The organism is Bartonella queenslandensis, from assembly GCF_018155095.1.
Taxonomy (GTDB): domain Bacteria; phylum Pseudomonadota; class Alphaproteobacteria; order Rhizobiales; family Rhizobiaceae; genus Bartonella; species Bartonella queenslandensis_B.
Map to the genome: position 1 here is coordinate 115,344 of NZ_NAAI01000004.1, position 57,671 is coordinate 173,014.

Here is a 57,671-nt window from a genome sequence, read left to right on the forward strand (position 1 = left end):
TCAATTTTGGGCTCCGCTGTTATTTCCAACACTTGTGTTTCTGGAAGCCGTAAAAAACGACGAATACGCTCAACAAATTCATTAACATCTGCAGCACTAAACGCATTATCAAGAGAAAGCATTGGTTGTGCATGAACAGATTTTTCAAATTTTTCGGAAATTGGTGCCCCAATTTTATGTGAAGGAGAATCGACACGAATAAGCTCTGGAAAAAGAGCTTCAATGTCTGCATTACGTTGGCGCAAAGCATCATATTCTGCATCAGAAATTTCAGGCTGATCGTCACGATTATAAAGCACATCATGACGTGCAATCTCTTTTGCCAACCATTCTAATTCACGCTCTGCTTCAACAGCAGTGAGGTTTTTAATTCCGTCCTTGTTCATAAAATCTATTCCAAATGATGGGTTACTGCCATAAAAATCCCCAAGCTTTCTCATAAAGTGAATTGCAATAAATACAAGCTTTCCAGTATTTTTATCGCTTAATGACTTAATCTTCATGCCAAAAGCTTTTGAGCCGCTGCACGCGCTTCTTCAGTAATTTGTTCTCCTGCCAACATACGGGCAATTTCTTCTGCACGCTCCTGCTCTTCCATTTTATGGATAGCCGTAACAAAGCATCCTTTATCATGACTCTCAATTTTTGAAATAAGAAAATGGCTATGCGCTTTTGACGCAACTTGTGGTGCATGTGTAATAGCAAAAACCTGAATCTTTTCCGACAAACGTTGCAATCGTTGCCCAATAGCCGCGGCAACAGCGCCTCCAGCTCCTGTATCAATTTCATCAAAAATCAGTGTGGGAGCAGATCCACGATCAGATAACACAACTTTTAATGCCAACAAAAAACGAGACAATTCACCGCCAGAAGCCACACTTAACATTGGTCCAGCACGTGTTCCAGGATTTGTTCGAACCCAATATTCAATACGATCACATCCCTCTGCACTTCGCCTTTCAACATCAGTCTGCATTTCAACAATAAATTCTGCTTTTTCTAACTTCAATGCCGGCAACTCAGCCATAACATTTTCAGACAAATGCTTTGCTGTTTCACGACGCTTTATTGTTAGGTTTTGTGCCAATGCATCATAATTTTTCTTTGCCTGCTCTGCCTCATCTTCAAAACGCGTTAACGTGTTCTGCGCCTCTTCAAAATCAGTAAGTTCAGCATCCATTTTATCGCGTAACTGAACCAATTCATCGGCAGAAACCTGATATTTACGAGCAAAACCGCGAAGAGCAAAAAGACGTTCTTCTATCCGTTCCAATTCATCAGGTTCAAAATCCAATACCCGCATTGCAGCCTCAATGCCTTCTTGTGCTGTTGCAAGTGCACACAATGCCTCATCAATAGATTTCACCACTGGTTCAATAAGCTCTTGCGCCTCAGGAATTTTCCGCTCCAAACGCCTTACCAAATTAGAAAGAACCGGAATTGGCGATTTTTGACCATTTAAAAGGTCATCCGCTTCTTTAATATCCATCGCTATTTTTTCTAATTTAAGCATATCAGCTCGGCGCAGAGAAAGAGCATCCTCTTCACCAACTTGAACATCAAGCTTTTCAAGTTCTTGCACACACGCCCGAAGATAATCCATCTCACGCGTTGCATTTTCCACTTTAAGACGCTGTTGTTGCAAACGCTCTTCACATTCACGCCATACCTGATAACACTGGCGCAAATTTTCGACTTCATCTTCAAGTCCGCCAAAAGCATCTAATAATTGGCGATGTGCAGCAACATCCACAAGCGCACGATCATCATGCTGTCCATGAATTTCAACCAGAAGACGGCCAACACTCCGCATTAAGGAAACACTAGCCACCTGATCATTGATAAAGACACGACTGCGCCCATCACTTGATTGCACACGCCGTAAAATGATATCGCCTTCCTCATCAAGACCATTCTCACGAATAAGCTGACGCGCAGGATGTGAAATAGGAACATCAAAAACAGCCGTCACCTGCCCGCGGTCAGCACCATGACGCACAAGGGAAGCATCCCCTCGTCCTCCAAGGGCAAGCGACAAAGCATCCAGGAGAATAGATTTGCCTGCCCCTGTTTCTCCAGTTAAAACCGTCAATCCCGCCGTAAAATGAATATCGAGCGTTTCGATCAAAACAATATTATGAATCGAAAGCTGTATCAGCATAGAGAATCAACGTGCCCTCTTCTTATCACCACCTAAAGCATTTGAGATCCAAGAAGATTTATGCTCATGTGGCGATATTTTATTCTTCTGCAAGAGATTATAAGAAAATTTATACCACTCACTTTTGGGATAATTACGTCCTAAAATAGCTGCTGCCGTCTGTGCTTCCGCCGTTAAACCAAGAGCAAGATTAACTTCTGTTAAACGGAAAAGTGCTTCTTCAATTTGATTTGTATCGGAATACTCTTCAACGACGGTACGAAACCGTCTACTTGCAGCAAGATAGCGCCGCCCCTCTTCATAATAACGGCCAATCTGCATTTCTTTACCAGCCAGTTGTTCGCGCCCGAAACGTATTTTATCCTTAGCATCCTTGACATATTCAGAATTCGGATAACGCTCTATAAGGAGCTGCATCGCAGCAATAGCCCGTTTTGTATCACGTTGATCACGCGTAACATCAGGAATCCGACGGAAAGAAGAAAGACCGATAATATAGTACGCATAAGCCGAGTCAGTAGACCCTGGATAAAGAGTAATATAGCGTTGAGCCATGCTAATTGAATCATCATACTTTCCAAGCCGATAATTTGTAAAAGCGCCCATGACTAAAGATTTACGACCCCAGTCTGTATAAGGATACTGTTTCTCAATCTTCAAAAACTTTTTCGCTGCATCCCCAAGCCGCCCACTCTCAAGGCTAGCAAGCCCCTGGTTATATAAAACATCTGGTGGATCTATTTTCAAAACATAAGCAGATGGATCAAGGGTATTTTTCTCTTTAAAGAGACATCCCGCTAACATACAGGTGCTTCCTAAAAGTACCACCCCCAATATCTTGCGTACAATGTTCGATTTTCTATATGTTATATTTCCAATGCACACATAAGATTTTTTCATAGTTTTCCCAGCCTCCAGAGAGTATCACCTTGTAGAAAAAACAATTCATCAAAGTTTTTATATCATATCACTTTAAAATCCACATAACCAATTTAGCAGTTTAGGTCAATCATCCCCTTAAAAATCAAATAAACGATAAAAAAGCCTTGTCAATTTTATTTTATTCCTTCTCTAAAAAGCTTTTTTCATAATATGATTCGTTTGCCAAAACAGCTCTCACCAATTGTGCATTAATTCTATGTCCACCACAATAAGAACGAAATAATCCAATAAAAGGACCCCCGAGCAAAGCCGTATCACCAATCGCATCAAGCATTTTATGCCGAACGCACTCATTTTCCCAATAAGGACCATCGGGATTTAAAACTTTGTCATTAAGACCGATAACAAGAGAATTTTCCAAAGAAGCACCTCTCGCCTTTCCAGAAAGTCGTAATTTTTCCACGTCCGCTATAAAACCAAAAGTGCGCGCACGTGACAAATCATCTCGAAATCCTCGTGTGGTAAGATCAAAATTGAAATGTTGCTTACCAATAGCAGAAGAAGGAAAAGAGATCGTTATATCAAAACGACGCCCATCAAATGGCAAAAGTTCTGCAAAACCATGAGCCCCTTCAACCCGCAACGGCTTTTTTATAATGAAATAGGAACGCAATGCACTCTGCTGGACAATGCCAGCATCTTCAAAAGCTTGGCAATATTGCCATGAAGAACCATCCAAAATAGGAATCTCATTATGCGATACTTCAATAATAAGATTGTCCAAATTATAAGCAGCAATAGCTGCCATCAAATGTTCAATTGTTTCAACCCTTAGCTCTCCATCTCCAAGCACCGTTGATAATTCAGTTTCTCCGGTTTGCGATGCATGGGCTTGAAATATTTTTTCTGTTCCATCTAATCCACAACGCTTAAAAAGAATACCACACCCAACATCAGCTGGATAAACCTTTATCACTGACAAACAACCACTGTGAACGCCAATCCCCTTAAATATTACTGCTTTTTTAAGAGTAGACTGATATTTTGGTAGCAAGTTCATCATATTATTTTATTACATTTCTTTTAGCTCTTTTGATAAATTTTATAAAACTATTAAAAAAATATTCATAGTAAATAATAAATAACCCGCTTATAATTAAGCGGGTTAAAAAAAGTAAAGTATTTTATCCAAAAAAACAGTATATTTTACTGTATAATTTCTAATTCATCATCAAAGATCATCATAATATTTCTTAGTGCCTCATTTTTTATCAATTAATTTACCTGACGACGTAAAAATGCTGGTATTTCTAACTGATCTTCTTCACTGATAAAAGTACGCTGATCTTGTGGCACCTGAGGATGTAACTCACCAGAACGGCGTGGAACATAAACAGAAGCATCTTGAGAAAGTGCCTGAGAATTTTTATTGTAAACGTGAGACTCTTGCTGCTGTGACGATCTCACAGCAGGTTCCAACCTTGCTTCTGGCTCTACTTCCTCACGATGTGTCAAACTCTGTTTTAAACGCTGCCAAAGATTACGAGGACTTTGATCAGTCACAGATGTTCTTTGACTTTGTCTATGAGCAACAGGAGGAAAATCCTTTAACTCAGGCATACGCATTGGAGCGCGCGCTTGCATCTGTTGCATTTGTTTTGGTTGCATTGGCTTTTCTTTTTGCTTCACAACCCCTGTCATGTCATCAAGAACATGCGCTGTTGCCTCCATACTCACGGGAGCCGTCATAGCTTGTTGAGAGCCTCGGCTTACTTGCATACGCGGTGCATTTGATACCTGATCCTGCACAGCATTTGAAGCATAAGCAACAGTTTTTGTCGCAGCAACAGTTTTTGTCGCACTTCGTGTCATCATTGCTTCTGCAGGCTGTGCAAAAATTTGACTTTTGGGACGAAACTGTTCTCCTGTTGGCTTCTCCTTTTCTATTTCAAGAGATTCGATAACTTCTACCATTGATTCAGAACGCAAGGGCGATGATTGAACATGAAAAGAACTGTGTGGCGTTCCAGGATCGTTCTTGCGTATTGAAGAGGTTGGCCTTTGAAACTGAGGCTGAGAGGACTGAACCACATCACTAACCTCACGATCAATACCGGTAGCAACCACGGATACACGAATAACACCTTCCAATGACTCATCATCAATGGCTCCAAAGATCACATTCGCATCAGCATCCACTTCTTCACGAATACGATTAGCAGCTTCATCCACCTCAAAGAGAGTCATATCACGCCCCCCCGTAATAGAAATCAATAAACCACGTGCTCCACGCATAGATGTATCATCCAACAATGGATTTGCAATAGCAGCTTCAGCCGCTGCCAAAGCACGCCCCTCACCAGATGCTTCACCCGTTCCCATCATGGCTCGACCCATTTCGTGCATAACAGAACGAACATCAGCAAAATCAAGGTTAATCAAGCCCTCTTTAATCATTAAGTCTGTAATGGAAGCAACACCAGAATAAAGCACTTGATCAGCCATAGCAAAAGCATCAGCAAATGTTGTTTTATCATTTGCAATACGGAAAAGATTTTGATTGGGAATAACAATCAATGTATCGACAGACTTTTGTAATTCTTCAATACCAGCCTCTGCCGTTTTCATACGACGAGCCCCTTCAAACTGAAATGGCTTTGTCACAACACCAACGGTCAAAATACCTTTTTCACGCGCTGCACGAGCAACAACGGGAGCAGCACCTGTTCCAGTTCCTCCCCCCATACCAGCAGTAATAAAAACCATATGAGAGTCTGCAAGATGATCGATAATTTCATCAATACATTCCTCTGCCGCTGCTTGTCCAACTTCTGGTAAAGCCCCAGCACCCAAACCTTCTGTCACAGCTGCACCAAGCTGGATAACACGTTCAGCCTTTGACATCGCCAAAGCCTGTGCATCCGTATTAGCAACAACAAAGTCAACTCCCTGAAGACCAGCATTAATCATGTTATTCACGGCATTCCCGCCACCACCTCCAACACCAAAAACGGTAATGCGTGGCTTCAATTCCGCGATATCTGGCCGATGCAGATTAATCGTCATTTTCTTTTCCTTCTCATAAGACACCGCAAGCCAAAGCGATGAAATTTATCCAACTAGACTTAACTAAAAACTCTCACGCAACCACTGACCAACACGCTGCAAATACCCACGCGTGCCCATCGATAAATGATTTCCTGCCATCTGCATTGTTTTTTCTCCAAACCCCACCAATTGCGGATAAATTAACAATCCAACAGCAGATGTAAATGCCGCCCCTTTTGCAAGAGAAGGAAGCCTTGAAATACCTAAAGGCCGCCCGATACGAACATTTCTTCCTAATATAGTACGTGCCATTTCTGGCAATCCTGTTAACTGGCTTGCTCCCCCAGTCAAAATAACACGCTTACCAATGATGTGACCAAAACCAGACCGATTTAGACAATCACGGACCATTTCTAAAATTTCTTCAATACGTGCACGAATGATGCGCCCAAGAACCGCGCGAGGATATTGCGTTGCACGACGTTCACTCCCAATCTCCGTCACATTAATCATATGCCGTTCATCAGAACTCGTCAGAAGCGCTGAACCATATAAAACTTTTAAACGTTCTGCCTCTGTAAGTGACATAGAGAATCCACGCGCGACATCAAGCGTCACATGATGCCCACCAACAGCAAGGGCATCCGCATGGACAAATTTTCCCTCAAAAAACACTGAACATGTTGTTGTTCCACCACCAAAATCAATACATGCTGCTCCCAAATGTGCCTCATCATTCATCAAAACAGCAAGACCACTTGCAAAGGGAGTTGCAACCATCGCTTCGACACTCAAATGCGCACGATTAATGCAAGTTTCTAAATTACGTAAAGCCGCAGTTTCTGCTGTTACCACATGCACATCCACACCAAACAATTCTCCAGCCATTCCAATTGGATCAGAAATTCCTTTATCCCCATCCAAGACATAAGAGACTGGAACTGAATGCATGACATGACGTTCAGCATCAAAAGCTTTGCGCGAAATATCTGAAAATGCCACACGCACATCACGCTTAGTCACTTCACGCCCGCCCAAACGTACCATGCCATTAATAAGAGCACTTTGTAATCGGCTTGAAGAAAAGTTGACAATCACTGAATCCACCACCAAACCAGCCATTTTTTCTGCCGCATCAACAGCCAAACGTATTGATTGTTCTGCTGCAAACATATCCACAACCACCCCAGATTTAATACCGCGTGAACGCTGTACTCCAAAGCCTAGAATTTCCATAGAATGTGTACGTCCATGTAAATAGTGCGCATGCTTTAAAGGACGCAAACAAGCAATAAGACAAACAATCTTACTTGAGCCAACATCAAGCACCGTTAAAAAACGTGTCTTACGTCCCCCCCCATGATGTGATCTGAGCAACATTATAGGTTTCCTGCCTTTCGCGCCTCTAAAATACGTTCTTCTTCTGCAACACCAGCATCATAACGCTCTAACGTTTCATCGGATAAAGAAACAGTAATTCGATCAGCAAGACGTAAATCAACACTAAAGATATCGCGCGATAAAAGATCTTGCATTGTACCGGACGAAACAAGAGATGAAAGCCTTTCAAGGGCACCATTTTCAGGCAACATAATGCGCATTCCATTCTCCAAAACCAGATCCCAACGCCGATCACCCACCCGCACAAAAGCACGAACACGATCATACACTGGCCGATAGGTTGACAGCGCTTGAATAAATCCTTTAGCTGTATTTTGCGCACCCTGCCCAACCACAAGAGGTAAATCCCAAACATTTTTTCCTTTAAAGGGCACAATGATACGCCCCGTATTATCAACAATATCCATTACGCTATCATGTTGCCAAATAGCATAAGGTTCACGTTCCACGATGGAAATGCGCATTCTATTGGGATAAATCTTCTGAACATTTGCCGATTGAACCCAAGCCTGTTCTTCTAAAAGAGAACGTGCTCTCTCAACATCAAAAGTGAATATAGAGGGGGCAACATCAAGTCCTAAAATTTTTAAAATATCTTGTTTTCTCAAGCGTTTATTACCACTTATATCGACATCAACGACCACAAAACCACTATCCGATATAATCGTGTTTACGATCACAGCCATCTGACCGCTTGATAAAAGTCCATAAAAAGCCGTAACAAAGAAAAACCATACAACAGCAAAAGAGCCAAAATGGCGTGGAATATGAATATTGACAAAGACAAATTCAAACATAAACCGAAGAAAACGACGATAAAGACGTGGTAAAGCCGGCACTGAAAGCACCTCCATCGGAACATTTGTTTTATTAACATTCAACGCATACATGATGCGTCCTCCACCATCCATTGAACAATATCGCCGTAAGCACGGCCACTCGCTTTTGCAATATCAGGAAGAAGAGACGTCGGTGTCATACCGGGTTGCGTATTAATTTCAAGCCAAACCAATTCTCCTGTTTTCTCATCAAAACGAAAATCAGAACGACTAACACCTCGACACCCTATCGCCTGATGGGCTGCTAAAGACATTCTTTGCACACTTTGGTAAATATTTAGTGAAAGTTTTGCAGGACAAATGTGAAGAGAGCCACCTGTTTTATATTTTGAGTCATAATCGTAAAATGGAAAGTGTTGATCGGGAAGAATTTCGCACACGTCCAACACTTCATTCCCTAAAACTGCACAAGTTAATTCACGACCAGGAATATACTTTTCAACCATCACCTCATCTGCATATCCCCACTCATCTCCCCCAATATTACGCGGTGGTGCAGCTTCATTTTCCTGGACAATAACAACACCAAAACTTGATCCTTCACACACAGGTTTAATGACATAAGGAGGTTCCATGGGATGCGTTTTCCCAACAGCAAAGCGGCTCATAATACGAGAAGGAGCAACGCAAACCCCAACACTTGCAACAATAATTTTCGCACGTCCCTTATCCATGGCCAAAGCAGACGCCATCACACCAGAATGGGTATAAGGAATTTTTAAATATTCAAGAATCCCCTGAATCCGACCATCTTCACCAAATGAACCATGCAATGCATTAAAGGCAATATCGGGCTGCAACCGTTCGAGAACAGAAGCAATATGAGCATCAACGTCCACGCGACTCACACGATACCCCTGCGCCTCAAGAACATCAGCACAAGCTGCTCCTGAAGATAAACTTACAGACCGTTCAGAAGAAAAACCTCCCATTAACACAGCTATATGTTTATCTTTCATAATAAATCACCCTCTTTTGCATACTATATCTAGTCTATATAGAAGACATCAGCACCACATACACGAGAAAAGCAAAGTTTATTCTTGCGAATCAATAATCTAGCATTTTGCATAATGAATCAGACTCAAAAGCTTGATGCAAGAGATTCTTTGTTAATTTATTGATTCTTAATAGAATTTTTTTATTATCTCTTTGAAATGACTCAATTTTTTATTTACACTTTTTTAGTGAACAATAAATCAATGAAATGGGTCAAAAAAAGCGACACTTCGACCTTGCTCAAATTGACCGATACGCTCTATTTCCCATTGTAAAAGGTGAGCTGAATGTGCAAAAACACGCGCACGCACTGTTTCTCCCAATGCTTCAAGATCATATCCTGTGGCTTGCCCTGTATTAATCATAAAATTACAGTGCATTTCACTCATTTGAGCGCCACCAATCTGTAAACCACGGCATCCTGCTTCATCAATCACGCGCCACGCGGATGTATTCTCAGGATTTTTGAAAGTTGATCCCCCTGTTTTTTCGCGAATAGGTTGCACTGTTTCTCTGTGAAGGGCAACTTCATCCATAGCCGCACGAATAGCATCTTTATTACCGGGTTTTCCCTCCAATAAAGCAGCGGTAAAAATAAAATCTTTAGGAATATCACAATGGCGATAGGAATAATGCATATCTTTCAAACTTAAGATATGACGTTGTCCTTTACGATCCAACGCATAAACCTCAACAACACGTGCTGCGGTTTCAACACCATTGGCACCCGCATTCATTTTGAGAGCGCCGCCAAGACCACCAGGAATACCATGATAAAAATGAAACCCTGCAATTTCTGCCTTTAACGCAGCAGCAGCTAAATGTTTATCCGCCGTACCAGCGCCAACTAAAAAGCCTTTTGGAGAAACTTGCTGTACTTGCCCAAAATTTTTGGGCGAAAGACGAATCACAACTCCAGGAACGCCCCCATCGCGCACCAGAAGATTAGAACCGATACCTACAATTGTGACAGGAACACATTCAGGCAAATTTTGAAGGAAAAGAGCCAAATCTTCTTCATCAACAGGCTGATAAAAAAGCTCTGCCAATCCGCCAGTGCGAAACCACGTCACCTTACGCATCTCAACATTAGGAGTAAGTTTTCCTCTTACGCCCCCCAACAGCGGTTGCAATTGCGCCAATAGCGCCTCACCATCAATGTGCTGAAAATTTATCATGACCTTCAAGTTCCGATAACTGATGAGGCAACGCACAAGCCCATTGTGTGATATTGCCAGCACCAAGAAAAACAACATAATCCTCTGCCTGGGCAAATTTTGAGACAAGAGAAACAATATCTTCCAGACCGTCTATCAAGCGCACATCACGATGACCAGCCATTTTAATATGCTCTACCAATTCTTGCGAACCAAACCCTACAATAGGCTCTTCACCAGCAGCATAAACGGGGGTAATCAACACTGTATCTGCATCATTAAAACAACCAGCAAAATCATCAAATAAATGATACAAACGCGAATAACGATGAGGTTGTGCAATGGCAATAACACGCCCTTTTGCACTCTCACGTGCCGCACGCAAAACAGCCTTTATTTCAACAGGGTGATGTCCATAATCATCAAATATTTCAACGCCACGCCAACTTCCTGTTCGCGTAAAACGCCGTTTTACGCCACCAAATTCCGCCAATCCCTTCTTTATCAATTCATTTGAAATGCCAAGTTCATGTGCAATAGCTATCGCTGCTGTTGCATTGGCAACATTATGCTGTCCTGCCATGGGCAAAAGCAAATTTTTCAACTCAATTTTTCTTCCTGTCTTGCGTGAACGAACAAGAACATCAAAATACGTTTTTTGACCATCCCTCGAAAGATTAAGAAAACGAACGTCCGCTTGTGGATTTGCACCATAAGTAATCACCCAACGATCATCAATACGGCTCGCCAATGACTGAACCTCTGGATGATCAACGCACAAAACAGCAAAACCATAAAAAGGAACATTTTCCACGAATTGCCGAAAAGCCGCGCGGACAGCATCAAAACTCCCATAATGATCCAAATGCTCAGCATCAATATTGGTAACAACAGCAATATCAGCAGGAAGCTTTAAAAACGTACCATCACTTTCATCAGCTTCAACAATCATCCAATCGCCTTCTCCTGTACGAGAATTCGTACCATAAGCATTAATAATACCACCATTAATCACCACTGGATCAAAACGACCAGCATCAAGAAGCGCTGCAACCATTGATGTAGTCGTTGTTTTACCATGTGTACCACCCACCGCAATTGCACGCCGAAATCGCATTAGCTCTGCCAACATTTCTGCACGTCTGACAAGCGGCAAATGCCTTTCTTTTGCAGCAATATACTCAGGATTTGTTTTTTTAACGGCAGTAGAAAAAACAACAACCTCTGCATTTCCTAAATTTTCAGCACAATGACCGATATGAACATTAATTCCTTTTCTCCGCAAACGTTCAACATTTGCACTCTCAACTTGATCGGACCCTTGAACTTTATAGCCGAGATTATAAAAAACCTCCGCAATTCCACTCATGCCAATCCCTCCAATGCCAATAAAATGGATAACGCCTATATCAAGTGGCATTTTCATCAAAAAGCTCCTCTTTTATATCTGACAGCAATCGTCCTGCAATCAAGGCTTCAGCCATATCAGCAAGGCAACGGGTTGCATGAGGTTGCCCAACTTTTTTTGCAGCAAGCGCTTGTTTTTCCAATAAATGGGGTGCACAACAAGCTCGCGTTAGAAGAGAAGAAAGCCTTTGTGCATTTAAATCTTTTTCTAAGACAATCTGCGCACCACCCACACGCGCAAGAAGAGCAGCATTGGCTGCCTGATCATGATCCAAAGCATACGGATAAGGAATAAGCAAAGCAGGTCTACCAATCACCGCTATTTCACAAACCGATGAAGCCCCAGCACGCGACAAAATAAAATGAGCATGTGCCATCCGTTCAGCCATATCATCAAAGAAAGGAGCAACTTCAGCTTGTACCCCCCTATCACGATAGATTTTGATCAATTCTGCAGCATCACCACGAACTTGCTGTACAATTCGTAAGCGCTTACGGTTTTGATCATCGAGCAAAGCAACCGCTTCTGGAACAATATGTGAAAAAAAGGAAGCCCCTTGACTACCCCCAAAAATCAAAAAATTAAATGGCTTTTCTCCCACTGAAGAATGATAAGGAATTTTAGCCGCCTTCAACACAGCCTCACGTACAGGATTTCCCGTTAAAAGTGTTTTATGAGCATAAGCACCATGGGGCGACAACAAACCACCAGCGATTGCACGCACAAAAATTGCCAATACCCGATTGGCACGCCCCATAACAGCATTTTGCTCATGAATAAATGTTACACGCCGCATTAAGGCCGCCATAAAAAGAGGAGGGAAACTCGGATATCCCCCAAAACCACCAACAAGAACAGGACGTAATTTATAAAATAACCTCAACGATTGCCCCATACCTCTGAGCAAAGACCAAATTGTTTTTATCAAAGCAAAAGGATGACGTCGTGTGAATGTTGCCGATGAAACGATATGTGTATGCTCTTCATCAAAGCTCCGTACAAAAGATCGTGCTCTCTCATCGGTTATCAAATGAACATCATATCCACGCTGCCTTAATTCAACAGCAAGTGCTTCAGCAGGAAAAAGATGTCCACCTGTACCACCCGCCGCCAAAACAATAACTTTTTTATCATTCATAAGGTGTATCCAAGACAGAGGAAGAAAAAGCTGAAAGACGCGCTTCTGGCCAACGACGTGTTAAACTGAGTAAAATTCCCATTGAAACTGCAATTGCCACCATCGATGAGCCGCCATAAGAGATAAACGGTAATGTCATGCCTTTAGGAGGGATTAAATGAAGATTAACGGCCATATTAATCGCTGATTGAAAGCCTATCATCATGGCTATGCCTGTGATACCAAGACGTATAAAAGAATCACGTGTATTCATGGCTATATACAATGAACGCATAACGATAAAGGCAAAAAGCATCATAATGAACAAACAAAGAATAATACCATATTCTTCAGCAGCCACAGAAAATACAAAGTCTGTATGGCTATCAGGAATGATACGTTTTACTGTTCCCTCTCCGGGGCCTTGCCCAAACCAACCACCATTCAAAATAGCCTCACGCCCTACATCCACTTGAAAGGTATCTCCTTCCCCTGTCAAAAAACCATTGATACGATCACGCACATGAGGCAGAAAAAGATAAGCGAAAACAATTCCTACAGCACCTAAAATGAGAAAGAAAAAAATAACCGTAAGAGGCACACCAGCAATAAAAAACAGCCCCCCCCATGTTGCACTTATTAAAATTGTTTGTCCAATATCAGGCTGTAAAACCAGAAGAACACAACAAATAGCATAAAGGAGAGTTGCTAATATGTAACCCAGAAATCCCTTTCTGCGTATCTGTTCTGAAAAAAGCCAAGCAGACATCACCACAAAAGCTGGTTTCATAAACTCTGATGCTTGTACAGAAAAACCAAAGAGCAAAATCCACCGCCGTGCTCCCTTTAATTCAGGACCCCAAAATAAGGTTGCAACCATAAGAGCAAGCGTTACAATGAGTAAAAGAGCACATAAACGACGAATATTAGCAAGCGAAAAAAAAGAAATGGTAACCATCGTAAAAAATGCTGCAATGCTAAAAATGATATGCCACCGAACAAAATAAAAACTATCAGCAATTCCGATTTTTTTTGCAATAGTGGGGCTAGCAGCAAAAGACAGCATAATGCCAATCCCCATTAAAATTAAACAAGCTGCAAAAATAGAGCGATCAATCGTCCACCACCAATTGGCAATTGGGTCTCTATCTGCACGCGTAATCATTTATATCCACCTTATCTGTTTATAAATTTTCTCAAAGTGATAAGGTTCCCCAACCTGTTTAACAAACACTTTAAAAACGAAATTACACAAAAAAAGATTCTGGAGTCTTAACGCAAAAATATTTTTTATCATTGATGCTTTTTTTATTGTAACTGCATCACCAAAGAGACAAATGCTTCGCCTCGCACTTCATAATTTTTAAATTGGTCATAACTTGCACAAGCAGGAGACAAAAGAACGACCCCCTCCTTTGCCTTGCAATGCATTGCGTCAATGGTCGCTTCACGCACCGCATTTTCTAAAGTTAAGCTCATAGAAAAAGGAAAAGCAGAACCAATAATGCGAGCAAATTCTTCTGCCGCACTTCCAATTAAATAGGCTTTACGGATTTTAGGAAAAAATTCTCTAAGAGACTCAATTCCTCCCTTTTTTGCCTGTCCCCCAACAATCCAAAAAATATCATTAAAGGCGCCAAGTGCAGGTGCTGCTGCATCGGCATTCGTTGCCTTACTATCATTGATAAACAAAACCGTCCCCATTTTACGGACCTGCTGCATACGGTGGGGCAATCCTTTATAGCTTGCTAAATACTTGTTCATAGAGGAATCCGTTATTTTTAAAGCCTGCAAAGCGGCCAATGCCATAAGAGCATTTTGCGCATTATGACCTCCGCGCAAAGCAGCCATAGAAGCAAGGTCTGCAAGCATATGTTGCTCTCCTTGATGAACAGAAAAGAGCTTGGTTCCCTCTGCATAAAAACCATTTTCAACAAAATGATCCTTGGAAATTGCCTCGATTTGATGCCCCTCGTGAAGCAACTGTTGATACAAAATCTCACAAGCAGCATCATCAACTGAAATAAAAGCCTGTGAAGCCTGAGCAATCAGACGCCTTTTTGTTTTCACATAACAAGCAAAACTCCCATGACGATCAATATGATCAGGTGTTAAATTCAATAAAAGTCCAATGGTTGGCTGAAGAGAGGGAGTAAGATCAATTTGAAACGATGAACATTCAATCACATAGATACGTTTTTTAACAAAGGGCTTAAGCGTCAATATTGCCTTTCCGATATTTCCCCCCATCTGCACATCATAACCCATTTTTTCCAACAAATGGGCAAGCAAAGCTGTCGTTGTTGACTTTCCATTCGTCCCCGTAATCGCAATAAAAGGAACATCTTGATCACAAAAACCATAACGCTGTAAAAAATGATGGCGCGCACGAACAAATAATTCAATATCACCGATAATTTCTATATTTTCTTTTCGTGCTTTTTCAACAACCCAATGGGGCTTTGGATACATTAAAGGGACACCAGGAGCTAAAATCAATGCAACGAATTTTGACCAGTCCTCATCGTGAAGATTTTTTGTCGGAATATTTTGTCGAAAAGCTGCTTGCACGCTCGCAGGATTATCATCCCACGCCACCACTTGCGCACCGCCACTCATCAATGCTTGTGCCGTTGCTAATCCAGACGCCCCTAACCCAAACAGAGCAACTTTTTGTCCTTTATAACACGCAACAGAAATCAAAATTTCACCGCAATTTAAGTGTTGAAAGACCAATGAGAGCAAGAACGATTGAAATAATCCAGAAACGTATCACCACTTGGCTTTCAGTCCAGCCTTTTTTCTCAAAATGATGATGGATCGGTGCCATAAGAAACACGCGTTTTCTTGTCAATTTGAAATAACCAACCTGAATAACGACTGAAAAAGCTTCCACAACAAAAAGCCCACCAATAAGAACCAAAACGATTTCGTGCTTCGTAGCAACCGCAACAGTCCCCAATAATCCTCCCAGAGCCAACGAGCCAGTATCCCCCATAAAAATAGCAGCCGGTGGTGCATTAAACCACAAAAAGCCAAGCCCTGCCCCTACAACAGCCCCCAATAAAACAGCCAATTCACCTGTTCCCGATACATAGTGTATTTGGAGATAATCAGCAAAATTCATATTACCACAAAGATAAGCAATCAGAGCAAAAGATAAGGCTGCAACCATCACAGGGACAATAGCAAGCCCATCAAGTCCATCCGTCAAATTAACCGCATTCCCCGTCGCAACAATAACAAAAGCAGAAAAAGGAATGAAAAACCAACCCAAGTTGATAAGGTAATCTTTCAAAAAAGGCAAAGCGAATCCAGATGAGCCAATTTTCAGAATGACAAAAGCAGCAATCGCTGCAACAAAAAACTCCAAGCTTAACCGTGCTTTCCCAGAAAATCCTTTGTCTGTTTGTTTTGTGACCTTAAGATAATCATCATAAAATCCAATAGCCCCAAAAGAAAGCATAACCAAGAGCGAAACCCAAAAATAAATATTCGATAAATTACACCATAAAAATGCCGATACGACAATGCCGGTTAAAATCATCAATCCACCCATTGTAGGTGTTCCAGCCTTTTTAAAATGTGTTTGAGGACCATCGGCACGAATCGGTTGCCCTTTGCCCTGACGCAATTTAAGAGAAGAAATGATGCTAGGTCCAAACAAAAAAACAATGAGCCCTGACGTCAGCATCGCTGCTATCGTGCGAAAAGTAATATAACGAAAAACATTCACACCTGGAAGCCAATCACTAAACGAAGTAAAAAACAGCATCATGGGATAAAAAACCTTTTAAAACTATGAAGAAACCGCCTTATAGCGATCCAGCAATGCACTCACAATATTTGATGAACAAAGGCTATTGGATGATTTAATCATAAGCAGATCGCCAGAAGAAATTTCTGTCAAAAGAAGCGGTAAAATTTTCTCAATATTTTCAGCATAATAAACCTTAGCATAAGCAGACAAATCATCGACTAAAGACTTCATCGCCTCACCAAATAAAAAAACGGGATTAGCACCAGAAAGATGGATTGGCTTTATTAAATCACGATGAAGCTTTTCACTATACTCCCCTAACTCTAACATATCCCCTAAAACAGCAATTCGCCGCCCCTCCTCTCCTACTGGTCCTGTAGCAAGAAGTTCAAGAGCAGCACGCATAGAAGCAGGATTAGCATTATAACTTTCATCAATGAGATAAAATTCACCTCCATTTGATAAAGATAATCGATAACGGACACCCCGCCCCTTTTGAGGAGAAAAATGGTTAAAAGAAAGCAAAACAGGCTCTAGCTCAACACCCATAGCATCACAAGCAGCAATAACCCCTAAACTATTCTGCACGATATGGCGCCCCGGAGCGCCAATTTCAACCTTTCTATCCCGCCCCTTAATACGCACAATCATAGAAGAATTATCGGTTAGAAGACGTATATCCCGCGCCTGATAATCAGCATTTTTGGTCTCACCAAAGCTTAAGATCTTTTTCACACCGCATCGCTTTGCTTTTTGAACGAGATAAGAAAAAAAAGCACTATCTGCATTTAAAATAGCAATGCCTTCCTCATCCAATCCTTCAAAAATTTCAGCTTTTGCCTCTGCAATTTCTTCAAGATCTTTGAAAAACCCCATATGTCCCGCACAAATACGCGTAATGAGAGCAACATGCGGACAAACGAGTTTAACAAGAGGGCGAATTTCATCTTTATGATTCATGCCAATTTCAAAGACACCATAATCACTCTCTACAGGCATCCGTGCTAAAGTAAGCGGCACTCCCCAGCAATTATTTAAAGAAGCGAGATTTGCATGAACGTTCCCAGACGTTGCAAGGACTTGTTTCAAAGCTTCTTTTGTCGTTGTTTTTCCCACCGATCCTGTTATCGCGATAATTTTAGCTTTTGAACGTTTACGTGCGGCTTTCCCAAGTTTTTCTAAAGCTTGCAAAACATCAGAAACAACAATGAGTGGAGCCGATATCTTTTCCATATCTCTCAAACGATGTTCTGCCACAATAAGAACGCCTGCACCTCGTGCATAAGCTTGCAGAGCAAAATCATGACCATCAAGATGATGCCCCTTAATACAGAAAAAAATATCGCCTTTTGCAAGAGTACGGCTATCAATAGAAACCCCAGGAAAAGTTTCTGGCAAGCTTCCTATTACAATACCATCAATGGCAGCAATAAGTTCTTGTTTTTCCCACAAAGCTGTCATCTCTTTCGGTCCTCTAGAGCTTCTGTTACTTTCAGACGATCTGAAAAAGGATAGGTTGTTTGTCCTATAATTTGGCCATCTTCATGACCTTTTCCAGCAATGATGAGTGTATCACCAGTTTTCAAAAGCCCCACTGAATAAGAAATAGCTTCACCGCGATCTGCTATCTCTATTGCTGTTGGTACCGCCTGTAAAATATCCTTACGTATTTTTTCTGGCTTTTCTGTGCGCGGATTATCATCCGTTACAATCACAATATCCGCTTTATCCGCTGCAATTTTTCCCATCAAAGCTCTTTTTCCTTGATCTCGATCCCCTCCACAACCAAAAACAACAATCAAACGCCCTTGCGTAAAGGGACGAACCGACATCAAAACTTGCTCCAAAGCTTCTGGTTTATGCGCATAATCAATATAAACAGGCGCATTATTTTCTGTCTTTCCAACAAACTCTAAACGACCAGGCGCTCCCTGCAAAATTTCAAGCGCGGGAAAAACCTTATCAGGAGAAATACCTGTTGCAATGGCTAATCCTGCCGCCACAAGCGCATTGGCCACCTGAAAGTCTCCAGCTAAAGGCAAATCAAATGTATAAATCTTGTTTTCCACACGACACTCAATACACTGTTTTGAACGTTGGTGTTCAACACGATTAATTGTGATAAAGTGCCCTTTACGTCCAATTGTCAAGACGCGACGGCGTGCTTGTGTAACAGCATCAATAACCTTTTTTGAATAGACATCATCAGCAAAAATCAGAGCAGGAGCAGATACAGGCAAAAGTGTATCAAACAACCGCATTTTAGTCCGCAAATAATCCTCTACGCACCTGTGATAATCCATGTGATCTCGCCCTAAATTGGTAAAGGCCCCTGCCGTTAAACGGACTCCATCAAGTCTTCCTTGATCAAGCCCATGTGAAGAAGCTTCAAGAGCTGTATGGGTCACACCTTCATGAGAAATTTCACAAAGAAGACGGTGCAAGACGACTGGATCAGGTGTTGTGAGAGAACCATAATCATTCCGCTTAGGAGAAACAACACCAACCGTTCCTATACTCGCAGCACATAATCCAACATGTGTCCAAATTTGCCGAATAAAAGAAACAACAGATGTTTTACCACTTGTACCCGTCACAGCAACGACCGTTTCAGGCTGAGAACCGTAAAAACGTGCTGCTGCTAACGCAAGACTATGACGAACATTCGAAACACGTAAAATTGGAACAGATACATCCTCAACAACAGCCTGACAATCCGTAACAATTGCACGCGCTCCACGCTTTATCGCATCATTGATATAGTGTCTTCCATCTCCTGTTTTTCCTTGAACAGCAACAAAAACATAACCCGGCAAGACTTGTCGAGAATCTGCACTGATTCCTGTTATTTCCATTGAACAAAGTTTCTGATCTTCAAAACATTCTGTAAAAACTGTTCCAAACAACATAACGACGCACCTTTATATTCATTTTACCGTTTTTTAACAAAACTTGAATGGCTCTTTTTGCCTAAAAGAGACTCATATTCTTTTTTTAAATCGGGCTTTACACCAAGAAAACTCGCTGAGCGACGAACAATATTAGCAAGCATTGGTCCAGCATTCATCCCCGCTGTTGCGGAATTTTTTCCCTCTTCTGGCTTAGGTTCATCAATAATTGTTAAAACAACATAAGCAGGCTCATCAATCGGAAAAGCAGCTAGAAAACTATTGAAATTTTTTGTTTTAGAATATTTTCCATTTTCAACTTTCTCAGCTGTTCCTGTCTTTCCACCCACCCGATAGCCTTGTACTCTTGCATTACGTCCAGAACCAATATCACTATTTAATTGATAAAGGTAACGCATATTTTGACTTGTTTTGGCCTGCAAAACCTGTTTTGCATGGCGCAAAGTTTGTTCTTTTGTCCGTTTTAAAAATGTTGGCTCAATCAACCAACCGCCATTCATTAAAGCAGCAGCCCCAACGGCTGTTTGCAAGGGTGTTGTTGCCATACCATGCCCAAAAGAAATTGTCATAGAATGGATATCCTTCCAATGATGTGGCACAATAGGATGCGCAACTTCAGGCAACTCTGTTGTGAGACGATCCAAAAGTCCTAATTTTTGCAAAAAATCACGATGTTTATCAATCCCTATCGCTAACGCCTCTTTAGCAGAACCAATATTGGAAGAATAAATAAAAACCTCCCATAACGTTAAGGGACGATTTTTTCCGTGAAAATCATGAATCGTATAGCCACTACTTGCTTTTATGGGCTTTGAAGCATCAATAATACTGTTTAAATGAAAAATATCGGAATCAAGGGCCATGGCAGTCGTAAAACTTTTAATGATCGATCCCATTTCAAAAGTTCCAGCCGTCATCCGATTAAGACGATCACTTTTTAAAGCTTCAATAGGATTTCCAGGATCAAAATCTGGTAGTGATGCCAAAGCCAAAACTTCCCCCGTATGGATATTTAAAATAACAGCGCCTGCTGCAATTGCTTTATAACGCTTCATAGCCTGAATAAGTTCATCATGAACAATTGCCTGAACACGCAGATCAATCGAAAGTTGAACGTTTTTTAATGATTCTTCTATAGCAAGACCAGCAGCACGCAGAGCACTCAGCCCCGTATCATCGATATATTTTTCCATACCCGCAATGCCCTGATTATCTACATTAACCATGCCGAGAATATGGGAAGTTATAGGCCCATTGGGGTAAAAACGACGAATTTCAGTCCGAAAACCAATTCCAGGAATACCAAGAGCCATAATTTGCGTCTTCTGCATGGGTGTTAACCCACGCTGTATCCAAGAAAAACCAGTTTTTCTTTTTAAACGTTTATAGGTTTCCTGCCAATTCAGATCAGGTAAAACTGTTGAGAGCAATTCAATTGTTTCATCCACATCAATAATACGTCGTGGTTCAGCAAAAAGTGAATAGGTTTTAATATCTGTTGCTAATAAACGACCATTACGATCAACAATATCAGGTCGTGCCATCAATTGAAGAGCGTCTGGTCCCTTAGCTTCTTCAATTTGTCCACCTTCCAACCCATAAGAAATAAGGCAAGCCCCTATAATGCCATATAAAATTAAAAAGCAAAACAACGAAAAAAGCAAACGTAGACGACTAGAATAGGAACGATGAACAGAAACATTATGATCATTCAATGAATTCTTTAAGCGCTTTTTTTTCTGTGAAAATAAAAAGGGCAACTTCATCGCTGTACGCCTTTTTGAACAACAGCATTGACTTGAGAAGCTTGATTATTTGCCCAAGTATCTTGATTATCTTCCAAGATATTTTGTTTAATTATTTCTTCAATTGGATCATGTTTTCGTAGCGGAATGTCTTTAAACTCCACGATTTGACGTGGCTGTATAACCTCTAACCCAAGTTCTTTTTGATAACGTTTTGCAAGTTTTTGCATACGTGAAGGCTTTATCATGACAGCCCACTCAGCATGAAGCAAACTCACCGTATTTTTTGCTGCAGCAATTTCATGCTCAAGATGACGAACCTCACTCATTCGTTTTTGAACATCATATTTTACCTTATAAGTAAGCCCTGCCATACAAATCATAATCATCACTAAAATCATATCAAATGTACGGAAAACTGTCATTTCTTGCCACCTTCAAAACTGGCAATTTCTGCTAAACCAAATAATTTCATATCTTCTGCAAGAGCCTCTGCGTCAGTTCTCACCCCCATACGTAATCTTGCAGAACGTGAACGAGGATTTTTCTGTAACTCCTCTTTATTGGCCGTTATTCCTCCTTTAAACAAAGGGAAAAATGTTGCTGGCGAATGCTTTATTTCAGGCAAATAACGTGATCTTATACATGCTCCAGAACGAGCCGAAAAAAATCTTTTGACCATACGATCTTCAAGAGAATGAAAACTGACAACCCCCAAACGGCCTCCAGCTTTTAAAACGCGTTCAGCAGCAAATAAACCACGTGCTAATTCGCCCATTTCATCATTAACATAGATACGAAGAGCCTGAAATACATGTGTTGCAGGATGAATGCGATCTCCTGGCTTACGCCCTACCAACGCTTCAATAGCATAGGCCAAATCACCTGTACGCAAAAAAGGCTGAACAACACGACGCTTTTCAATCATTCGTGCAATTCGCCCTGCATAACGCTCTTCTCCTAATACCTTAAAAATACGCGCTAACTCCTTTGCTTTTAAATGATTAACAACATCGCTAGCTGTAAAACCCGTCTGAGCCATTCGCATATCTAAGGGACCATCTTTTTGAAAAGAAAATCCTCTTTCTGCTTCGTCAAGCTGCATTGAAGAGACACCGATATCCAAAATAACCGCATCCACCTTCTCTTTAATGACACGATCGAGCTTTGAAAATTCCGTATGGATCAAACGAAGCCGTGGAAAAAATTCATCAACTAGAGATTGTCCCGCATCAATGGCATGAGGATCACGATCAAGAGCAATCACTTCCGCCCCTGCCTTTAACAAAGCGCGCGTATAACCACCAGCACCAAAGGTGCCATCAATCACTTTTGCTCCAACCAATGGCATAAGCCCAGCCAAAACTGGCTGCAACAACACTGGAATATGGCGTTCAGCTCTTTGATCCTGTTTTGTCAAAATAATCCGTCTTGAAGTTATGCTGTTTCAAATCAACAGCGCTCTCATGGCAACCGCTACCAGAATAACCTAACCCTCAACTTTCATATTAATCACCATGAAAGAAAAAAATTAAAGATATTCCAAGACACATCCTAACGTATTATACTTAAAGAAATGTTATAATTTTTCAAAACACTCTTTAATTCAAGTGTTCATTTAAAACGCAGACTCCACTCCATATAAAGACCACATGTCATTGATCATAAAAAAATATTGCGTATCATCCATGAAATATCAGTCGGCCTATAAGCCGGGTTCTGTAGTAAAGCTTGTGCTTTACATGGCAACCATTCATCTGGGACGGATGTTACCACCCGCCTCGTGCAACCTACCCGAATGACTCGCCCGGAAATCGGCTGCAAATTAAATCTTGCACGTCATTTCTATTTGGTCTTGCTCCCGGTGGGGTTTACCTTGCCACATTCATTACTGAATGTGCGGTGGGCTCTTACTCCACCCTTTCACCCTTACCTATAAAAATAGGCGGTTTACTTTCTGTGGCACTTTCCCTAGGGTCACCCCCGCCGGGTGTTACCCGGCACCGTTTTTCCATGGAGCCCGGACTTTCCTCACCTGCCGCTTTTCAGCATTGGACAAGCGCGGCTGCCCAGCCGACTGACGCATTAATTTATAAAACATTTTCTGCTCCGTGAAAATAGCATCTTAAAATATTTTATAGTCAACTTCTTTCATAAAGACGTCCTTATTTAAGACGTCCTTATTTTAATGAAGCCAAATATATTTTCACTTTTTCGCAATATTTTGCTGAAATGGAATTCATTTTTTTTGCCCCATGACCCGCGTTATACTTAAGGATTGTACCACACGTACTTCCACCGCTGAGTTTATAGGCCCGCGCCAAATAACGCATACCATATTCAAGATTGGTCGCAGGATCGTACAAATCTTTTACAGAACCACTAAAGCCCAACCCACGCGCCGTAGAGGGTTTTATTTGCATCAAACCTATTTCGCCCGCAGCCCCTTTTATGCTCGCCTTATAATTACTTTCAACTTTTACAACAGCATGTGCTAAATTAACGGGAACATTATGCTTAGTTGCAAGTTTCTGAATAAGGAACTCATAAGGACGAGCAGGTGTTTTAGAGGCAACAATCTCTGAGCCTTCTTTTGATTCTGCAACATTTAAGGCACTATGAGTCCAGCTTATATCAAATATAAAAAATACAGCACACGCTGTATTTAACAAGATTTTCAAAAATTGCATTTTCTTTCTCTTTACAACATTCTCAAATTCTATCCGCAAATAATTTGCAAGCGTATTGTACAAAAAAAGAAAGCAAAAGAACGGCTTGAAAAAGGAAATACTAAGACAATTTCAAGATAAAATCCTGTAGCAAAAGAAAATCTCTTTATGCACAAATTATAAATCTCTCTATATCATAAAATAAAAAAAATAAAGAGAATATATTTGATCTTATAGTATATTCAATAAAATGATATACTCTATATATCTCTATTATTTCTGCTGTATCACTCAATTTCTATAGTACAAAATAGCAATAAAGATACATAATATTTTTTACAAATGATGATTAAATTCTTTATTAAGATCAATTCTACAAAGTAATGCAGAGACAAGACAATCTTTACCAAAGATCCCCGATATTGAAAAAAATTTTACAAAAAATAAAAACCATTATTAATGCTTCCCACTCGCCAATAAATGCCCACAATACTTTTTATACCCTATAAACCATCAACCAAAGACAATCAAAAAACCTATCATTGTGCATAAAAAGCTCATAGATATATAAAATATTCACACTCTTTACGCATTCAAAATATTACAATAGCCTTTGATATTTGAGATGACTCAAAAAAGCTTTTTACTCCTTTCTAAAAAGAGCTTTTATCCACAAAAGCTCGTCGCTTTGTGTTGTGCAAAAACTGCTTTTGATTGCTTTAACAGATTGAAAAAAAGAGAATTTCGCAATATGCGAGATCCTTACTTCACATGTAAAATGATAAATGAACGTTATAAAATAATATCTTTTTTATTCCTACAACAAAGCTTAACGATTATTTTTGTCTGTTTTTTAATTCTCGAAAATGCAATCCCCTCAAAGCCTTTTGAAGGAAAATGGATCTCTCATCCTCATCCAAATATTTTTTGCCTGATCCTAGATTAACATCTTACCAGCCTTACGCCTCATCTCCAGAAACTATACAAGTAAATCAACACCTAAAATCTGCAAGAAAAAGGTAACTCAAGCCTTTTGAGAATTTTCGATCTTCCTATCAAACAAGAAATAACGGGCATATAAAATTGTGCTTAACGTGTTTTGTTACAGCAATTCATGCCTTTTCTTTTCTACAAATGAACGCTCTCAGATTATTCTCACCCTTTATGAAAATACTGCCTTGATTTGAGCTGTTTTTATTCCTTTTGTTATTTTAGCCATCGATAATGGGAATTCATCTGAAGCGTCACCGACAAACTTGCGACCACTCTTATAATGATCGCAACCCTATTTTTATTTTGATTGATTACCTTCCAAATAAGATAATTTTTCTAATTATTTTACAAATTAATTATTTCTCTCGCGCCTTGCAAAACTTTACAAAAAGCTCTGCCCCTTAAAATAAAATCCAAAAGCGCGACTTTAAAAATAAGCATTCGCAATGGCTGGACGAGACATTGCTTTTGAGAGAGCCATAGCAACAGTTTCACCAAACTTATGCGCCTTCTCACGACTCTGACCATTTCCAGCAGCAAATGAAATCGCATCGCGACGCACTTGCTCAATAAACTGTTCTTGCTGTTGAGGACTCATCTTAGAAAGATGCACAATAATATCTGGGAAAGCCATCGACCATCTCTCTAGCAACCACTCCTCTGTTACCTCAACCTGTTGAGAAGAAGAGGTGTAACTGGAAAAAAACTTTTGAACAACAACACTGCGAGATGCAAAAACGCTAATGCCCAAAATAAGAAACATAAATAAAATTAAAGCAATACGACTGGAGAAAAATCCCATTATCTCTTACCTAAAGATTACAGAATCAAACACAGATTCCCTTTATAACATTCAACGATTTTTCAATAAAGAAAAACTCTCATCATTGAAAATGAATTCGATAACACTAACCACTCAATAAACTCTTATCCCCCTAGTACGACAAACTACACAACAGTAAATGCCACGCCTTTTAAGGCTCTTGAGAACACCTTACAAAACCCTAAAAATAATTTACAAAAAAACCTGACTGAGGAAATCCTCAGTCAGGCCAGACAATCTAGGGGATCCACGCGGGGGGGGGGGGAGGAGGTTCCCCGATCGTCTTCTCGCATCAACCACTAAGATAGCCGATGCAATATCCTTGCTATGGAATAAAATGCTTTAAACAACAAGAAATTCTTATCATCTTCTACGTAAAAAAACACAAAAGGATTATAAATTGTTTAAAAATGGTAAAATTTAGGCAAAAAAAATTCAAAATGACCCAATTTGAAGCAATTTTATTCCAAGAAACATCAATCAGAATCGACAACCATTATAATTTTTTATTATAACCTCTTTCACAACTCTGGTGATCATAGTTAAAAAACAAGCAATCTATATATTTATCTTATAAAAATAAAACATAGAATCAGCAGAATCACTTGCCAACAGCGATCGCTACAAAAAAATAGTTTTTAAATATTATAGGACAAAAGTAGAAACATCTGTTCAAAAGAATAGATGAATTATTTTAATAAAAACAATAACTTAAATAGAAAAAAATCCTTATCTATCTTCATGAAAATTTCTGAAAATAACCCTTTAAAAGTATTGTCAAATCTCTTACGCAATAACATCACAATAACGTCAATGAAGAATTTTAAAAGCTTACGAAAAAACGAGAACTCTAAAGCTATTATTTCAAATCATACCCTATGATCATTCTTACGATAAACTATCTCACAATAGCCAACACATCCCTCTATGTTATTTAGAAACATCAGAGACTAAAGCACGTTAACGAATGCAACTTATGCAAAATCTACTTGTTTATCTTTGATATCATCAACCAATAAACGTGGATCACGAGCAAGCCAAAGTGTAACCATGCATTCCTCATTGTTTTTATTTTGTATAGGAGTAAGATGAATCGTTTGTTCTAAAATAAGTCGCGAATTTTTAAGCCATTGTTCTATTTGTAAAGCCGAAAATCCAAGACGCGTATGCACTTGATCAGAATGTAAGGATTCAGCTTTATGATAACAAAAATCCACGATCAATAAACGCCCATGAGGACGTAAAATACCTGATATCTTATGAAGAACCATTTCAGGATTTTCAAAAAAATGTAAAACCCAATGAAGAATGACTAAATCAAAAGTTGTATCTCCAACCGGCAAATGCAAAACATCACGATCAAGCACAATTTCAATCGCATGCGTATAAAGGCCAGAAAACAATTTTAAGACAGAATCTCCACCTATTCCAATATTCAGCATCGTCTGAAATGGCTTATCACCTACGATTTTAAGTAAAGCATTTTCCACACCATGATCTGCTATATAGAATGATCGTAAAACATCCCATTGCAACGTATTTTGTAAAAAATGCTGCTTTTTTGTTTTTTGACGCTGCTTTTTGACATCCTTCAAACGTTCTAAATCATGCGCTAACAACACATCGTGCTGCGGCAAAGCCGAAAGAATGCCTTTCACAATGTCTTTACCCCAAAATTCACGACAAAGCTTAAAATAAAGACAACCTCCCTTCTGATAACGCTCAATCAATCGTGCTTCGTACAATAAACATAAATATCGTGAGATACACGCTTGTGACTGATCAAGGATAAAAACAAAATCAGGGATTGTTAAATCTTCATGATGCAAAAGCCTAAGAACACGTAAATGGCTCACTTCTGTTACCGCTTTCAGCAGCACAATCATTGCATCTAAACTTGTACTTTTTTTCATAATTCCCCCTTAAACTCTCCTATAAACATTTGTTTATAGGAAAAAAAGTCAAGCATAATGCGCATATTCTCATCTATTTCATTCCCACCATTTTATCATACTATGATAAAAAAAATAGGCTACCGTATAAAGACGAAGAGATCTTACCCCATTGCCCACAAATAATTATAATAAATTGATTTATAAGAATGATTCACCATTTTTACCTTAAATAAAAGGTTAAAGTATCGTAATCTTTTCTCATTTCAAATCCATTCATGGTGAATCAATTAAACTATTCTCTTGCATCCCAGAAGTAGCTGCCTATGAACAGAAAACATAGACAATGAGTGAAATGCCTCTTATAGCTATCTCAAAATAAAAATTATCCAACATTGGAAGAGAATAAATAATAAGATGGTTTCAGCTTGTAGCTTTTTACACAAAGAGGCTAATGCTCAACGACCAGAGCACAATACACTTTCCATAAAAAGATTTCTCCCTTTCATAGCAATTTCACAAGAAAGGACAGTTCTATATCATAAGTAAAATAGCTTTATTGACGTCATAGGCTCATAAAGAGCCTCTCCTCTTTCCAATGAATAAAAACTTCCACACAATACACACGACGTTATTGATGAATAACATAAACATAAAATACACGATCTCTCAATTAAAGAATTCTAACGTGTAAGAGGCTTATAATTTGCGTGCTTAGGGTTAAGAGATTCAGCCCCAAGACGGCGAACTTTATCAGCTTCATATTCAGCAAAATTACCTTCAAACCATTCCACATGACCATTACCTTCAAAGGCTAAAATATGCGTTGCTAATCGATCAAGAAACATGCGATCGTGTGATATGATCACAGCACAACCAGCGAAGTTTTCTAATGCATCTTCCAATGCACCTAACGTTTCAGTATCAAGATCATTTGTCGGTTCATCCAGAAGAAGCACATTTCCCCCCTCTTTTAAAAGCTTTGCCAAATGGACGCGATTGCGCTGCCCTCCTGATAAATTTGCCACTTTCTGCTGTTGATCGGCCCCCTTGAAATTAAAAGCCCCACAATAAGCGCGACTATTCATCTCATATTTGCCTAACTTAATAATATCATTTCCCCCAGAAATCTCCTCCCAAACAGTTTTATCGCCCGCCAAGGAATCGCGACTCTGGTCCACATAACTCATGTGCACCGTTTCACCAATACGTATTTGACCTGAATCGGGCTGTTCTTGTCCTGTCAACATTTTAAACAAGGTCGACTTTCCCATACCATTGGCCCCAATAACGCCGACAATGCCTCCAGCAGGAAGTTTAAAAGAAAGAGAATCAATCAACACACGTTCGCCATAAGCTTTAGAGAGATGATCAACTTCAATGACAACTTGTCCCAATCTTTCTCCAATAGGAATAATAATTTGCGCCTCTCCAGGACGACGCTCACGTGCCGCCTGAACCAACTCATCATAAGCTTTAATCCGCGCCTTTGACTTTGCTTGTCGCCCTTTTGGACTAGAAGCAATCCATTCTTGCTCACGTGATAAAGCACGCTGACGCGCAGCCTCTTCACGACCTTCTTGAGCCAAACGCTTTGCTTTAGCCCCCAAATAAGCAGAATAATTCCCCTCATAAGGGATACCTCTACCGCGATCTAACTCCAAAATCCACCCCGTAACATTGTCGAGGAAATAACGATCATGGGTTATCAAAAGCACAGCGCCAGGATATTCACGCAGATGCCTTTCAAGCCAAGCCGTCGTTTCAGCATCTAAATGGTTTGTCGGTTCGTCCAAAAGCAACAAATCAGGTTTTGACAACAGCAATTTACAAAGCGCTACACGCCGCTTTTCACCACCCGAAAGTTTTGTCACATCCCCCTTAGCTGGCGGACAACCAAGAGCAGCCATCGCCATTTCTACTTGACTTTCTAAATCCCAAAGATTCTGACTATCAATAATATCCTGAAGCTGTGCACTTTCATCAGCAGTTTCCTCACTATAATTCATCATCAATTCGTTATAACGCTCAAAAATGGCCTGTTTATCTGCAACCCCCTCCATCACATTACCACGCACATCTTTGCTCGCATCAAGTACAGGTTCTTGTGGTAGATAGCCACAACGCGCTCCTTCAGAAAGCCATGCTTCTCCCGTATATTCCTTATCTAGCCCAGCCATAATACGTAAAATAGTTGATTTACCTGCACCATTTGGTCCTAAAATACCGATCTTCGCATCTGGATAAAAAGACAAATGAATATTTTCTAAAATTTTTTTATTGCCGTAAGACTTGTTAAGCCCAGCCATATGATAGATAAATTGACGTGCCATAAATTTCTCTTTACATTATGCGATATTAAAGATTAGGATTTTGAAAAAATTGCTTTTGCTTTTTGAAACTGTACAATAAATAAAGCTTACATTGTCTCAAAAGCTTTTCGCTTTAATATTGGTACATTTTTTCTAATCTCACAAGCCCCAGTATGGTTCTAAATGCAAAAAAAAATCCCCTCACGACGCAAAAAGCAAATCTTTTTAGCTATCCCTGAAACATGTTACCAAACATTGCCTCTCTTTTCCATACCAGATATAACATTGTATTTTTACCGTATTAAACCAACCTATCAATGTAATATAGAACCAAAAAGAAAAGTAATTCTCTATGCACCTTCTTTTTTTGCTTTATGGGCTTTATCTTACGCAGTAAAAAAACCTTCCCTTTTTTCATCGATTTTTTGTTACGAAAAACAATGGACTTCACCTCTTGCCTTGATGTGGCTTAAATTACGGTTACAAAATGACCGTCGCCTTATGGGATCTGACGTTCCAAGCCCAATGATCATGAAAGCTTTGCACCAACATGTCATAAAAAATGACTACAGTGCCCTTCCCATTGGTATGTGGTTACAGTTTGTAAAAAACTATAAAATGAATTGCAAAAACTTATCCATTCCCCTCTTTTGGCTTGATAATTGTCAAAATAAGATCAATATTCAACAAGTCATTTCAAAACTTCAAGACGAAATATAGCTTTTTAAAAATACGATAAAAGCGCACCTCTTAATAGGAATATATTTATGGAAAAAGAAGCCTTACTCGTCATTGATGTTCAAAATGACTTCTTACCTGGTGGAACACTTGCAGTACCACAAGGTGATGCTATTTTACCTGCCATCAATAATCTTATCGATCATTTTGACCACGTTATCTTAACCCAAGACTGGCACCCCAAAAACCACTGCAGCTTTGCTTCCTGCTATCCTGAAAAAAAGCCCTATGATACCATCAATCTTGACTATGGTCCTCAAATACTGTGGCCTGATCATTGCATACGAGGAACACAAGGAGCAGAATTTCATCCATCTCTTAGAGTAGAAAAAGCACAACTTATCCTTAGAAAAGGCTATAACCAAAAAATGGATAGCTATTCTGCTTTTCTTGAAAATGATCAAAAAACACCAACAGGTTTACAAGTTTATCTTAACGCACACGGTTTTACCAAGCTTGTTATGTGTGGCTTAGCAACGGACTTTTGTGTTGGATTTTCTGCTCTTCACGCCATACAATGTGGTTTTAAAGTCAGTGTTTCATTAAATGCCTGCGCTGGTATTGATGTAAACGAATCCCTAAACACGATGCTTAAAACGATGAACGAAGCTGGTATCGAACTGTTAATGGTCTCTTAAATATTTTTCTAACTATATATTATAAAAAACTGATTTTTAAGAAATAAATTATTCTTTTCCCTATCATAAATAGAATAAATGTGGGAAGTAAAAATCATTCAAGAAAGCAAAAAATGCTTCTGATGAATCATTAAATATAAAACTTGTCGTCGTACTGAAAGCTGGTAAAAAGTATAGCGTCCCTTCGCACCTTGTATTTAAGCCAAAGTCATCCAAGAGATTTTAAATTATTCCCTTCATGAGAAGAATCATGCCACGGCTTCAATTCTAAAATAAAGACGTCAATCAAGAAAAACAATAACACTTTGTTTTGCATGAAAATCCCCTTCTATTCAAGGATATGCGATAAACAAAAGCATGAAATTTTCATTACTTAAGATGCAACATGTTTCTCCAATTGACGATGCTTAAAACGAATCGAAGAATACAATGCCATTCCAATAATACAAACTCCCACAAGTCCTGTTAAGACTTCAGGAACCGGTATAATTGTTTGCAAATACATAATTACGGCAAGAACTAAAATTGCATAAAAAGCACCATGCTCCAAATAGCGATAATGCAACAATGTCCCTGATTCGACCAACATAATTGTCATAGAACGAACGTAAAATGCACCAATACCAAGACCAATTGCGATAATAAAAAGGTTATGTGAAAAGGCAAAAGCACCAACCACACCATCAAAAGAAAAACTCGCATCAAGAACTTCTAAATAAAGGAACGCCCCGAGTCCCCCTTGAGTCACTGTCGTCAAAGTCTTTTTAGGAGCGTCCAAGAGATGACCGACAGCTTCAACACCTATAAAAGTCAAAAGCCCATAAAGGGCTGATAATAAAAAAGTGACTTTATCTTCCGCAACAATCTGCCCTGACACGAATAAAATCAAAATCAAAACAATTGCAATATCAATCCCAGCAAGCGCCCCCAATTTTTGAGCAGATCTCTCTATAACGTTAAGCCAATGCACTTCTTTTTCAGAATCAAAAAAATATTTTAAGCCAACCATCATAAGGAAAGTTCCTCCAAAAGCAGCAATTCCCATATGTGCATCGGTCAAAACTTCGGCATATCGATGTGGTTCTCCTATCGCTAATTTAACGGCCGCAATTGGATTAATCCCGACAGCAACGACAACCACCAACAACGGAAAAACAATCCGCATTCCAAATACAGCGATCAAAATACCCCATATAAGAAAACGACGCCGCCATAACGGATCCATTCGACCAAGAACACGGGCATTGATAATAGAATTATCAAAAGATAAAGAAATTTCTAAAACCCCTAAAACACAGCAAATAAAAAAATATTTAAGAAAGCCAGTAATGCTTCCCGTTTCAAACCAACCAATAGCCCCTCCTAAAAAGACACCAATAATCGTGAAAAAAAAAGCCAACCCAAAATAGCGTAATAGGGCCATGATTATTCCTCAAAGTTTATTTTATCATCTATCTAAAACACATAGAATAGTGCAAATTGAAAGCTTGCATCTCTTTAAAGTTGCATCTCTTAATGCAGAGGTGTATAAAATATATATGGTAAAGTTACATGAAAATTTTCTCAAAAAAAGCAAGAGATAAATGCTGTAAACAGAGAATTTTATTTTGAAATGAATATTAATCATTAATACAATAGAGTTGAGGGATTGTTTTCTATCCATAAAAATAAAAAAATTAAAACAATAAATATTGACATTATGTCATAGAATATTAATACATAGTGTGCTTTTATTATTTAATAATTTATACCATGATGATTTACTGAGGGAGATAATTCGTGGCACGTCCTGAAACTGAATCAAAAACCATATTTGGAAAACGTTTACGTTATGTGCGTCTTGCTTTAGGCGATCCATCGCGTGAAACCTTAGCTAAAAGTTTTAGCATGACAAAAAATTCTATTGCTTTTTATGAACGTGGAGAGAGAGAACCCAATCTTAGTGTCTTACAAACATACCGCACATTATATGGTGTCAACATTAATTGGCTTTTAACCGGACAAGGGAAAATGTTTGACGCCGAATATACAAAGGGTGATTTTGACTGGAATTATTTTATTAAAAAAATTGAGGGACTAGAAGAAACACTTGCCAATAGTGATCGTAATGAAAAACTAAATCAAGAAAAAATCGACAGTTCTTATGAAAAATTGCAGCAATATTTGTCAAGACAGGGTTTATCAAACGGTCTTAACCCTAAAACTGCAACCTCTCTGATTGATATGAAAGCCAAAATGGCTAATTCTTATACCCTTAGCTTATTTATTGATTTACTCATTCGAAGCGTATCCCAAAAAGAAGTTATAGCGAATCAATAAACGTGTATTTTGAAGAAAAAACAAGAAATGATTAAATGTAACCAGTATGGAGAGAAGTATTTTTCCTTTATCCATGCTGGTGGGAATTTGTTTGCTCTATAAAACTTATTTCTATAAAATAAAAATGTTTTTATTGTAAATGAACGTATAGTATCATTAAATTGAAAGAAATAATTTTATAGTATAAAATTCTTATTTACATCTTATTGACAATTTTTTTTTTCTTGTTAAAAAAATAATAGCTCTCATAGAAATATTTTTTAAGGTCAGAAAATTTAAGGGGAATATATTGACGACTTCCTATAGAGACATACATTAGTATTCGTAAATGGGTTAGTTGAGTATTTATCCTGAAAATTATCAGCTATTTTATGAGGTGGGAAACATGTATTTTGAGGTGTTTCAAGGAGTTCACAATCAATGGTATTGGCGTTTAATCTCGGGAGATGCACAAAAAGTTGCTTTTTCTAGTAAAGGGTACCCAACAAAACAAGATATCTTAATGAATATTGAACAAATCAAAGAAATCACCCATAAAGCTCTTATCAGAGAACTGCAATCTTAATATTCTTCCCCATTAAGATAAGAATTTAAATCGTATAAATGGGAGTATGAGTTACATTTTGTAATGAATAAAAAGGGAATATTTTTTTCTCAATGAAAGAAAAGTTTTTATGTTATTTTAAACAGGTGTAAATAACAGTTAAATTTTTGCGGGATATATGTTTGTTTTTAGACATAAGTGAGTTTTTATAGTACCTATCAAGCGGCCTTCCCTTCAAGTCTTGTGTCTTTTCATAGAACAAATGCCTACAAAGAGAAAGTGAATCATAAAGTAGAAATGTGATTTCTTTCCTAGATACCAATATCTTTTACGTTCATCTTCCTATTCTATGTATCGGATAATCATAACCGACTTATTCCCTTCATCTTCATAAAAAACAAATATCTTCTTCTTTTTATTATCATGCAATTTTTTATGCCTCTTAATTGAAACTATCGCAACATGATACCTAAAACATAAAAGAAACGCGCCAAATTGTTTTCTACAAGAATAGTAATCACCACAAAAATTTCTGGATCGTATAGATACCCTTTTTAGTATTCCCTAGCATAGCGATAAACTGGGGCACCATCATAAACTTTTATTTTGCTACCAACAGCTATTTTTCTATCAACTTTAACGATTTTATAAATTATAGATCAGAGTCAACTGGAATATTCTCTTCTAATACAATCTCTCCACAAACATCATAATGGACTTCATAAAGGTCTGTCTCTGTCTCATTATTTTCAATCCTTCTAACACATCTCCAAATCCTTTAATACATAAATTCGATGCACAATATGAATACATATCACTCTCTATCATCTTCACATTTAAGCACTATTTGATATTTTTTTCATTTTCTTCATATTTCTTAATTTGTTTTTTCAGTTTTTCAATTGCTTGCTCGCGTCTTTTAATCACCATATTCTGCTCTCTAAGAACTCTATCTCGTTCTTCAGTCATCTTCATAGTATCCCTTAAAAACTCATGCTTTATCCTTCTGGATTCCTCTTTTAGAGCTTTAATTTGACCGCGATAATATAAAGAAAATCGAAATATAACTCCGCTGAACAACAAAACAACCATCATTGCTCCCAATAAAATTTCGTTTATATTCATTTTGATCTCCTCTCATTGCCGCTCAAGTGACTTAAGCAATTTTTTTGTTTCATCCTCCATCAAAAAAGAAGACAATAAACCACATATTCCAAGTGCGAATAATCACCCTCGGCATTCATATTTTCTCCATTAAACATTGATAAATAACGCAAAAAACAACTCTGAAAGCAGCTAAATCTAGATGCTCACACCAATTATTTGCGACATATTTATTGACCCAAAATATAAAAAATAAGAAACTTCCAACAAAACGAACAACGTGATAAAATCAATACCCACCTTCCTCGAAACGTTTCTATCTTCTTTTATGCCATGTGGAATATGGCTGTATGTGGGAGTTTTTTTATTATTACAAAAATCTTCTGCGTTACAAAACAGAGCTTTTCTATAAAATTTTTACCTTCCCACAAATCTTTAATCACCACAAACCAAAGCATCCCTAAAAACACGAGACTTTCTATAATCACAAGTATTACTACAAACTTCAATATATTGAGTGTTCAAAATTTACCCAAAACGACTACATTCGTGTAAACATATGCCTCTCTACTCATATTTAAAGAACAATAAACTTCCCTCTTTCATAAACATGCAAATTCTTGGCTCCCCCTAGACAGCTGTATATTAGCGCATTGTCATAAACAAAAATATCCTCAAAAACACAAACTTTATTATAAACCGTCGTATCGTCAAAATACCCTCCCACCTCATAAGAGCATTGGTCGCGTGTATCACATTGTGCCAAACAACCACCTTCATGCCCCCAATTATTTTTGTGTTCTATAAAAACACAAAAATCACTTTTTTTGATATTTCCAAAGTTTTTGAACGTACACATATGATAGTGACCTAATTTATTACAATAAAAAATAAATGGGCATTTTAAACCTATAAATTTATGTTTTTTTCTCCAACCACGATCTTGTCTCTTAAGGCTGTAAAGCTTCGTTATATGCTCACATACCGACTTTAACGCAGAATTTTTACAAATGCTGATGTTGGGGTATATCTTGATTTATAATGCTGCTACGTATACTATCACAGTGAAATCTCATGAACATACGCGTGCGTATCACCGTTCTCGGTATACGTGCTAGTTTCTTTACAACCGTGGAACTAAGGAACCATTTTTATTGATTCGAATCTAAAAGTGTATGGGGATATTTTGTTATTATTTAAAAACAACTCTATATGCTTCATTAGCGAAGAGCTACGCATGGATATTTTCACGCTCCTTGTATCATATATTCTGGATTCGCGACGCAATATTAACGCTATAGCGTAAATGTGTAAAGGTCTAAAAATGACAAAGACTGAAAAAGATTGGTTCCAACGCTTAATTGAATTGATAAAAAGTGACGGACGAACGATGATCGAAATAAGCAGGGCAGCAGGCTGTGGACAAAACTATGTCCAACAAATGATAAAAGGAGGAAAAAGACCTTCAGTCGATAAACTTATGGCTATTCTAAATACACTCGGAAATGCTAGTGCCATATATGTCATAACGGGCTTCAACATCTCCGATGAAGACCTAAAACTTATAGCTTTGATTTCGTCTGGAGATAAAAAGAAGATTGAAGCTTTAAATGTTCTGTTGAATGAGGAGCAGTTGTAGAATTTTCTACTCTATCCAATATCGCTTGTTTTTGAGACGTCGATAAAGACTCCCATTTCACAATAATATCAGATAAAACCGCCTCAAATTTTTCATCATTCTTCATAGTCATACTCCATATTGTCAAACTATATAACGCTAAAGCGTTTGAACATATCTCATACCTTAGAAAAAAATATTTGCAATAGGCAGTATGGAAGCAGTTGTGTACAAACTGATTTTATAAAATCAGAGAAAATTTTATGCGTTATGTACCATGGTGAAACAGAAAGCATCGCTCTATCCAGACCTTCTTATGAAAATGGATATGATCTATCAACAACGCGAATAATGTTACGCAAATCTTATGATTCGGACCAATAACAAATTAATGCGAAAATATTCCTGAAGATACTCCTGAACTCTTTACAAGAGAACATGAAAAAGCTTATTCCAAAAGAAAAATATAATCACAATTTTATTCTACATAGCACCATCTATGTTTTTTAAACGATATTGCAAAGCAAGAATATAACAACGTTATAGGAATAAGTTCTTATAGACAGCCCCCGCCGCTACCTAAAAAAATGAGTAACGCCCTTACAAGACAAGCTCCTCTCTGCAAACACTCTTTAAATACTGATTCTCTATCATGACAATGTTAAAAAGATAAAATGACTCATCACCCATGATCTCCGTACATAAATTGTAAAGTTTACAACAAAGAAGAAATTCTCTCACGTAAATGAAGCATTATGATCTTTGAAGAAGAAGGATACTTTTCCAACAAAAAATCACTTCCCTTACCAGTCATTTTGTAGAAAAGAGAAAGCTCTCTTCACAATCGATACGCGAAAATTTTAAGCAGCATAAAAAAGAGCAAAGTTTACCGAAACATTGCTAATACCTTATGAGAATAAGGTCAAAAAAGATCTTGTGACTTCAATAACAATTTGAATGACATAAAAACTATAGTTTAAGCATTAGATAGAAAACATACAATGGTAAAAAATATCAACAAATATTACCATCGTTATTCCCATGCTTCCTATAAACATCTCTCATGCCCTGTCATATACAGTCTTTTATCATGATGATATCATTTAAATATCTCAAAGACGTAAAGATCATTGAAAGAAAGCGGATTTAAACTCTCTGTTTTTCGGGAATTTTGTTATGAACAAGCACAATATTTAGCATTGTTTTTTGGAGATCAGTCCTATTTGTAGAACAAGCACAGCTCACTTTACAAAGGTGTTAACCTTTTGCTTTATGAAGAACATCACACAGAAAAAGCAGAAATAGCATATAAATTAAGAAAGTAAACAGCAACACATATCAATTTAATCCAGATGCTTCAATGTTGTAAATGAACGCGCTCCTTTGATGAAACTAAAAAGTATGTCATCACGTTATACATTTAAAGTAACTTATAGAAAAATACTGCAACAAAAAAATGACAAAAGAATTCGAAACAAATAGAGAAATAAATTAAAAGAATGAAAGATCTCTAAACTTTTACGAAGCTATTTATTTCCTATTAAACAATTTCCTATTGGTGGGCCCGGAGGGACTCGAACCCCCAACCAAGCGGTTATGAGCCGCTGGCTCTAACCAATTGAGCTACAGGCCCCACATAGGTGGTCTTTCTCTAAACTAAAATGCTCCACGATACAAGAGCTGACCCAAATTATAACCCATCTTTTTCTCTTTTCTATTGGTTTTTTTTCTAATGCCCTAATTTCTTTACAAGAACTCTCAAAAATGAGAGAATAATGAGGATAAATGTAAAGGAATAGATATGATAAAAAAGGAAACTCAACCGATGAAGAGTTCTTCGGTTAAAATAGCCATATTAGCATTCACACTCTTAGCCGCTTCATTGGTGGGTGTGCGTGCTTATGCTGAAGACAATAAAAAAGATGCAACGATTACAGTGACGGCAACCGGAGAAAGTCAAGCTGCACCGGATATGGCGATTATTAATCTCGCCGTTGTTACTGATGATAAAACGGCTCAAAAAGCATTAGCAGCGAATAATAAATCTATGAATGATATTGTAAATGCCTTTAAAAGCAATGGCATCCAAGCCAATGATTTACAAACATCGGGCTTATCTATTTACCAATCTCATCCCGATAAACATCACGAAAAAAAGAATGATGAAAAACTCTATCATGTTTCCAATTCTTTAACCGTACGCATTCGTGATCTTAGCAACGCTGGTAAAATCTTTGACCAAGCGATGACACTGGGGGTTAATTCGGTGAATGGCATTACTTTTACCAACGCAGATACGAAGCCATTTTATCAAGAAGCACGTAAAAAAGCCATTACTGAAGCCATTGAAAAAGCGCAAACAATAGCACAAGCGGCTGATTTAAAATTAGGGAGAATTATTGAAATTAATGAAAAAGAGGATTACTACCACCCAACACCGCGTCTCATGAGTAGAGCAGCAAGTGCAAGCTACGCAGATACAAATTTTGCAGGGGGTGAATTAAATTATAATGTGACTGTCACTGTCGTCTTTGCGATCGATTAAATCACCAACCATTGTATAAAACACTCATATCACTGGCTTTCACAGAGAAAACCAGTAATATGAGTGAGATAATCTTCTTCAGATGATAATTCATCTTCGTAGATTTCTATATATCCACGTGCAGAAACGTGTGCTTTATGCACCGTCTGATAATCTCCTGATACCAATGGATGCCACCATGGGAGATCTTTTCCTTCATAAATTAACTTATAAGCACAACTTTCTGGAAGCCAACGCACCGTTTTAACAGTTGTAATATCTAAAGATATACAATCTGGTACAATTGATTTACGATGAACATAGTCTCGACATTGGCAAGTTTCCCCATCTAAAAGACGACAAGCAATACTGGTTGCGTACAGATCACCCGTATCATCATCCTCAACTTTATGGAGACAACAACGACCACAACCATCACAAAGGCTCTCCCACTCTGAGAAGGAAAGCTCTTCTAATTTTTTTACTTTCCAAAAAGGAGGTTCTCCACTCATAAACTCAGACACACCTTCTTTAATTAAGACAATCGATAAAAAAAAGAAAAAATTAAAAGTCTAATTTTTACAATTCCATCTATTTCTGTCCCTTAAAAAATTCAACTCAACGCGTACTTCATAGAATTTTCTTAAAATTTATCTGAAAAAAAGGAAATATTCAAAAAATAGCACATATCAATGAACAGAACCTATTTTAAAATTCCTTTGTAAACGGACAAAGAACGAAATCCATCACCTAAAGATGATAGAATAATTCTGCAAAAAATACACCTTTTTCATCAAAAAGACAGTACGCTGCACTATTAAATTTATTCTAGAGATATCCCATCTCTTAAAAACGCATCGCTCTAGCAAAGATAATATTTTATCGTTCATTTCTTGCCCCCCTCTGCTCCATAAACACTCTTTGCCCTATATCTATCTTTTGAGATACAGAAGTACAAAGCCCCAAAGCTACGAAAACGTTAAATACCGTAAACTTTCTAGATTACTCAAAATTTCCCCATATTTTTCTCAAAAAATTATCCAAGGATACGGTAACAAACCCTCCCCTCCTCCATGAAGAAGAAAGAGGGAATGATTAAAATACATCAATTCCTTTATTTAAGAATCGAGAAAACTGCGTAATTTTCGTGAGCGGCTAGGATGCTTTAATTTACGAAGTGCCTTTGCCTCAATCTGACGAATACGTTCTCTTGTAACTGAGAACTGTTGTCCCACTTCTTCCAAGGTGTGATCAGTATTCATCCCTATCCCAAAACGCATCCGCAGAACACGTTCTTCTCGTGGTGTTAATGAAGCAAGAACACGTGTTGTCGTATCACGTAAATTAGCCTGAATAGCCGCATCAATGGGTAATAATGCATTTCTATCCTCAATAAAATCACCCAAATGGGAATCATCTTCATCCCCAACAGGCGTTTCAAGTGAAATCGGTTCTTTTGCAATTTTAAGAACCTTTCTCACTTTTTCTAACGGCATAGAAAGCTTACTAGACAATTCTTCTGGTGTTGGCTCTCGCCCAATTTCATGGAGAATCTGACGGGAGGTACGAACGATTTTATTAATTGTTTCAATCATATGAACAGGGATACGAATAGTGCGTGCCTGATCTGCAATTGAACGCGTAATGGCTTGACGAATCCACCATGTTGCATAAGTTGAAAATTTGTAGCCACGCCGATATTCAAACTTATCCACCGCCTTCATCAAACCGATATTGCCCTCTTGAATAAGGTCAAGAAACTGCAAGCCACGATTAGTGTATTTTTTGGCAATTGAAATAACAAGACGTAAATTAGATTCGACCATCTCTTTTTTCGCAATTGTTGATTCGCGTTCACCTTTCTGCACCTGCATAACAATCCGGCGAAACTCACCAATCGAAATAGCCGTTTCTTGCGCAAGATTTTGTATTTCACTCCGCAATTTTTGAATTTCTTTTGCTTCACGCATTGCAAATTCTTTCCAACCCGGAGCAGGCAAAGTAGCAATATAATTCATCCAATCAGCATCGAGTTCACGTCCTTGATACTCTCTTAAAAAATCGTCATGACCAATGCCATAACTGTTAGCGATTCGTTTGAGCTTACCTTCGTTATGAATCAATCTCTTATTGATGTCATAAAGCTGTTCAACCAAAGCTTCGATACGATTTTGGTTCAAAGAGAGAGATTTTACGGCTTGAATCAACTCACCCTTTAATTGAATATACTTTTTCTTTTGAGAAGCTGTGAGAGCGCCCTCTTTACGCTCTGCCAAACTGCTTTCAACATGTTGATCTTGTAATTTGCGTAATTTTACATAGGTCTGAGCAATAAAATCCAATGTTTCCATAACTTGAGGACAAAGCTCATTTTCCATTGCAGCAAGGGATAAATTAACATCATCCTCGTCTTCTTCATCATCTTCTTCAATGCCCCTTTCTGCTATATTTTCCCCCATATTTCGTATACCAGAAGACATATTTTCTTCTTTTATCTTATCCACTTCACTTCGCTCAATAACAGGGGCCTGCTTTGCTTCTGGGCCAGCATAAGTGGTTTCGAGATCAATAATTTCACGAAGAAGAATACGCTGTTCTTTTAACTCATCACGCCAGATAATCAGGGCCTGAAAAGTCAAAGGACTCTCACAAAGTCCTGCAATCATTGTCTCACGCCCTGCTTCAATACGCTTAGCAATAGCAATTTCACCTTCCCGTGAAAGAAGCTCAACAGCTCCCATCTCACGTAAATACATACGCACCGGATCATCTGTACGATCTGTTACTTCGCGCTTATTCGTTGTCGTTGCAATTGCGTGGCTAGAAGCCTCGACTAAGTCTCCCCCCTCTACCGTAATTTCTTCTTCATAATTTTCAGACTCGACTTCATTCTCATCATCGACAACATTAACCCCCATCTCAGAAAACATCGCCAAAATATCTTCAATTTGTTCGGATGTAACCTCATCGGAAGGAAGAACGGCATTGAGTTCATCCATCGTTACATAACCATTTTTTTTGGCAAGTTTAATCATTTTCTTGATGGCATCATCAGAAAAATCAAGAAGAGGACCATCCAAACTCGCTTGGTTCGTTACTTCCGCATTATCTTTCTGTTTAACCTTTGTTGCCATACCATAAACTCCACTCGATCACCTCATAGGTTCCATGTAATCATAGTTTCCATGTGACCAGCTTTTTTATTCTCACTTAAATCGACCAATAGCTTCTCATATATACTTCCTTTTAAGAGATTACTATTGGAAAGAATACATTTTGTATACACTCTGTCATCCAGACAAAAATGCGGGAAAACTCCAGAAGTTTCCCCGACACCTCTCACCCCTTCTGAGATAATCTCTGCAGCCCATCGTAAGAATCAATTTCCCGCTTTTCCTAAAATTTACCCGCTTTTCCTAAAATTTACCCGCTTTTCCTAAAATTTAATTGTCATCTTTATGAATTAACCATTATCTTTATGAAAATGTCATACCACTAAACTTCCTCAACTAAAATTTAAGTGACTGATTCGCATTAAAAAAGCGAATCATTTTATCGTATCTTGTGTATTCCCGTCTATTTTTTCATCCAACCAACTTCCAAATCCTTCAATTAATGCCTCTGTTGCTTGCATCTGCTCCAGCTCATTTTTTATCTCACGAAGCAGATCAAAAACCTCACTCTTAGGATTTTCTACAAGTTGCTCTTCAATATCCTGTAACCTCTTATGTAGGTGGTGTTCCTGAAGATGCAAGTAGACAGCTTGTTTTAATATAGCACGCGCATCTTCTATGGAAGCCCCTCCAAAGATAATACGCATACCAATATTTTGCACAAGATATTTCATACGTTCTAATAAAGCCTTTTGCCCTCTTTTTTCTAAGAATGCAACCATTGTCTCTTTGTCATGAAGCGGCTGATCCCCAAGAATTTCCAGCATCGTTTGGTGAAAACAGATCAATTGTGTATTTTTTAATTCTAACGCACAGAGAATCTCAAAATTTTCATGCCATAACTCAGGATAGTAAGCTAAAGTGAGTAAAATCACAGCTTCACGCAACGGAATAGCTTGCGAAGAATTTCGTACGATTTCAGAATTTTCTAACAGCGAAAAGGACTGATCTTTAAAGATCCTATTTGGTGAACTCTGTTCATGCCACCCTCGCCTTTTCTTTTTTGAAAAAGTGGGACGAAAAAAATCAAAAAGGCGTTTTTTTACATCTTGCAAATAATAACGACGGACATCCTCATCATTAATCGTAAAAATTTGTTGTTTGAGTTGTTTTTCTAGTGCTGCTCGTTCCTCTGGAGTTTCAAACTGCTTTCCATAAGTAGCACGCCACCATAAAAGCTCACTCAATGGAATTGCTTTTTTCAAAAAAGAAGAAAAAAGGTGTGCACCACCATCACAAACAATTTCATCAGGATCTTTTCCTTGTGGCAACAAAACAAAGCGGACACAAACCCCAACCTTTAAAAGAGGCAATACCCGATCAGCAACGCGAAAAGCCGCCTTTAAACCAGCTTCATCACCATCAAAACACAAAATAGGCTCCTTGCCCATCTGCCATAAAAGCTCAATTTGCGCTTCCGTTAATGCTGTTCCTAAGGGCGCTACGACTCCCTCAAAACCAACTTTAGTCAATGCAATGACATCCATATACCCTTCAACAACAAGAAGTGAATGAATTTTTTCATCGCCAACAAAGCGACTATTTTTGCGCGCTGCTGCCGCGTTATAAAGTATATTTCCTTTATGAAACAGCACTGTTTCAGGGCTATTGAGATATTTTGCTCGTGTTTCTTTCTCTAATGCACGCCCTCCGAAAGCCACCACACGTCCGCGTAAATCTTCAATAGGAAACATAATACGATTTCTAAATCGGTCATAAGAATCCGCACGCTCCTCATGTACTGTGAGAAGTCCACATTCTTCCATTTGCTTGATTGAAATACCACGGGAACTCAAATCTTCTTTCAAAGCTGTACGCCTTACCGGCGCAAAACCAATTCGAAAACGCTCTATAAGTTTTTGTGTAACACCACGTTCCTCCAGATAACGACGTGCCTGTGCACCTCCTTTATCGCGTAAATGATATTGAAAAAAATCTGTCGCAATTTTCATCACATTATAAAGGTCAGCTTTTTCTATTTGACGTTGATGACTTTGAGGATCCTCAATAGGGAGTTTCATTCCTGCAAAATCAGCCAAACGCTCAACACTTTCTGAAAAGTGCAATCCATCCAGCTCGCAAAGGAAGGTAAAAATATCTCCGCTTACCCCACAACCAAAACAATAATAACGCCCTTTATGATCATCACAATGAAAACTGGGCGTTTTCTCACCATGGAATGGACAACAACACCAAAAATCGCCCCGTGAAGGTTTACTTTTTCGCGGATCAAAATTCACCCGTTGGCCAATCACTGTTGAAATTGGGAGTCTGCTACGCAATTCATTAAGGAAATCAGGCGGAAAACGCATTATCTCTCACAGATTTTGAAAATTCTTTTTTGCATATTTAACGACTTTAGAGCATAATTCCAATACTTCCTCTTAAAGCAGTTGTAAAATTTTAAACTCTCGACTGCCTATAGTTTTAGATATGGAGAGTAGAAAAGTGATCGAATTTATTGTTCAATATCCGTGGTTAGAAGCTATTTCTTGGCTTATTATTCTCACTATATTTGCCCTTTTAATCAACTTTGTAGGACGAAAATTACTCATTCACGGAGCAAAAAAACTCTCTTCTTTTCTCCCCAAGAATACAACGACCGATATTCAAAATGTTATTCAATACCTAGCGAATATCATTTCAGCTTTTATTCTTTCAGTCGGTGTTAACTTTATACCAACATTGCCCGATGCATTCAGCACTGTCATCGATAATGTTTCCAATGCTTTCATTATCTTTTTTGTTGTGCTGACAATTTCTTCCTGTCTCAATATCATTAACATTCTTTACGAACAACGTCCAACAGCACGACTAAAACCAATAAAAGGTTATATTCAAATTGCTAAAATTGCACTTTTTGCTATTGCGGCAGTTTTAATGGTCGCCACGTTAATTGACCGCTCCCCTCTTATTCTCTTGTCCGGTCTTGGTGCAATGGCGGCTGTTCTCCTGTTAATTTTTCAAGATACACTTCTTTCTCTTGTTGCCGGTATTCAAATTTCATCCACCGATATGGTTCGAGTTGGTGATTGGATTGAAATTCCCAATCTCGGTGCTGATGGTGATGTTATTGAAATTGCTCTTCATACTGTTAAAGTTCAAAATTTTGACAACACCATCACCTCAGTTCCTATCCGTAAACTTGTAACTGACCCTTTTAAAAATTGGCGTGGAATGCAAGAATCAGGTGGCAGACGCATTAAACGCTCCCTTTTTATTGATCAATCAAGTATCCATTTTCTCACAGAAGAAGAACAAAAGTATCTTTCCCGCTTTAATTTATTAGAAAATTATTTCACACAAAAAATAGCAGAAATCGCTCAATGGAACGCTCAATTAGATAAAAATCATGATGTTTTAGCCAATACGCGCCGTTTAACCAACATTGGTACTTTTCGTGCTTATGTTTTTGCTTATCTACAACAGCATCTCAACATCAACCCCAATATGACCTGTATGGCCCGACAATTACCCCCTACAGAAAATGGTTTACCCTTGGAAATCTATTGCTTTACGAATACCACCGTTTGGATAGAGTATGAACAAATTCAAGGTGATATTTTTGACCATCTTTATTCTATTCTTCCTTTTTTTGGTCTAAAGGTTTTTCAAAATCCAAGCGGTTATGATTTTAATCAAGCATTAAAAGTAAAAAAATAAACTTCAATTTATCAATTTTGAGTTAAGCATATTCATAAACAAAAGAGAAAGAAAAAGTATCATGAATGGTTCATTGGTACTCCTCCATCTTGCTGGCGCTGTTTCTTTACTTCTCTGGGCTACACGCATGGTACGCACAGGAATTGAACGCGCCTATGGTGACAAGCTTAAATATAATATGCGTCACGTCATTTCAAAACCATTGTTTGCTGTAAGTTTTGGGCTTTTTACAGCAATGATTTTACAGAGCTCTACAGCCATAACGCTCCTCGTTGGTTCTTTCGTTGAATCTGGTTTTGTCTCTGGAATAGCAGGACTTATGGCGGTACGTGGAGGAGAACTAGGATCAGCATTGGTTGTTAAAATTCTCACCTACGATCTTACACTTGTTGTACCCCTTTGCCTTTTAATTGGCACTTGTATCTTTATGACAACAGAAAAACGTGAGTGGCGTCAAATAGGACGTATTGTCATCGGCATTGGTCTTTTGATTTTGTCTTTACAAATGATAAGTACCGCAACAGAACCTTTACGGGATAGTGAAATTTTGCCGAGTATCATTCGTTATCTTTCAACCGATCCCGTCTCAACTTTTTTGTTGGCTGCAGCTTTAACCTACTTCTTACATTCATCCATTGCAGGAATCATTTTGCTGGTTAATTTTGCCAACTACGACCTTATCCACACACAACTTTGTGTTGTCATGGTTCTTGGTGTTAACTTTGGTTCTTCTCTGATAGCCCCCCTTTTAACGCGTAACGCTTCGCCGAATACCCGCCTTGTTCCCTTGGGGAATCTACTCATGCGTGGAGCCGGTTCAATCCTTGTGCTGATCTTATTTCTGTCTTTTCAACCACCTATCACATGGCTTGGCAATAACGCTTCTACTCAAGTGATTAATGCCCATATCATTTTTAATGTTTTCATTCTCCTAGCTGGAATACCACTTTCAAAATGGGTTTTAAAATTAACCACTCACATCGTTCATATGAGTACAAAAAAAACGCAAACCGATAAAACGCTTAATTTATCTGATCAAACAGCTCTTGATGATAGCGTTCTTGAACGCCCAGCTTTAGCGCTCTCGAATGTCATGCGTGAAGTTATTCATATTTGTGATCTTGTCGACATCATGCTAGAAAAAATCATGGGACTTTATGAAAATCCTGATCCCAATATTATTTCTGAACTCAATCAACTAAACACCATATTAGACAAAAAACACATCGCTATAAAACTTTATCTTGCACGATTAGCAGGACAAAAATTATCGAATGAAGAGGCTTTTCAAACGCAAGAACTTCTAGATGCCTGTATAAAATTAGACCAAGCAGGCGATATCATTATTCACAATATGCTGATGCTAGTTAAAAAGAAACAACAAAAAGGTCTAAAATTCAGCAGCGAGGGCTGGAATGATCTCCTTCATTTCCATGCCATTGTACTAGCCAACGCGCATATCGCATTTAATGTTCTCGTCTCCCGTGACACACACACTGCACATCTATTGGTCCAAAAAAAGGATCAACTACGAAACTTAGAAAAAGAGATGAGTTTAAAACATTTTAAACGCTTACGTGAGGGAGATCTCAAAAATGTAGAATCATCGAGTCTTCATCTTGATACTGTCCGAGACCTCAAACAAATTAACTCTTTGTTGACCTCAATGATCTACCCTATTTTAGAACAACAGGGACTTCTTCAAAGTTCGCGCCTACGCAATCCTGCTGAAGAATAAACAGAAAAATCTTAAACTTTTAAAATAAATCAAACAAAAAACACATCACATCAATTATTTAATTTTGAACATTTAAATACCTTGCGTAACATATTGATTGAATAAAATACTTTATTATTTGATGATTTAAATGAACTCTCTTCAATAGCATAAATTTCTTTCATTTTTAATTTATTCATAATGAATTTCTCAACACCAACCGCTTGCACTTCTACAAGCGGTTTAGCCATAAAGAATAAAGCTCTTGAAGAAAAAATGGTTTCCCCATCTCAAAGAAAAACTGTGAGCCATACAAAATAACATATTGATTTATAGAGTTAATTTATTTCTTACCTTAAATAAGATTCCCACATATCGTAAGATTCTCTCATTCCAAACCTGTTCCATATTAAATCAATCAAAACCATCTGCTTAGACGATAAGAACGGAGAATCTTGCGTGAAGTGCAACCATACAATTAAATATATGAGGATTTCAAAACACCTCTTATGAACCGTCTTAAAAACCAAGAACTTGTCGCTACATTCGGGGCAAGTGTGTAATGCTGCCAGTTTACTTTTTTATGAAGCCTAAAGACTGAGATGCTCAATGAATTGACGACCCTTCACGGACTCTGTCATAAAATGGGGCTCACAAACGTTGAAAAAGAGATCTATAAGAAGGAAACACCTAAAAGTATGATAACACCAGCCTAAATTTATTTTTTAAGAAGGCTACCACTTCACAGTGCAGAGAAATAAAAAAATATCCGACAAGAAATGCAAAACTCTACCCAATTGCAACATTTATATCAATATTGGTAGAAATTGAACTTATACAGCATTTTATAACACATTAACAAAATAGCTTTAATCTCATTTCAAATAATATTGATATCAATTGGCGAACTTCTAATCTCTAAATATCCATTTGACTGATTGTTTGAGGCACAATTATTTTTTTCAAAGCTTGAGAGAGAATATTCATTTAAAAAAAACTGATAAATATATTTTATACACTCTTAAAATATTTTTATAAGTATTTTCTTTTTTAATTCATATTTTTAAATTAAATAATTTCTTTATAAATTAAAAATTTTTATATATATTCAAGTTTATTATATTTTATACATATAAAAATATGAATATTAATTTAATATACAGGAAGGTAATAAGTAAAATCTCTAACGAAAATATCCTTTCCACTAGATAAAAAAGGAATAAATCTTGATATTTGCAAAGTTTACTCTAGTTACAATCTAAATTCAGGCAAAGGAGAGTATCATGGAAAATGCAAACATCGGTTGGATTGCAGCTATTATTATCGGCGGAATTGCAGGTTGGGCTGCACAGTATATTATGAAAAGCCAAACAGGAATATTGTTAAATATTATCTTAGGGATTATTGGCGCTGCGTTAGCGAGCTTCCTTTTTAGTCTTTTAGGCGTAAGTTTTGCTGGTTGGCTTGGTTATCTTATTTCAGGTTTTATAGGAGCCTGTATTCTTATATGGATAGGACGAAAAATTCGACCATAGGGCATTTATTTATTCAATCACCTTTTGCTGTTCAATAAAACAGCTAGAATATTTTAAAATATTTCCCCATAACGCGTTGATACCATTTGGGGTATGATGATGAGATACTTAAGTGACGATTTCTGGCATATACAGCATACCCCATCAGGCATATTAACGAAAAAGAGTAAAGACTTCTTATAATGCACCCTTCCGGATCTAGGCCTACATATATCAAGAGGGGTGTATGTGCTATTTAAATGGAATACGAATTTTTGTACCGTATTTTAGAGCAAACGCACAAATTCAACTCATCGCACTATCATAGCAATATACAAGGTTACAAAATCAATCATGATGATTAAAGATCCCACCGCGTAATACTTAACGTAATACACTTCATCAACAAGACCATTTTTACTGAAAAAAACTGACGAATTCTTTTGCATTCTTAAAAGATAAAGATAGGAAGTAAGTGCAAAATGATAAAAATATTTTTCTAGTATAAAAAATAAATAATATAAAGTTGATAGATTAAATTTTTATTTTTTATTATTTATAAATTAAATTTATATAAAAAAATTATAAAAGTATTAAATTAGGATACATTACTTTATCATTTATTTTTAACAAAAAATATATTAATAACTATTATTATATTTTAAATCACATATAAATACTGTTAATATAAGATAGTTTTATTATAATAAGTTAAGTATTCTATAAATGAAATACTATAAGATATTTTTTTCAAAATGTACTCCTATAAAATTCTATCTTATAAAAAATACGATTACTTTTTCATCTCAATTCAAAAATTTTGAATATCTCGCTTATCTCAACGATAATAGAAGGTTTTTACTCCTCTCAAAATTTCCCCTTTATATCATCTGACATAGATGAATTCTTGATTCCTTTTTCGTATGCGTTACAAACCAAGTTTAAAGCTGGAAATACCCTATCCATTCTCCTCTTACTATCAAGAAAATTTTATAACGCATTATGGGAAAGCTCTTTAGATAAAGCATAATAGATTATTTTGCTCATTTAATGAAAATAATCCTATAGTCTATCTCCAGCTATCTTCTTTTAAAGATCTTTGCTTTCGATTTTTCCTTTGATATTTTCCTGTTAAAATCTTGCTGCTTTTATATGCCTGTACTACAATAGAACCATCTCTTATACCTTACTCAGTATAACATATGGAATAGAATTTTAGATGTGGAGTAAAACGATGTCTGATCTTGAAGGCTCCATCTTACCACCTCTGAAGTGGCTCTTTAATCAAAACCCTCCCATACCAGAAAACGTTCGCGATTGGCTCATGGAGTCGGGCTCGATGACGCTTCGATTAAAAAAATATTGCACCTGCTTTAGAGTTCAACGACAACGCGAATGTTTTATTACGCAAGACAAATTAAAAGAAGAAGCAGAACATCTCCCCCAAAGTGCACGTTATTGGCTACGCGAAGTTATATTGATGGGAGATAATAAACCTTGGCTCCTCGGACGCACAGTCATTCCACAAGAAACCCTTCTGCACAATCAAGCCTTGATGCATCTAGGGACAACCCCCTTAGGACAGTATTTATTTAATAGTGATAAACTAACCCGCGATTACATTCATATCGGCCAACAAGGCATGCTATGGGCACGCCGTTCCCGTTTTCGGCTAACGGGTAAGCCATTGTTGCTAACCGAGCTGTTTTTAAGAGATTCACCACTGTACTTTCACCATAAATAGAGAATATTTATTTTGCATAGCTTTAAAAAAATTAATCAGATCAAAAAAATTTCAAAATCATTTCAAAACAAATTACAAACAAAGGCTTCTGTTCAAAATATCTCTTTATCTCAGCTTTAAAATATTCCTCATTTAAAAAGCATTTTCAAATTCTGCTTTCCTTATCATAATCATGAAAACCAGTACTTGAATTAAGCAGATACGCTTCACATTGATAAGATCATCTGCATTTAAACTTTTTGTCGAATAATCACCACTCTTAGAGAAAAATGGCAACTCTTTATCAAGAGAGACAACAAGACATGCTTACAAAAAGTTTGAATTTTGTATCATCTAGCTTCTTTTCATCATCCTCTTTTTTATCTTTAACAGTGAAAACAATCAATCTTTTTAAAAGTAAAAAAACTATAATCTTTTTTAATGATATAACAGCCTTGAAGAACAACAAAATACAAGACAGAAAAATATTTATTGCTCTATGAATCTCAAAAAAAAACAGGTTTGTTCATTTCAAAGAATTATTTTTTTAATAAGAGCTTTATGTATAAGACATATACATTGACCAATATCCTATCGACGGACAGAAGCCTCGTACAATAAAAAATATTTCCCAACCCCTTTGAATTGATAAAATCTATTGCAATTTCTTACGAAGACTATTGCACACTTTAGAAAAATTCATTTGCCCCGCATACCGTTCCTTAAGCCACGCTATCACCTTACCGATATCACGTAATTTTTCAGCTTTCGTTTGTGCCAAAGCTTCACAAATAACCTGTTCGACTTCCATCTCCTTAAGCTGATAGGGAAGAAATTCACGAATAACTTCTATTTCTGCTTGTTCTTTCTCCGCTAATTCCAAGCAACCAGACTCTTTATAGACATGCATTAACGCTTCACGCTGTTGAAGCATTTTAGTGAAAACAGACTGAATCTGCTGATCATCTACTTCTCGCTTCCCTTCATCACAATAAAGAATATCACGATCCCTAACCGCAGCATTCATTAAACGAAGTGTAGCAAGACGTATACTGTCTTGCGCTTTCAAAGCAGCCTTAAGAGCTCCATCAATCTGGTCACGCAACATAAATTCATCCAATTTTGTTCAAGCGGGAAATGCTTTTAACCAATCTTTCTCCATCTTGCAATGGAAGATAAAAAAATAATTAAAGTCTCAATCTTAGAAAAGATAAAAACAAGACTTTACCTCTTCATGGAATGTCCTTATACTTTCCACTTTAGGAAAAACATCACCAGAATAATAGATACAGCATCTGTTAGAGGTATGATTTTTGTGTAAAGTTAATCATTATACCTTTCAGAAAATAAATTGTGGATACACACTATGATACAAACAATTTCATCGAGCAGACCTTGGAGTGTCAACAAACCTACAGCCCTCTTAGTTTTAGCTGATGGAACTGTTATTGAAGGCAAAGGAGCCGGTGCGACAGGGATTGCTGAAGCTGAAGTGTGTTTTAATACCGCCATCACAGGCTATGAAGAAATCCTCACAGACCCATCATACACACAACAAATCGTTAATTTTACTTTTCCTCATATCGGAAATGTAGGAGCAAATAGTGAAGATATTGAATCTCTCACGCCTCTCAACTGTCACGGTGCTGTTGGCGCTATTTTTAAAGCAGATATTACACATCCTTCCAATTATCGTGCCAATGAAAACCTTCATCAATGGCTTAAAGCGCGTAAAATTATTGCACTTTGTGGTATTGATACACGCGCACTTACAATTCTTATTCGTGAAAAAGGTGCACAAAATGCTGTCATTGCGCATAATTCTGAGGGAAATTTTGATATTCCCTCTTTAAAAAAACGTGCGCAAAAATGGCACGGTCTCATCAATCTTGACCTTACGAAAGAAGTGACGTCTCAATCATCAATACAATGGGATGAAGAACTATGGTGTTGGAATAAAGGATATGCCACAAACAATGTGCACAATCTTCATATCGTCGCCATTGACTATGGGATTAAACGCAATATTCTTCGCCTTATGGCAACACAAAAAGCACGCATTACTGTTGTGCCTGCCCACACAACAGCAAAAGAAATCTTGGCAATGAACCCTGATGGTGTTTTTCTTTCTAATGGACCAGGAGATCCTGCGGCTACCGCTCAATATGCCATTCCAACAATCAGCACATTAATTGATCATAATTTACCAATTTTTGGAATATGTCTTGGTCATCAACTTCTTGCTCTGACACTTGGCGCAAAAACCGTAAAAATGCACCAAGGACATCATGGTGCAAACCACCCCGTTAAAGACCTTAACAGTGGAAAAGTTGAGATTGTATCGATGAATCACGGTTTTGCTGTAGATGCAACCACTTTACCAAAACATGTTCAAGAAACACATATCTCTCTCTTTGATGGTTCTAACTGTGGGATTCGAGTCATTGGAAAACCAGTTTTTTCTGTTCAATATCACCCCGAAGCTTCTCCTGGACCACAAGATAGTCACTACCTCTTTCAGCATTTTTGTGATCTCATTATGAATTATAAAAAAATATCTTAAGACAAAATGCCGTACCTTTTGGCTTCTCTTCTCTGAATTATATCATTTTCCTCCCCATAATAATAGTATTCCTGACAACTTATGGAATAAGTACTATTATTCGTCATTTCGCAACTTAAATGAGAGTACAAAATACCGTAAAGTTTTCTCACTTTCCTCCTTGTTCGTTCTCTTATGCCCCTCCTTTTGATTATATAATATCAATCAAAACCACCAACTGCCCCCCCCCAAGAAAGATGAGTGAGTTAATATTTTGAGTACCTAACAGAGCTATCGTAAGAAACGTTGGAAACTAGCAAAGTGAATGATGGTACTGCATCTTTTTATAAATAAAGAGAAGTGTGGACTGTGAATCTTATACCATTTCTAGAAACTGTTCCCTTCTATTCTTCATCGAAACGATCACGAAATTGGTATCTCCCCATTGAAAACTATTCCCTCAAAACAAGTGCTTGATTCACGAGATCGTTCTGAGCATTCTACTATGCATCAGAAGCACTATTCCTATTAAAAGACGAAACAAACAAAAAACAAACAAAAGTGTGAAACAAAGCAACAAATCTGTACTCTTTAAAAAATATTAGTGTCAATAATCGTTTTGAAAACGGTATAGCCGAATGAAAAAACAATAGCTGGAAACGGCTTTCCAACTTTACGCCTTTATATTCTTTCCAAGTGGGGTTTTCTTTCAATTTCAGAAAGGATGCAAATAAATAGACACAATATTTGACTTCCAATTTTGGTATCAAAAATCTTAAATCGTTCGTACAATACTGATACATCTGACACTGAAGCATTTTTTCAACATACTGTTCCATGAGCACGAGATGTTGATAAGCAAAAAACACGAGCTTTATGCTGCATAAGAATATCACAAAACAAAAAAATATTCGCAATAAATGAAAATAATTATCGGTATTTTATATGATATTTTATAAAATAAATCACAAAAAAACTTTCTGCTTATCACACAGCATTTTTTGTGCATTCTCTATGCAAAACATCCTTACAAACTCTCTTCAACAAATTAACGTACCCGCAAGGAAAAAATAGCCGTTGCAACGACAAGAAGCAAAAATCCTCCGATAAAAGGAGCACCAGAAAAATAAAACAATGCATTTTTATCTGTAAAACATTCAAAGAGAAACACATAAAAAACAGAACCAAATATTAAACTCAATGAAATAACAGATGTCATCGCTCCTTGTAGTTCTCCTTGTACATTTATCGGCACCTTCGCTGAAGCAATAGAACGGATAGGTGCATGAACAAGATATTCAAGCATTGTACACACAAAAACCATATAAACCATCCACCCCTTTGTTGCGAATGTATAGCCCAGCATAGCAACGGATGCAAACAAAAGCCCCACGATAACGATATGCCAATCACTCCATCGCTTAGAAAAATAAGGCAGAATAAGAGTGACGACAACAAATTGTCCTATCCCAAAAACACTATAGGATAACCCAATGGAAAACGAACTCCAATCATAGCGTTCTTTTGCAATGAATGCCCAAATGCTTAACCATACAGATTCTGCAAACCAATAAAGAAAAAAAACCAATAACACCCAAAGAACCATCGGATATTGCTTCAGTTGCCAAAAAGCACCTAAGGGATTTGCCCGCTTAATATCAAAAAGGCGCCTATTCCATAGAGAAAGAGTTTCTGGAAGCATAACCCAAGAAAAAATAAAATTAATGAGCGAAAAACCAGCAGCAAAATAAAATGGAATACGCGGACCAAACTGCCCTAAAAAACCACCAATAAACGACCCTAAAATAAACCCTAATGCGGATGCAACCCCTAATAGACTAAAATTGCGTGTACGGTTTTTGTCATCCGATATATCTGCAAGATAAGCTGTACAAGTTGCAAAGCTAGCACCACTTATCCCAGACAAAAGACGCCCGATAAATAACATAGAATAGCTCCATGCTATAGCACATATCAGATTATCAAGAGCAAAGCAGATAATAGAAACAAGCAAAATAGGACGGCGACCATAACGATCAGAAAGATTGCCAATAACAGGAGCAAATAAAAACTGCATCACTGAATAAGCAGCAAGTAATTTCCCTCTTTCTACAAAAGATGTACTGACATCTTTTCCAGTTAACTGAGAAAAATATTCAGGCAAAACAGGACAAATAATTGCAATGCCAAGAATATCTAACAATAAAGTGATGAACACTAAAATGAGCCCACGCTGAACAAACTCCGGATTGAGCATCTCATCTTGCATGACATACACACTATTTTACATACACAGTTACGCCCCCGCTCTCTTTTCCTCCCCTTTTTCAAAGTATTCTATACCGTATAATTTTTATAATATAGAATAATAACAAAGTAAAAATTACAAAAAGAGTCAAGATAAAAATATAAAATTATTTTTTACTTTTTATATCGTTATAAAAGTATAAAAAATATTTTTTATATTAAATGACTAAATATTCATGAAACTAAATCAATGAATAAAGTCTCAAGGAATATAGAATATTCCAATAATTTTAGAAACATTATGATTAATTTTATCAGACATTATTTCCCCTTCTCATACCTCTACTTTTAAAAATATCAAATCTATTAGATACATAAGATTCCCTATAGTAATTGAAATCTTTAAAAGGATAAACTCTTAAAAAAATTTATCTTCAGGATATACGATGAGGTTAAAAAAGCATTATCAAAATAGCTTAACACTGTAAAAAACTGATCATATTTATTGAGGCAATCAATGATTATATGTTATCATTGAATTCGCTAATGATCTAATCTAATAAGCATGAGAAAACACTACTTTTAGTGAGAGTTGTCCATAAGCTGTTAAATGCAAAAACGATGTATAAAATGCGAAAAATACCCCTATTCATTCTCACTTTAATGTTAGTGACAGGATGTGATGTTCAAAATTCTGATTCACAAGAGGATGTTTTAAAAAATAAAATAGAAACACAACAAACAACCAACGTAGAGCTAGATCCCTATACTTTAAATAAATTAAATGTTCTTCTTAAAAAACGTTCAGAAACACATGATCACGAAAAAGGACCTCTGATTGACTTTCTTTCTGAAGCTTTTTTAGGGACACCTTACCAAGCAAATATGTTACAGGGCTCAGAAAAGACACCAGAAAAACTCATCATTGATTTTAGGGGCTTAGATTGCTTCACTTATCTGGATTACGTTGAAGCATTGCGCAAATCAACATCCCCAAAAGAATTCATAAATAACGTCATAAAAACGCGTTACATTAAGGGTAATATTCATTTTTTAAATCGAAAACATTTTTTTACCGACTGGGCTTATAGAGAATATAAACTCGCCGCTGATATTACTGCTGAAATAAGTCCTCATGCAGTCAGCATAGAAAAATATCTCAATAAAAAAGCTGATAATGGAAACTATCTTCCTGGACTTCCAGTTGTGAAACGCACAATAACGTATATTCCAAGCAACTTTATTAATGAAGAGGTTCTAAGCCATTTAAAATCAGGAGATTTCATTGGCATTTATACAAAACTTGCTGGATTGGATGTAACGCATGTGGGCTTCTTTATCATGACAGATAAAGGACCAATGTTACGCAATGCTTCTTCACGAAAAGAAAATGAAAAAGTCGTCGATTCCCCTTTTATGGATTATGTTGCCAAAACACCAGGAATTATTGTTTTAAGAGCCCTTGAATAACATTGAAGAACATCATAGCAAT

The 57,671-nt window shown here is 37.7% G+C and carries 43 protein-coding genes, 1 tRNA gene, 1 other RNA gene and 1 pseudogene (1 of these 46 only partly in view); 12 read left to right on the forward strand and 34 right to left on the reverse strand.

Going from position 1 to position 57,671, the window contains the following annotated elements:
• The 24 genes from ligA to ettA form a co-directional block, all read right to left on the reverse strand.
• Positions 1 to 386, reverse strand: the beginning of a protein-coding gene (ligA, locus tag B5V81_RS04020; RefSeq protein ID WP_212112282.1) for an NAD-dependent DNA ligase LigA. 1,774 nt of this gene lie to the left of the window's left edge; 386 of the gene's 2,160 nt are visible here — the first part of the coding sequence; the start codon lies at positions 384 to 386; its stop codon lies beyond the left edge, outside the window.
• Positions 387 to 499: 113 nt separating this feature from the next.
• Entirely contained in the window at positions 500 to 2,161 is a 1,662-nt protein-coding gene (gene recN / locus B5V81_RS04025) for a DNA repair protein RecN (protein ID WP_212112226.1), read from the reverse strand.
• Positions 2,162 to 2,167: 6 nt separating this feature from the next.
• Positions 2,168 to 3,061, reverse strand: a complete 894-nt coding sequence (locus tag B5V81_RS04030; protein ID WP_212112227.1) for an outer membrane protein assembly factor BamD — start codon at positions 3,059 to 3,061, stop codon at positions 2,168 to 2,170.
• A 160-nt stretch (positions 3,062 to 3,221) separates the two neighbouring features.
• A complete protein-coding gene (gene lpxC / locus B5V81_RS04035; protein ID WP_212112228.1) occupies positions 3,222 to 4,106 on the reverse strand; it encodes a UDP-3-O-acyl-N-acetylglucosamine deacetylase in 885 nt (294 codons plus the stop codon).
• Between the two features lie 212 nt (positions 4,107 to 4,318).
• The gene (ftsZ, locus tag B5V81_RS04040; protein WP_212112229.1) at positions 4,319 to 6,109 is read right to left on the reverse strand and encodes a cell division protein FtsZ; all 1,791 of its coding nucleotides are present in this window, start codon (positions 6,107 to 6,109) and stop codon (positions 4,319 to 4,321) included.
• Between the two features lie 63 nt (positions 6,110 to 6,172).
• Positions 6,173 to 7,471, reverse strand: coding sequence for a cell division protein FtsA (gene ftsA / locus B5V81_RS04045; RefSeq protein ID WP_212112230.1), 1,299 nt, complete (start codon positions 7,469 to 7,471; stop codon positions 6,173 to 6,175).
• A complete protein-coding gene (locus B5V81_RS04050; RefSeq protein ID WP_212112231.1) occupies positions 7,471 to 8,382 on the reverse strand; it encodes a cell division protein FtsQ/DivIB in 912 nt (303 codons plus the stop codon). The genes ftsA and B5V81_RS04050 overlap by 1 nt, the downstream gene beginning before the upstream one ends.
• Positions 8,370 to 9,290, reverse strand: coding sequence for a D-alanine--D-alanine ligase (locus B5V81_RS04055; RefSeq protein WP_212112232.1), 921 nt, complete (start codon positions 9,288 to 9,290; stop codon positions 8,370 to 8,372). Before B5V81_RS04055 ends, B5V81_RS04050 begins: the two co-directional genes overlap by 13 nt.
• Before the next feature lie 240 nt (positions 9,291 to 9,530).
• Positions 9,531 to 10,508: a UDP-N-acetylmuramate dehydrogenase gene (murB, locus tag B5V81_RS04060; protein ID WP_212112233.1), complete on the reverse strand. Its 978-nt coding sequence runs from the start codon at positions 10,506 to 10,508 to the stop codon at positions 9,531 to 9,533.
• A complete protein-coding gene (murC, locus tag B5V81_RS04065; protein WP_212112234.1) occupies positions 10,486 to 11,913 on the reverse strand; it encodes a UDP-N-acetylmuramate--L-alanine ligase in 1,428 nt (475 codons plus the stop codon). Before murC ends, murB begins: the two co-directional genes overlap by 23 nt.
• The gene (gene murG, locus B5V81_RS04070) at positions 11,897 to 13,033 is read right to left on the reverse strand and encodes an undecaprenyldiphospho-muramoylpentapeptide beta-N-acetylglucosaminyltransferase (RefSeq protein ID WP_212112235.1); all 1,137 of its coding nucleotides are present in this window, start codon (positions 13,031 to 13,033) and stop codon (positions 11,897 to 11,899) included. Before murG ends, murC begins: the two co-directional genes overlap by 17 nt.
• Positions 13,026 to 14,177, reverse strand: coding sequence for an FtsW/RodA/SpoVE family cell cycle protein (locus B5V81_RS04075; protein WP_212112236.1), 1,152 nt, complete (start codon positions 14,175 to 14,177; stop codon positions 13,026 to 13,028). The genes murG and B5V81_RS04075 overlap by 8 nt, the downstream gene beginning before the upstream one ends.
• Positions 14,178 to 14,320: 143 nt before the next feature.
• A complete protein-coding gene (gene murD / locus B5V81_RS04080) occupies positions 14,321 to 15,715 on the reverse strand; it encodes a UDP-N-acetylmuramoyl-L-alanine--D-glutamate ligase (RefSeq protein WP_212112237.1) in 1,395 nt (464 codons plus the stop codon).
• A 4-nt stretch (positions 15,716 to 15,719) separates the two neighbouring features.
• The gene (gene mraY / locus B5V81_RS04085) at positions 15,720 to 16,790 is read right to left on the reverse strand and encodes a phospho-N-acetylmuramoyl-pentapeptide-transferase (protein ID WP_212112238.1); all 1,071 of its coding nucleotides are present in this window, start codon (positions 16,788 to 16,790) and stop codon (positions 15,720 to 15,722) included.
• A 21-nt stretch (positions 16,791 to 16,811) separates the two neighbouring features.
• Positions 16,812 to 18,233: a UDP-N-acetylmuramoylalanyl-D-glutamyl-2,6-diaminopimelate--D-alanyl-D-alanine ligase gene (locus B5V81_RS04090; RefSeq protein ID WP_212112239.1), complete on the reverse strand. Its 1,422-nt coding sequence runs from the start codon at positions 18,231 to 18,233 to the stop codon at positions 16,812 to 16,814.
• A complete protein-coding gene (locus B5V81_RS04095) occupies positions 18,230 to 19,681 on the reverse strand; it encodes a UDP-N-acetylmuramoyl-L-alanyl-D-glutamate--2,6-diaminopimelate ligase (RefSeq protein WP_212112240.1) in 1,452 nt (483 codons plus the stop codon). The genes B5V81_RS04090 and B5V81_RS04095 overlap by 4 nt, the downstream gene beginning before the upstream one ends.
• Positions 19,682 to 19,704: 23 nt before the next feature.
• Positions 19,705 to 21,447, reverse strand: coding sequence for a peptidoglycan D,D-transpeptidase FtsI family protein (locus tag B5V81_RS04100; protein WP_212112241.1), 1,743 nt, complete (start codon positions 21,445 to 21,447; stop codon positions 19,705 to 19,707).
• Positions 21,444 to 21,851 (reverse strand): cell division protein FtsL, encoded by a 408-nt coding sequence (gene ftsL / locus B5V81_RS04105; RefSeq protein ID WP_212112242.1) that lies wholly within the window; start codon positions 21,849 to 21,851, stop codon positions 21,444 to 21,446. Before ftsL ends, B5V81_RS04100 begins: the two co-directional genes overlap by 4 nt.
• Positions 21,848 to 22,846, reverse strand: a complete 999-nt coding sequence (rsmH, locus tag B5V81_RS04110; RefSeq protein ID WP_212112243.1) for a 16S rRNA (cytosine(1402)-N(4))-methyltransferase RsmH — start codon at positions 22,844 to 22,846, stop codon at positions 21,848 to 21,850. Before rsmH ends, ftsL begins: the two co-directional genes overlap by 4 nt.
• Before the next feature lie 272 nt (positions 22,847 to 23,118).
• Positions 23,119 to 23,507: RNase P RNA component class A (gene rnpB / locus B5V81_RS04115), an RNA gene on the reverse strand.
• 99 nt (positions 23,508 to 23,606) lie between these two features.
• Positions 23,607 to 24,116, reverse strand: a complete 510-nt coding sequence (locus tag B5V81_RS04120; protein WP_212112244.1) for a lytic transglycosylase domain-containing protein — start codon at positions 24,114 to 24,116, stop codon at positions 23,607 to 23,609.
• 1,399 nt (positions 24,117 to 25,515) lie between these two features.
• A complete protein-coding gene (locus B5V81_RS04125) occupies positions 25,516 to 25,890 on the reverse strand; it encodes a hypothetical protein (protein WP_005775189.1) in 375 nt (124 codons plus the stop codon).
• Positions 25,891 to 26,885: 995 nt separating this feature from the next.
• Positions 26,886 to 27,824 (reverse strand): ArsR/SmtB family transcription factor, encoded by a 939-nt coding sequence (locus B5V81_RS04130; protein ID WP_212112245.1) that lies wholly within the window; start codon positions 27,822 to 27,824, stop codon positions 26,886 to 26,888.
• A gap of 662 nt (positions 27,825 to 28,486) precedes the next feature.
• The gene (gene ettA, locus B5V81_RS04135; protein WP_212112246.1) at positions 28,487 to 30,136 is read right to left on the reverse strand and encodes an energy-dependent translational throttle protein EttA; all 1,650 of its coding nucleotides are present in this window, start codon (positions 30,134 to 30,136) and stop codon (positions 28,487 to 28,489) included.
• A gap of 162 nt (positions 30,137 to 30,298) precedes the next feature.
• Between ettA and B5V81_RS04140 the strand changes: the two genes are divergently transcribed.
• Entirely contained in the window at positions 30,299 to 30,835 is a 537-nt protein-coding gene (locus B5V81_RS04140) for a hypothetical protein (RefSeq protein ID WP_212112247.1), read from the forward strand.
• A gap of 47 nt (positions 30,836 to 30,882) precedes the next feature.
• Positions 30,883 to 31,491, forward strand: a complete 609-nt coding sequence (pncA, locus tag B5V81_RS04145; protein ID WP_212112248.1) for a bifunctional nicotinamidase/pyrazinamidase — start codon at positions 30,883 to 30,885, stop codon at positions 31,489 to 31,491.
• 373 nt (positions 31,492 to 31,864) lie between these two features.
• On the opposite strand, the gene B5V81_RS04150 is transcribed toward pncA, so the two are convergent.
• Positions 31,865 to 32,914: a DUF475 domain-containing protein gene (locus B5V81_RS04150; protein WP_212112249.1), complete on the reverse strand. Its 1,050-nt coding sequence runs from the start codon at positions 32,912 to 32,914 to the stop codon at positions 31,865 to 31,867.
• 356 nt (positions 32,915 to 33,270) lie between these two features.
• Between B5V81_RS04150 and B5V81_RS04155 the strand changes: the two genes are divergently transcribed.
• Both B5V81_RS04155 and B5V81_RS04160 read left to right on the forward strand, forming a co-directional pair.
• Complete coding sequence (locus tag B5V81_RS04155) at positions 33,271 to 33,810, forward strand: helix-turn-helix domain-containing protein (RefSeq protein ID WP_005773177.1); 540 nt, start codon at positions 33,271 to 33,273, stop codon at positions 33,808 to 33,810.
• A gap of 385 nt (positions 33,811 to 34,195) precedes the next feature.
• The gene (locus B5V81_RS04160; protein WP_012232073.1) at positions 34,196 to 34,375 is read left to right on the forward strand and encodes a YegP family protein; all 180 of its coding nucleotides are present in this window, start codon (positions 34,196 to 34,198) and stop codon (positions 34,373 to 34,375) included.
• A gap of 793 nt (positions 34,376 to 35,168) precedes the next feature.
• On the opposite strand, the pseudogene B5V81_RS04165 reads toward B5V81_RS04160, so the two are convergent.
• A pseudogene (locus B5V81_RS04165) lies at positions 35,169 to 35,479 on the reverse strand (hypothetical protein).
• A 1,303-nt stretch (positions 35,480 to 36,782) separates the two neighbouring features.
• On the opposite strand from B5V81_RS04165, the gene B5V81_RS04170 reads away from it, so the two are divergent.
• Positions 36,783 to 37,097, forward strand: coding sequence for a helix-turn-helix domain-containing protein (locus tag B5V81_RS04170; protein WP_212112251.1), 315 nt, complete (start codon positions 36,783 to 36,785; stop codon positions 37,095 to 37,097).
• On the opposite strand, the gene B5V81_RS08780 is transcribed toward B5V81_RS04170, so the two are convergent.
• Both B5V81_RS08780 and B5V81_RS04175 read right to left on the reverse strand, forming a co-directional pair.
• Entirely contained in the window at positions 37,021 to 37,203 is a 183-nt protein-coding gene (locus tag B5V81_RS08780) for a hypothetical protein (RefSeq protein WP_244979365.1), read from the reverse strand. The two genes, B5V81_RS04170 and B5V81_RS08780, sit on opposite strands and share 77 nt — an antisense overlap.
• A gap of 1,429 nt (positions 37,204 to 38,632) precedes the next feature.
• Positions 38,633 to 38,709: transfer RNA gene (locus B5V81_RS04175), tRNA-Ile, on the reverse strand.
• 168 nt (positions 38,710 to 38,877) lie between these two features.
• On the opposite strand from B5V81_RS04175, the gene B5V81_RS04180 reads away from it, so the two are divergent.
• Positions 38,878 to 39,621: an SIMPL domain-containing protein gene (locus tag B5V81_RS04180; RefSeq protein WP_212112252.1), complete on the forward strand. Its 744-nt coding sequence runs from the start codon at positions 38,878 to 38,880 to the stop codon at positions 39,619 to 39,621.
• A gap of 29 nt (positions 39,622 to 39,650) precedes the next feature.
• On the opposite strand, the gene B5V81_RS04185 is transcribed toward B5V81_RS04180, so the two are convergent.
• The 3 genes from B5V81_RS04185 to dnaG all read right to left on the reverse strand — a co-directional run bounded on the left by B5V81_RS04185 (position 39,651) and on the right by dnaG (position 45,085).
• Positions 39,651 to 40,112 carry a YcgN family cysteine cluster protein gene (locus B5V81_RS04185; protein WP_212112253.1) on the reverse strand — a complete coding sequence of 154 codons (462 nt, stop codon included), beginning with the start codon at positions 40,110 to 40,112 and terminating at the stop codon, positions 39,651 to 39,653.
• 606 nt (positions 40,113 to 40,718) lie between these two features.
• On the reverse strand, positions 40,719 to 42,734 hold the full coding sequence (rpoD, locus tag B5V81_RS04190; protein WP_212112254.1) for an RNA polymerase sigma factor RpoD: 2,016 nt from the start codon (positions 42,732 to 42,734) through the stop codon (positions 40,719 to 40,721).
• 413 nt (positions 42,735 to 43,147) lie between these two features.
• Entirely contained in the window at positions 43,148 to 45,085 is a 1,938-nt protein-coding gene (gene dnaG / locus B5V81_RS04195) for a DNA primase (RefSeq protein ID WP_212112255.1), read from the reverse strand.
• A 136-nt stretch (positions 45,086 to 45,221) separates the two neighbouring features.
• On the opposite strand from dnaG, the gene B5V81_RS04200 reads away from it, so the two are divergent.
• Together B5V81_RS04200 and B5V81_RS04205 are read left to right on the forward strand one after the other, a co-directional pair.
• The gene (locus tag B5V81_RS04200) at positions 45,222 to 46,436 is read left to right on the forward strand and encodes a mechanosensitive ion channel family protein (RefSeq protein ID WP_212112256.1); all 1,215 of its coding nucleotides are present in this window, start codon (positions 45,222 to 45,224) and stop codon (positions 46,434 to 46,436) included.
• Positions 46,437 to 46,497: 61 nt separating this feature from the next.
• A complete protein-coding gene (locus B5V81_RS04205; protein WP_212112257.1) occupies positions 46,498 to 48,174 on the forward strand; it encodes a Na/Pi cotransporter family protein in 1,677 nt (558 codons plus the stop codon).
• A gap of 50 nt (positions 48,175 to 48,224) precedes the next feature.
• On the opposite strand, the gene B5V81_RS04210 is transcribed toward B5V81_RS04205, so the two are convergent.
• Positions 48,225 to 48,404 (reverse strand): hypothetical protein, encoded by a 180-nt coding sequence (locus tag B5V81_RS04210; RefSeq protein ID WP_212112258.1) that lies wholly within the window; start codon positions 48,402 to 48,404, stop codon positions 48,225 to 48,227.
• Positions 48,405 to 49,436: 1,032 nt separating this feature from the next.
• Here B5V81_RS04210 and B5V81_RS04215 point away from each other — a divergent pair.
• On the forward strand, positions 49,437 to 49,688 hold the full coding sequence (locus B5V81_RS04215; RefSeq protein ID WP_212112259.1) for a GlsB/YeaQ/YmgE family stress response membrane protein: 252 nt from the start codon (positions 49,437 to 49,439) through the stop codon (positions 49,686 to 49,688).
• A 1,213-nt stretch (positions 49,689 to 50,901) separates the two neighbouring features.
• Entirely contained in the window at positions 50,902 to 51,411 is a 510-nt protein-coding gene (gene ubiC / locus B5V81_RS04220; RefSeq protein ID WP_212112260.1) for a chorismate lyase, read from the forward strand.
• Between the two features lie 634 nt (positions 51,412 to 52,045).
• Here ubiC and B5V81_RS04225 read toward each other — a convergent pair.
• A complete protein-coding gene (locus B5V81_RS04225; protein WP_212112261.1) occupies positions 52,046 to 52,498 on the reverse strand; it encodes a GatB/YqeY domain-containing protein in 453 nt (150 codons plus the stop codon).
• Between the two features lie 258 nt (positions 52,499 to 52,756).
• Between B5V81_RS04225 and carA the strand changes: the two genes are divergently transcribed.
• Positions 52,757 to 53,953: a glutamine-hydrolyzing carbamoyl-phosphate synthase small subunit gene (gene carA / locus B5V81_RS04230; protein ID WP_212112262.1), complete on the forward strand. Its 1,197-nt coding sequence runs from the start codon at positions 52,757 to 52,759 to the stop codon at positions 53,951 to 53,953.
• Between the two features lie 1,027 nt (positions 53,954 to 54,980).
• On the opposite strand, the gene B5V81_RS04235 is transcribed toward carA, so the two are convergent.
• Complete coding sequence (locus B5V81_RS04235) at positions 54,981 to 56,201, reverse strand: MFS transporter (protein ID WP_212112263.1); 1,221 nt, start codon at positions 56,199 to 56,201, stop codon at positions 54,981 to 54,983.
• 608 nt (positions 56,202 to 56,809) lie between these two features.
• Between B5V81_RS04235 and B5V81_RS04240 the strand changes: the two genes are divergently transcribed.
• Positions 56,810 to 57,649, forward strand: a complete 840-nt coding sequence (locus B5V81_RS04240; RefSeq protein ID WP_212112264.1) for a DUF1460 domain-containing protein — start codon at positions 56,810 to 56,812, stop codon at positions 57,647 to 57,649.
• Positions 57,650 to 57,671 lie beyond the last annotated feature (22 nt).

What these genes read in the sequence shown, in the direction of transcription:
- recN (WP_212112226.1), bottom strand. Translation starts at nt 2,161, where the DNA reads ATGCTGATACAGCTTTCGATTCATAATATTGTTTTGATCGAAACGCTC.
- B5V81_RS04030 (WP_212112227.1), bottom strand. Translation starts at nt 3,061, where the DNA reads ATGAAAAAATCTTATGTGTGCATTGGAAATATAACATATAGAAAATCG.
- lpxC (WP_212112228.1), bottom strand. Translation starts at nt 4,106, where the DNA reads ATGATGAACTTGCTACCAAAATATCAGTCTACTCTTAAAAAAGCAGTA.
- ftsZ (WP_212112229.1), bottom strand. Translation starts at nt 6,109, where the DNA reads ATGACGATTAATCTGCATCGGCCAGATATCGCGGAATTGAAGCCACGC.
- ftsA (WP_212112230.1), bottom strand. Translation starts at nt 7,471, where the DNA reads ATGTTGCTCAGATCACATCATGGGGGGGGACGTAAGACACGTTTTTTA.
- B5V81_RS04050 (WP_212112231.1), bottom strand. Translation starts at nt 8,382, where the DNA reads ATGTATGCGTTGAATGTTAATAAAACAAATGTTCCGATGGAGGTGCTT.
- B5V81_RS04055 (WP_212112232.1), bottom strand. Translation starts at nt 9,290, where the DNA reads ATGAAAGATAAACATATAGCTGTGTTAATGGGAGGTTTTTCTTCTGAA.
- murB (WP_212112233.1), bottom strand. Translation starts at nt 10,508, where the DNA reads ATGATAAATTTTCAGCACATTGATGGTGAGGCGCTATTGGCGCAATTG.
- murC (WP_212112234.1), bottom strand. Translation starts at nt 11,913, where the DNA reads ATGAAAATGCCACTTGATATAGGCGTTATCCATTTTATTGGCATTGGA.
- murG (WP_212112235.1), bottom strand. Translation starts at nt 13,033, where the DNA reads ATGAATGATAAAAAAGTTATTGTTTTGGCGGCGGGTGGTACAGGTGGA.
- B5V81_RS04075 (WP_212112236.1), bottom strand. Translation starts at nt 14,177, where the DNA reads ATGATTACGCGTGCAGATAGAGACCCAATTGCCAATTGGTGGTGGACG.
- mraY (WP_212112238.1), bottom strand. Translation starts at nt 16,790, where the DNA reads ATGATGCTGTTTTTTACTTCGTTTAGTGATTGGCTTCCAGGTGTGAAT.
- B5V81_RS04090 (WP_212112239.1), bottom strand. Translation starts at nt 18,233, where the DNA reads ATGACAGCTTTGTGGGAAAAACAAGAACTTATTGCTGCCATTGATGGT.
- B5V81_RS04095 (WP_212112240.1), bottom strand. Translation starts at nt 19,681, where the DNA reads ATGTTGTTTGGAACAGTTTTTACAGAATGTTTTGAAGATCAGAAACTT.
- B5V81_RS04100 (WP_212112241.1), bottom strand. Translation starts at nt 21,447, where the DNA reads ATGAAGTTGCCCTTTTTATTTTCACAGAAAAAAAAGCGCTTAAAGAAT.
- ftsL (WP_212112242.1), bottom strand. Translation starts at nt 21,851, where the DNA reads ATGACAGTTTTCCGTACATTTGATATGATTTTAGTGATGATTATGATT.
- B5V81_RS04120 (WP_212112244.1), bottom strand. Translation starts at nt 24,116, where the DNA reads ATGCAATTTTTGAAAATCTTGTTAAATACAGCGTGTGCTGTATTTTTT.
- B5V81_RS04125 (WP_005775189.1), bottom strand. Translation starts at nt 25,890, where the DNA reads ATGGGATTTTTCTCCAGTCGTATTGCTTTAATTTTATTTATGTTTCTT.
- B5V81_RS04130 (WP_212112245.1), bottom strand. Translation starts at nt 27,824, where the DNA reads ATGAAAAAAAGTACAAGTTTAGATGCAATGATTGTGCTGCTGAAAGCG.
- ettA (WP_212112246.1), bottom strand. Translation starts at nt 30,136, where the DNA reads ATGGCACGTCAATTTATCTATCATATGGCTGGGCTTAACAAGTCTTAC.
- B5V81_RS04140 (WP_212112247.1), top strand. Translation starts at nt 30,299, where the DNA reads ATGCAAAAAAAAATCCCCTCACGACGCAAAAAGCAAATCTTTTTAGCT.
- pncA (WP_212112248.1), top strand. Translation starts at nt 30,883, where the DNA reads ATGGAAAAAGAAGCCTTACTCGTCATTGATGTTCAAAATGACTTCTTA.
- B5V81_RS04150 (WP_212112249.1), bottom strand. Translation starts at nt 32,914, where the DNA reads ATGGCCCTATTACGCTATTTTGGGTTGGCTTTTTTTTTCACGATTATT.
- B5V81_RS04160 (WP_012232073.1), top strand. Translation starts at nt 34,196, where the DNA reads ATGTATTTTGAGGTGTTTCAAGGAGTTCACAATCAATGGTATTGGCGT.
- B5V81_RS04170 (WP_212112251.1), top strand. Translation starts at nt 36,783, where the DNA reads ATGACAAAGACTGAAAAAGATTGGTTCCAACGCTTAATTGAATTGATA.
- B5V81_RS08780 (WP_244979365.1), bottom strand. Translation starts at nt 37,203, where the DNA reads ATGAAGAATGATGAAAAATTTGAGGCGGTTTTATCTGATATTATTGTG.
- B5V81_RS04180 (WP_212112252.1), top strand. Translation starts at nt 38,878, where the DNA reads ATGATAAAAAAGGAAACTCAACCGATGAAGAGTTCTTCGGTTAAAATA.
- B5V81_RS04185 (WP_212112253.1), bottom strand. Translation starts at nt 40,112, where the DNA reads ATGAGTGGAGAACCTCCTTTTTGGAAAGTAAAAAAATTAGAAGAGCTT.
- rpoD (WP_212112254.1), bottom strand. Translation starts at nt 42,734, where the DNA reads ATGGCAACAAAGGTTAAACAGAAAGATAATGCGGAAGTAACGAACCAA.
- dnaG (WP_212112255.1), bottom strand. Translation starts at nt 45,085, where the DNA reads ATGCGTTTTCCGCCTGATTTCCTTAATGAATTGCGTAGCAGACTCCCA.
- B5V81_RS04205 (WP_212112257.1), top strand. Translation starts at nt 46,498, where the DNA reads ATGAATGGTTCATTGGTACTCCTCCATCTTGCTGGCGCTGTTTCTTTA.
- B5V81_RS04210 (WP_212112258.1), bottom strand. Translation starts at nt 48,404, where the DNA reads ATGGCTAAACCGCTTGTAGAAGTGCAAGCGGTTGGTGTTGAGAAATTC.
- B5V81_RS04215 (WP_212112259.1), top strand. Translation starts at nt 49,437, where the DNA reads ATGGAAAATGCAAACATCGGTTGGATTGCAGCTATTATTATCGGCGGA.
- ubiC (WP_212112260.1), top strand. Translation starts at nt 50,902, where the DNA reads ATGTCTGATCTTGAAGGCTCCATCTTACCACCTCTGAAGTGGCTCTTT.
- B5V81_RS04225 (WP_212112261.1), bottom strand. Translation starts at nt 52,498, where the DNA reads ATGTTGCGTGACCAGATTGATGGAGCTCTTAAGGCTGCTTTGAAAGCG.
- carA (WP_212112262.1), top strand. Translation starts at nt 52,757, where the DNA reads ATGATACAAACAATTTCATCGAGCAGACCTTGGAGTGTCAACAAACCT.
- B5V81_RS04235 (WP_212112263.1), bottom strand. Translation starts at nt 56,201, where the DNA reads ATGCAAGATGAGATGCTCAATCCGGAGTTTGTTCAGCGTGGGCTCATT.
- B5V81_RS04240 (WP_212112264.1), top strand. Translation starts at nt 56,810, where the DNA reads ATGCGAAAAATACCCCTATTCATTCTCACTTTAATGTTAGTGACAGGA.